The organism is Wolbachia endosymbiont of Protocalliphora sialia, from assembly GCF_053891855.1.
Genome location: NZ_JAIUJX010000001.1, coordinates 1 through 57,671 on the forward strand (window position 1 = coordinate 1; position 57,671 = coordinate 57,671).

Sequence of the window (57,671 nt, forward strand, 5' to 3'; positions counted from 1 at the left end):
TTTTTTTTGGTCTAGTTTATGGGGTGCATTATACTGTCTATCTTATTTTGCCACTTTGCTGAACAGATATTAAAATAGCAAGCCTCAAGGTCAGAAGCCTGCTATTACTTACTGGTTACTTTACATCAATTTTCTTGATGTGTTTCTCTGATTTAGGTATGGTTACATGCAATACCCCATCTAAAAAGTTGGCAGATACCTTATCTTGCTCTACATTTGTTGGAAGTTGAATAGATCTATAGAAAGAACCATAGTACCTTTCTTTGTGGTAAAACTGCTTATCTTTTGATTCATTATCACATGTTTTTTCACCCTTCACTATTAAGTTATCGCCAGATATACTAATGTCTATGCTTTCTTTAGGAATACCTGGTAACTCTAATGATAGGCAATAGCTTTCCTTTGTTTCATAAAGGTCACAAACTGGTAGTAGGCTACTGCCTCTTTTAGAAAGCTCTGGGTTCCATCCTGTAAAGAAGCTATCAAATATGTCATCAACGGCTCTTTGTAACCCTCTTACACTAAAATTATCATGGTTATTGTTTTTATTTAAATGAACTATATTACCCATGTTGTACCTCCTTTTACTAATACATGAACTACATAATCACTCCACTTATTAATTTCAATCCTAAATCTAAAATTTTTTAGATGCGAAAAATTTTCCCCGTTTACTATAACCTGATTATGAGAAAAAATCTTGTTTGGATTACCACGAGTAGTTCTATAAACTAGATTAACTGTAAAAAAGGGCAAGTGTACGCAAATTTATTACTTCTCTTTCCACTTCCACAATCAAACAATTTTGAATGTTTCTTATTTGACTTGCCAACAATGAGAATTGGTATAACTGCTAGCTCCGTCTTTCAGCTATGGCATTAAACAATGACATGCATAAGATCTAATAATATGTATAATTTATAAATAATTTTTGAGGTAAATTGTGAAATTGGGCGTTAATATTGATCACGTTGCAACCCTTCGCAACGCACGTGGAGCTTCTTATCCAGATCTATTAAAAGCAGCAAGAATAGCTATTGATGCTGGAGCAGATTTTATCACTGTACACTTACGAGAAGACAGAAGGCATATCAGAGATGAGGATGTATTCAATCTAAAACAAAACATTAGCACTGAGTTGAACCTTGAAATTGCAGCTACGGAAGAAATGCTCAAAATAGCAAAAGAAGTAAAACCCTACTCGATTTGTATAGTACCAGAAAAAAGAGAAGAATTAACAACCGAAGGTGGCTTGGATATCGTGAATATGCACAGTAAACTTTCTGGTATAATAGAGGAAATGCACAGCTTTGACATAAAAGTCTCACTGTTTATCGATCCAAATATTAATCAACTAAAATATCTTGAGAAGCTAGAAAGAAAGCCTGACATAATAGAAATTCACACGGGGAATTACTGTGATAATCCATCAGAAGAAAAATTAAAACTTATTACTAACTCTGCAGAATACATTAATAAGCTAGGAATAGAGTGCCACGCAGGGCATGGCATAAATTATAAACATGCTAAAAGAATAAAAGAGATACCTCACATCTCAGCTCTTAATATAGGCCATTCTTTAATCAGTGAGGCTATATTTCATGGTTTACACAGTGTAACTAAAAAGATGAAAATGACTATATCTAAATAGCTGATACTTTCTCTTTGTCATTTAAAGTACTTAAAAGAGTTTGACTTGCTTTAAACTTTACCTTTTTCTTTTCAGGAACAGTCATAATCTCACCATTTTGAGGATTACGGCATTGTCTTTCCTTACTTATAGCAGTAGAGAATGTCCCTATTCCATGCAAACGTATTTCACCCTGACAAATTAGATCGTTCTTGATTGTTTCCATAAAAATATCATGAATCTTACCTAAACTAGCTTTTGTTATATCTATACCTTGACTAGAGCACTCTTTACTCAGTTGGTTTACTATATCTTCTTTACTCATAAATTACCTTAATATTGAAAAATTACATAAACAGCATATTATGCTAATGCTAATAGTCAACTAAATTCGTCATAAAAAGAGAAAATGTCATAAACCCTTGTAAGAACTTGTATAACATTTACAAAAAAATACCATTATAAAACAATTATCTCTTAGAAAACTGACATTTTTTTCGAGCTTTATGTTGACCATATTTCTTACGCTCAACAACACGTGAATCTCTAGTTAGGAATCCACCTTTACGTAATATAGAGTGTAGATCTTGACTTATACTACTTAAAGCTCTGCTTATTCCATGAGCTAAGGCACCTGCTTGGCCAGATAGTCCTCCACCTTTTACAGTTGCAAACACATCATACCTATCTAACATAGAAGTTACTATGAATGGCGTTTTAATCATTTGACACACTGATTCTCTTTTAAAATAAGAAATTAAATCGTCTTTTTTATTAACACTAAATTTTCCACTTCCTGGCTTTATCCATACTCTTGCTACAGATTCTTTCCTTCGACCTGTGGCATATGAACGACCAAGTGAGTCAATTATTGCCTTTTTTGGCTGATCATTATTATTTATTTTCACTTTTTGCTCCATTATTTCTTATTTTTACGATTTAAAGAGGCAAAATCTATTTTTTCAGGTTGCTGTCCTTGATGTTTATGTTCTGAACCAGAATAAACATACAAATTTTCAAACCGTCTGCGTGCCATAGGACCATCATCAAGCATTCTTTTTACTGCCATTTTTATCACACGCTCAGGGAATTTGCCATTTAAAATATTATCTGGAGTAGTTTTCTTTAAACCACCAGAATAACCTGTATGCCTATAGTAGATTTTATCTTTAAGTTTCTTTCCGGTAAAATGTACCTTTTTTGCATTAACAATAATTACATTATCTCCACAATCCATATGAGGTGTGTATTCAGGCTTATGCTTTCCACGCAATAGCGCTGCTACAAACGCTGCAAGCCTTCCTACTACTAATCCTTCTGCATCTATAACAAGCCATTTTTTATCGACTTGTTTCTCTTTTAAGAAAAAAGTTTTCATATATCAATACATAACAGTAGATTATGATATACTAAGTTGCTTGATAGTGTCAACAACATTAGTTATTGATTATTAAAGTAATTTATGCTAATAACTTTAATAATATGCTAGAAAGCAAAATGTTTCGATTGATTATTATATTTGTAATCGCTTTTAGTGCTATAGATTGCTATGCAATCGATTTGGAAGAGGCTATAAGCAAAGCTATCAAAAACAGCTCAAAAATAAAGTCTCAATTTTACCAATATAAGAGTGCTGAAAAACAACTAAAATCTTCTGGATTGGCTGGGTTTTTACCTGACATCAATTTACAATATAATTTCGATAGTAATTTTAATATTATTAACGGTCTACAAAACTCTGGAAAACGTTTAACATTAAGTCAAAGAATAATAGATGGTGGTGGCACTTTTGCTACATTCAGTCGATCAAGTAATCTTCTCAAAGCAGCAAAAATGCAATTTCAGCAGTCAAAACAAGAGCTTGCACTTAATGCTGTGAAAGCATATGTTAGTGTTTTACAAAAGACAGAAATATTAAAGCTCAGAGAACATAGAGAACACGTTTCTTTGGAACATTTGTCAGCTATTAAAAAACGCTTTTCCCTTGGAGAAGTTACTAATGCTGAAGTTTTGCTAGCAAAAGCAAAATTTTCGTCTTCTATATCCGAAAGAGTTGATGCTGAAGGTAAATTAAAATTGGCAAATATTGCTTATTATCATTTAATTGGCGAAGATGCTGATAATCTTCACGAGACTAATGGTAAACTACCTTCTATACCAGAATTAAATGAATGTTTACAGTTAGCAAAAACCAACAACTTGTCCCTAAAAGCAGCTATTTATAAAAAAAGAGCTGCTGGAATGGAAGTGATTGCTGAAAGTTCCAAGTGGCTTCCTTCTTTGAATCTAAGCGCAAGTAAAAATTTTGGAAAGGACAATATAAAATTAGACACGTTACTAGAAAATGTGAATGTTGTCTTTACTCTTGATATTCCGATCTTTAAAAGAGGAGTTAATGTTTTTGGTGTTAGTAGAGCTAAAATGGATGCAAAACAATCCACTTACGATTATTACGAAGCAGTAAAAAATATAGAACAAGCAGTTATAAATGCTTGGAATAACGTGCTGACAGCAAAAGCTATTATTAAAGCAAGTCAAGAAGCAGAAAAAGCAGCAGCTTTAGCATTGGAAGGAATTGCGCAAGAAGTAAACTTAAATTTAAAGAGCACAATTGATCTTTTGGATACTGAAGATGAACTATTTAAAGCACGTTCCGATCTAATTCAGGCAAAAAGCAATTATGTAATTAGTGTTTACAACTTGCTTTTTATGATAAATAGTATAAACCTTTAAATTTAATGGTATGAGCGATAATCAATCTGTAAAAGATATACTAGAAGATATAAAAAAAGCTATATCGGGTAAAAATCCAAGTGGCGATAGAGCAGAAATAATAGATGAAGATGATGAAGTATTATGCCTTGAAGAGGAATACCTAGAAGAAATTGAAAAAGATGTTGATGATAAAAAGGAAAATAGTGAAGAAGAGAACGATTGCCAAAGTGAGAAAATGAATAACCAATTTAATAGTTACAACTCAGAAGAGAAAAATTTGTATGATAATATCCAAATGAGTAATAACAAAGTGAGCTATCAAGAACAAAGTAACGAGCATTTAGTTTTAAAAGAAAATATGGAGGAAATTAAAACATTGCTTGAAAAGATGCAAAGCGAACTACGGCATAAACAACAAAAAAGAGCGGATCTTACTGTTGAAGAATTAGTTGTATCTCTTTTAAAACCTCAGCTTTCAGAGTGGCTGAATAAGTATCTACATGCATTGGTAAAAGAAGTAGTTGAAAAAGAGCTCAAAGATATAATCAATAATAAGTAGGTTATTAGTATAAAGATCAGAGTAAAAACAGCTAGAGGTAGAAAGTTATCTTCAACAAGATGGCTACATCGCCATTTGAATGATCAGTATGTGCAAAAAACCAATAAGGACGGTTATAGATCGCGCTCGGCATATAAGTTAATAGAAATAGACGATAAATTTAAACTACTCCAACAAGGGCAAAAAATTATTGATCTTGGCGCTTTTCCTGGTGGGTGGTCACAAGTTGCATCTAAGAAAGGAGCGAGTGTGATTGCTGTTGACATAAAACCAATAAACGCAATTAGTGGAGTAGAGTGTATACAGTGTGATATTATCAGCGAACTTGAAATTTTAAGAGAAAAATTCAAGGATCACAAATTTGATGTAATTTTATCTGATATGGCACCAGAATCTTGCGGTTTAAAATCGTTAGATCATATCAGAATTATGCTTTTATGCGAAGCAGCGCTCAATTTTGCAAAGCATTTTTTGAATCATGATGGCAAGTTCGTAGTAAAAATTTTTCAAGGAGAATCTGATAAAGATTTCTGCAATGAGCTAAAAAAAATGTTCAAAACAGTAAGATACTTCAAACCAAAGTCAAGTAGATCTGAATCTACAGAAATGTATTTGGTCAGCTTAGGCTTTATTGGTGGCAACTATTCTGTATAGCAGGTACTTACAGAAACGTTGACGAATCTTGGTTCCTTATTCCTTATAAAACTGAAGATTAATAACGCTCGTACAAAAGCCTCTTTTTCTTGTTTATGATACCTAGGTATAATTATTAAATTCTTGACTTTATTACTAAAATATATAATAATTAAAGTATATTATTATAGGAAAAGTTAATATGTCAAGGTACGAAGATTTAACAGAAAAGCAAAAGGAATTATATAATACGTTAAAGGATGCGATAGAAAATGAAAAGGATATTACTCATATTCTTAAAGAAATTAAAAAAGAAGGCGCATTAAAAGAAGTTCTTACTACTGCAAATATAACTGAAAAGTTAGAAGGTGGTACAGAGTATAATCTAACACCGCTTGGCTATGCTATGAATTTCAATAATCCGGGAAAAAAAGTTAAAACTATTCTAGATGTAGTTGAAGATAATAATATGTTAGAAGAAGTTTTTGCTGATGTAGAAGGAAATGATCGTAGCAGACTTCAGGAGATTTTAAAAACATTAAAAAGTCAAGAGCAAGATGAAGGGCAAAAAACTAAAATTGATAATTGGCTAGCAATACTTGGAGATAGAATATCTAGTTGTAAAAGTAATGAAAAGCCTTTAGTGCCTGAAAGTAGTGTGCCTAGAACTGAAGAAAATATAGTAAAAACTACTAATAAATCAATAATGATTGGTAGTGTTTGTGGTGTTGTAGCTGCATTAGCAGTTGGTGGTGGATGTTTTGCTGCTGGTGTTGCATTACCAATATTGGCTTTAATTGGTATAGCTGTTGCTGCTTTCGTACTTACAGGACTTGTTACTGGTGGTATTACGTATGAAGTGTGTAAGCCTTGTAATGAGCTAAATGAAGTTGATGTACAATCAGAAGTTTCTTCAGAGTTAGGCGTAACAGCATAGTTAAGTAGAAGGAAGAAGTCTCTTCTTCCTTTTCTCCAAGTTTTCTTATTTAGCGAGGTATCTAGATACTAGGATACCTTGCTTAACACCAAAACAGAATTAAGGTTTAAACATCCTAGGTGTATTAACATTCATTTTGAAGACAGCAAATGGTGTCATCTCAGCGCCCTCTTTCTTGTTATTCCAGTACTGGGATTCAGAAAACTGACCAGGTTGGTCACGCGCTGGCTCTCTAAAATTACTTTAGCTACAAATATTAAGAAATTTACTAAATAAAAAAAGACAAAAGAATCCCCGTATAGCGAGTTTTAATAATGTAAATTGATAATGTGCTAACAAACGCGATTTGGCTGAATGTAGAAAAAATAAAAAAAGCCACTATAATTTTATGTAATTTGCCAATAAATATCTGAGTTTTTTACTGAATTTTGTCGTTGAGCCCAAAAACAAGGATAAATACCTTTATCAGTATAATAAGGAAAGTGGGAAGGTTTGTCAAGTAATAAAACTAGAGGGCTCAAATGGAAGAAGGTAAACTCTAAAGTGTACGTTCAGTAGCACTTTCTATAAGAGAGATTGTATTATCTATCCCATAAAGCTTTATAAAAGATCCCATTCTAGGACCGGTTTTTTGGCCAAGCAGCGTTTCATATAGCAACTGAAACCAATCGCGTAAGTTATTGTAATTATGTTTTTTTCCGATGGAGAAAACCTGAGATTGAATCTCTTCAGCAGTGGCTGTAATAGGCAGGGAATGTAGGTTGCTCTTTAAATCTAGTAACGCTTCTTTCTCTTTTTCGTTTGAAGCTTTATACGCTTTTGTTGGCTTGATAAAGTCGTGATAATACCTAACTGCAAAATCCGAAAGCCTATCTAGCATTTTGTTGCTTTCTGGTGTAACGTTTGGTGCATAAGTTGATATAAAACCCCAAAGAATCTCTTTATTTTCAGCATTACAAGCTGCTGCCAGGTTTAAAAGTAACGAAAAATTTATGCTTGAAGTTTCTACGTTTGGAACTTTACCTTGATGGATGTGCCATACAGGACTGTTTACATCCTTTTCTTTACTTTCATTATAACGCTTAACAAACTCCAAATATTCATCAGTTGATTTTGGTATCACATCAAAATATAAACGTTTAGCTTTTCTAGGGCTCTGAAAGATGTATAACGCTAAACTCTCTGTGGGTGCGTAAGTTAGCCACTCCTCAATTGAAATACCATTTCCTTTTGATTTTGATATCTTCTTTCCTTCTTTATCAAGAAATAACTCATAGCAAAACAAAAGCGGTGGCTTTTCTCCAAGTATTTTACATATTTGACTTGAAAGCACAGCAGATGGAGTCAAATCCTTTCCATGAGCTTCGTAATTAACTCCGAATGCAGCCCATCTCATTCCCCAATCAGGTTTCCATTGCAATTTGCATCTGCCTTTTGTTACTGGAACTTCTATTTCTTCTCCATTTGCTTCTTTATATTTGATTGTTCCTTTATCTGTATTTCTTTCAATTACTGGAACTTGTAGAACTTGAGAAGTTTTTGGGCATAACGGTAAGAATGGACTGTAGGTTTGCTGTCTTTCTTCTCGGAATGATGGAAGCATTACCTCCATTACTCTGTCGTAATTTTTCAGCAAGAGTAAGAGCTTTTCATCGTAAACACCAGATCTATAACACTCTGTAGCGCTTCTAAATTCGTATTCAAACTCAAATAAATCAAGGAATTTGCACAGCAATGAATTCATATGATGGCCATAACTCTCATGAGTGCCAAATGGGTCAGGTATCATGGTTAATGGCTTGTTCAGATTCTCTCTTAGCATTTCCTGATTTGGTACATTATCTGGTATTTTTCGCAAACCATCCATATCGTCGGAAACTGCAATGATTTTGGTTTTTATACTAGGAGCTATTTTTTTTAGAGCGTTTGCAATAACTGTGGTACGAAAAACTTCCCCAAAAGTACCAATATGTGGCAAACCTGATGGCCCATATCCAGTCTCAAATGTTATCTCTTTTTTATTAGGGAATTCTTGTAGTATTTTTTCTGCTTCTTGAAATGGCCAGTTTGTCATCGTTAGAGTTAAATTGGTTATCTTACCTAAAGTGCTATTCATTTCAATAGATTTTTAATTAATGATGTAGTATTAGTGTTAGAGCTATTAATTAGAAGATCAAGGGTATGTCCACAGGTAATATACAAACGGATCAATTATTTAAAGGTCTTACAAGACCTGCGATGCTTTTTGGTGTGAGTTATATGTTTGCAATATTAAACGTTTTAATTTGCATGCTAATTTTCATTAACACAAATGATCTTAGAGTAATTCTCCTGATGTTACCAGGGATACATGGACTTGGCTATATAGCTTCTGCAAAGGAACCGTTGTTTATTGAGTTATTTATGGTAAAATTGGGAAAATGCTCCAAATGTTTAAATCGGTTTTATCATGGAGCCAATTCTTATGACATTACTTGATGTTATGCAATGTTGAGATTTAGAGCTATTCAATCAAAGAATAAATCTATTCTAAGTAGGGAGGTTCACGCTGCTGAATTTATACCTTATTCTTGCTATTGGAATAGTACAACCTTGATAACAAAGCAGAATTGGTTAGTTAAATTTATAAAATTAAATGGCTTTGCGTTTGAAACGGCCGATGATGAAGACTTGGCGATACAAAATAATATCAGAAATCAGATGCTAAGAAGTATTTCATCTCCAGCATTTAGTTTATACTTTCATACCATCAGGCGTAAGAAGAATATCTTTTCTGATGAATTTGCAAGCCAGAGTTTACCAAATTTTTTTGCTAACCATGTAAATCTAAAATGGAGAGAAAAACACGCAACTAGGCAATCTTTTATTAATGATTTATACATTACGATTATTCGTAGGGCAGATACAAAGGGAGTAGAATTTTTATCACATCTACTGAAAAAATTTGGGCATGTAACTTCAAAACATGCTTGGGAAAGTGATATGCGTGATACCTATGAAGATTTAGAGGAAACGACAAATCGTATAGTAACAAGCCTTAGGAATTATTCGCCTAAAGTCCTTGGAGTAAAAGAAACTCCAAACGGACTGTTTTGTGAAATAATGGAGTTTCTGTCTAGAATTGTAAATTGTGGCTTTGTTACAAATACGCTTTTTCCACTAAAAACTGAAATATCAAGATACTTACCAGTTCATAGGTTATTTTTTGGCCATAAGATGATACAGGTTGTGACTCATAATGAAAGTAAATATGCTGGAATAGTTAGTATCAAAGAATATGGAAATAATACTTCCGCAGGAATGCTTGATTCTTTTTTACAACTTCCTTATGAATTTATTATCACGCAGTCTTTTCAATTTACAAATAGGCAAATGGCAATTGCGAAAATGCAGATACAGCAAAATCGTATGATACAATCTGCAGATAAAGCTATTTCTCAAATAGCAGAAATTTCTCATGCGCTTGATGATGCAATGAGTGGTAAAATTGCGTTTGGTGAACACCATTTAACTATCTTATGTATAGAAAAAAGCCCTAAATCATTGGACAATGCTTTATCATTGGTTGAATCGGAGCTTTCTAATTGTGGTGTTTATCCTGTTCGTGAGAGGGTTAATCTAGAACCAGCATTTTGGGCGCAAATTCCTGGTAATTTTGATTATATAGTAAGAAAAGGTACAATAAGTAGTCTTAATTTGGCCGGTTTTGCATCTCAACATAATTATCCTACTGGTAAAAAATTCAATAACCACTGGGGAGATGCTGTTACAGTTTTTGATACAACATCTGGCACTCCATTTTTCTTCAACTTTCATATAAGGGATATTGGACATACTATGATAATTGGGCCAACAGGTGCTGGCAAAACTGTTTTAATGAATTTTTTATGTGCTCAAGCAATGAAATTTTCTCCAAGAATATTCTTTTTTGATAAAGATCGCGGTGCAGAAATTTTTTTAAGAGCACTTGGTGGTATCTATACTATAATAGAACCAAGAACTAAGACAAATTTTAATCCTCTGCAACTTGACGATACTCCTGATAATAAAACATTTTTGATGGAATGGATAAAATCTTTAATTTTAGTGTACAACGATAAATTCACTTCAGAAGATATTGCTAGAATTAATGATGCAATTGAGGGAAATTTTAAATTAAAAAAAGAAGACAGATTTTTGAGAAATCTTGTACCATTTTTAGGACTTGCGGGCCCTGATACTCTAGCTGGAGCAATATCTATGTGGCATAATGATGGCTCTCATGCTGCAATATTTGACAATAAAGAAGATTTGCTAGATTTTTCAAAAGCAAGAGTGTTTGGCTTTGAAATGGCTAGCTTGCTAAAAGATCCTGTTGCTCTTGGGCCGGTCTTGATTTATTTGTTTCATAGGATTAGTATATCGCTTGATGGTACTCCATCTATTATTGTTCTTGATGAAGCATGGGCGTTAATAGATAATTCAGTTTTTGCACCTAAGATAAAAGACTGGTTGAAAGTGCTGAGAAAGTTAAATGCTTTTGTAGTTTTTGCTACTCAGAGTATTGAAGATGCAAGTAAAAGTGCTATTAGTGATACACTTGTACAGCAGACAGCAACACAAATTTTTTTGCCAAATCTGAAAGCTACTAGTGTCTATCGAGATGTTTTTATGTTAACTGAACGTGAGTACATACTGATCAAACACACAGATCCAAGTACTAGATTCTTTTTAGTAAAGCAGGGAGTTAATGCTGTAGTAGCTAGAATAGATCTGAAAGATTTGGATGATGTGGTTAACGTGTTATCTGGACGTGCAGAAAGTGTCCTATTGTTACATGATATACTGAAAGAAGTCGGAGATGATCCAAAGATGTGGTTGCCTGTGTTTTATCAAAAGGTGAAAAATGTTTAAAACTAAACTGTCATTACTGTTAGTTGCGATATTTTTGTTAAATATAGATTTTTTGCTCTCATATCCAGTGTTTGCAGATACAGTAAGTGGTACTGACAAAACGGAATTTGTTAGCAGATTTAATTCTACTGGCAGCTTTAGTCGTGCTTCTAATCCTGACTGTAAGGCGTTTGAAACAGCTGCAGCAGTTGCTGGGATAGCAATTGCTATTGGTGCAATATTTACTGGTATTGTTTTGATTGTCTCTTCTGCTGGTTTATTTACTGCTCTTGTTATCGTTGGAATGATAGCTGCAATTGTTGGAGTCTGGAAGGCAGTGGGGGGACTTATTGTTTGTCAGCATAGTTTTGTTAGGCATCCAGTTGCATACGATAATGATGGGAGATATAAAAATTTTAAACTAAAAGACACAGGTTATAGTGGTGACACAGATAAAAATTATCGAACAGAAGATGAATATTTTTCTGCATTACAGAAAAGATCAGGAAAAGATGGAAAACAAACAGAGAAAGATATTTTAAACTTTACTGATTGGGATGTTGTGAATGTTGATAGGGAACACTACTACTGGCCAAAAAATGGTGTGCAATATAGTGAATACATAGAAGTATGTCATCGCAATCCTTTAACATTTGGCAACCTTTTCAAGACGAATGACTTTAATTTCAGAGGGGAAGATGGATACATAGACTTTGATATCAGAGAGAAAGATACTGGATATGAAAGTGGGTCATGGTCTCCGAAGGTTGATGGCGATCTAGAATGTAAAGTGCTTAAAGCTGGACAGAGCGAAGACATATATGGATCAACGTTCAGGGCACTGAGAAAAATGGGTAGGTTATGTGTGGAATTGGCTGAAGTTAGGGCAGCTGGAACTGCTTGGCCGCAAGGAATTGATATAGGATGCACGGAATTACCACCTGATCCGATTGCTCCTATGTGTGAACAATCTGTGATATTATTCAAAAATAAAGATGGTACAGGTGGTGAAGAAAGGAGTTTTATCAACAGGGATGACGATTATAAAACTCTTATCAGGAAAAAAGCAAAAGAAGGAAAAATTTTTGTAGGTTATGACAATAAAAGCTGTTTTAGCTCGTATGTCTCTGAAGCTTGCTACAATCAAGCGGGAAGTAAGTCATTATCTCCTATTCCCATAACTTCTATGATAGTGCAATGTATTAAGGAGTCGTTAGATAATTTAGTGGCAGGTATTGATTCAAGTGGTAACTTACTTACAGACAAAAATGGACATGCTAAGGGTAGTTTTTTGTCTGTAGCACAAGGAAGGTTGAAAAATACTGTAACTGCTGTTCTAGTTTTAGCTTTAATACTGTTCTCTATAAAAGTTATGTCTGGTGGAGTGCGTAGTCCGCAAGAAATGTACATGTTGATCATTAAATTCGCTTTAGTGATTTACTTTACGACAGGTAGCACTATGTCTCATTATTACGGGGAATTAACAAAGCTTTCAAATGGTTTGTCAGAGATAGTGCTTAAAGCGTCATCTGAAAGTAAAAATATATGTAATTATGAGTCAGGTACAGATTATGAATACGATCGCGCAGGAAAGAGGGTATCCTACAGTTATCTTGCACCTTGGGATAGGCTTGATTGCAGAATTTTATTTTATTTAGGTGCCCCTTTAGATGGAATTGGTGGCAAAATTGGTACTGGAGGTGTTGCAACGTTAGCGGTTTTGCTTGGCGCTGCTCCTGTCTTGTTAGTTGCAGGTTCGGTGATTGGTATTATTTTCGCTGGTGGACAGATCTTAGTAGCTCTTGTCTGTATATTTATGGCCATTTTGATGATGATGGTTATTTTGTGGATGTGCTATGTATTTATCTTATCTTTAGTTGCGCTTAGTGTAATTATCATCTTATCGCCTTTATTCATTCCTATGGTTTTGTTTCAACATACTAAGGGATATTTTGATGGTTGGCTAAAAGAGTTAATTACCTACAGTTTATACCCAGTTATCCTTTTTGCGTTTTTATCCTTTATGTTCATAGCATGTGATAAAATCTATTTTAAAAATTTAAATTTTAAACTGGACGAGTCATATAAAAATGAACAACCAGACAAGTCATATGAAAAGAAACAAGCAGAAATCTCATATAGTAAGAAAAAACAGTGGTTTAAATTGAAAGATGGGGAATGTGATAAAAATGAAACTACTCTCGCATGTATGATGCAAAATTATAGCTTTAAAAAGAGCAGCATACTTGGTCTATTCGACTTTACATACATGGAGTTTGGCAGCTCTCTAATCGGAGAATTATTAAAATTGTGTTTAGTATTATTCCTCTTTTACCACTTTTTAAACGTTCTTCCCGGCATGGCTGCTGAGCTTGCTGGTAATCACAGAGCAGCACTTGGTTCAGGTAGCACTCCTGCACAAATGGTGAATAAAGCTTTATCTGCTGCCAAAGCTGCTGCTGGAGGTGCTGGTCAAGTTGCTGCTACGGCTGTAAATAAGGCAAGAGGGGCTATTGGAGGAGGTGGAGATGATAATAAGGGATCGGGATCTTCCTCTAGTGAATCTATAAAATCAGGTGGAGAGTGAGCGCAGGTGAGTAACAGATGTTTGAACATTTGAGCAACCAAAATTTGGTTAAGCTATGCATAAGTTTTGTGATACTCTTTTTATTATCTGGGTGCGGGTGTATTAAGCCAGAAGATTCATCAGGCTTGCGTGAGAAATTGGATATAGTGTCAACAGAGCAGAAATGGGTTGATTCTGGAGTCTATATTTCGGATAAAATAAAAGTAACAGAGATTAATATAGTACCTAATAAGGTTAATTTTTGTTCGCAATATAAAGATTTTGCAATTGAACCTGGAGTAAGAAACGTTACATTACCGTTTGCGCTTAAAGCTGGCGATGCGATAAGCTTTAGTGTTATTGGAAGTAAAATGTGTAAAAACAATAATGGCATGGTCACCTGCAAAAAAATTGACGAAAATTGCGGTGAAGGGGAAAAGGAGTATTTTTCACATGTTTTAAATCAAGAGAAGTGTCAAGGTGAAATATGTCCTAATAAATATGAAATAGGCAATGCACAATGGTTAAATGGAAAAGAGTACTGGTCTTCAGAATTAGATCAAAGTGAAAGAGAGGAAATTAGAAATGTCATCGACTCTATAAAACAGCAAGGGGAAAATGTAGACTGTAGCAAGCTTTCAGAGAGCAGTGCAAGTAAGATAGATACGCGCATTTTAAATTTACTCTGTGGACGTATATGTAAATTTTCTTTCGGCAGCGGAGAAAAAGGTTGCGTATATATTGAATACAATAGTATAGAAGGTGAGATATTCAATACTTTAAATTCTAGAGGTGAATCTGTTATTGCTGAAATTATTGATAACGTATTAAAGGAAAAACGGGTAAAAACTGACATTACACTATTACGTGTTCACATGGATAATGAGGAATTTGAACACATTCCAGGAGGCGGTATATGTATTAACTGTGATCATAAGATAGATCGTAACCATCCAAAACCAGAGTTAACTTTTAGTTTAGGTGATGGTAAGGGCAAGGGTGGTTTCAACATAAGAGTAACAAGAATCCCTAATTTAGAAAAAAGCTTATATATAAGCGTTTCTGACAAATTTCCTGAGCGTGAGCCCGATGAAACTCAGGGAGATATACCTGTAGACATTAGCAAAGTTTATAATACTCAATATATGGAAGGCTTAAAAGAAAAGCTAAAGGACAAGAGTGGCACTATATATTACGGAATAAGAGATCATGGCTGTGATTATAAGAAAAATGAGGGTCAGTTTAGCATTAACCTTACAACTAAAGAGCCACCTGTAAGAACTTTTAGTGCGATATATAATTTTTTTGATGAAAAAGTAAAAACTGCATTTTTCGGTTCTAGCTACAAAGACACTAACGCGATTCACTCTGATACTAGCCCTGTGAAGTCTCTTTATCAAAGTTTTGTAGCATCAAATAGAACAAATACCATCAGATCTACAATAGTGTCGTTATTAGTATTATATATAGTTTTATACACCCTTTATTACTTTTTTGGATTGTCTCATGCTTCTATATATGAATTTTTAATTATATGTGTAAAGATAGGAGTTATTACCCAATTGCTGAACGATAACAGTTGGAGTTTTTTTTATAACAATGCATTTTCTATTTTTGTTAATGCTCCAAAACAGTTAATAGAAATAGCAAATTTCAGAGGTACAACATCAAATGTTTTTGAATTTCTTGATTTACCGCTCAATAGGTTTTTATCAGCACACTCAGTGTTACTAATAGTATCTCTTATATTCTCCGGTCCTTTGGGTATTGTATCGTTTTGCTTGGTGATTTGGGGTTTGATAACAGTGAGCTTATCGATGTTTAACGCCTTATTTTCTTTTATCACATCTATAGCAATAGTTGCATTATTGCTTTCCTTGGCGCCTCTTTTTATTATTTGCCTTCTATTTGGATATACTAGACAGATGTTTCACAATTGGGTCAAAAATTTAGCAAGATTTGCAATTCATCCGGTAGTGCTTTTAATTTTTATATCATTAATAAGCCAGGTTATGGATTATATTGTGTATTCGGTCTTTAATTTTGAGGTCTGTCCTACATGTATACTTAATCTTAACTTAAAGATTTTTAATCCTTGTATTATTTATGGTTATGCTTCCAAACATGCACCTAACATCACAGCTATGATGGCTTTTGTGATTTTGGGACATGCTATGAAAGCTTTAGTTGAGGCATCTTCAACAATATCTGATTCGTTGTTTGGTGTTTATGTAGCAAGCGAACCAGGAAGGCAATATCAGCAAAGCTTAATGGGAACAGTAGGTTTAGATGAACAAAGTATCCAAAGAAGAGCAGGTCAGCAATCTGGTACACCAAGTCGAAGACCTCAAATACCACAATCAGCTCAAAGATCAGCACCTAAAATACCGACAAACACAGGAAATCAATGATGAGCAGAAAATCATTATTATTGATACTATGTCTTGTAATTACTGGCTGCACAATGGATTGTGTTGAACCTGGGTTGCAGAGCAGAAATACTAGTGTCAGTATAGATGTTCCAGTTCGTGAAGCTGGCGAAGGAGTTAAAATTCATTGGGTTGATTCTGGTCAAGTAATTAGCAAGGATGAGAAAATCAAATTTACTCTTGGTGGGTCAGTAAATCTTTGTCCTCTTAAAGAAGGGAAAAATCCAAAGAGAGTACTTGTGCCCGCTGTATTTTGTGCTAATGATTTAATACCAAATTACAGTAATAAGTTAACTGATAATGCTAGTCTTGATGAACGAGAAATATGTGGGGACATAGGCTTTGGAAATAATGAATTCTATAGCAATAGACGTTATGTAGATACTGGAATTAAAGTAAATCCTGGTGATAAGTTAAGCTTTAGCTTAATTCCCAGAGAGATAACGATTGATTATGACAATCCACAAGGAAGGGGCATCAGTTTTGATGATAATTGCTATAGAGATGAAAAAGGGGATGAAAAAGACAAAGCTACAATAAAAGACATGCTAAGAGGAGGAACGTTCTTTTGTGGAGAAAGTGGTAAAAGAACTGTAGTAGAATTTCCGCCGCTGAATAAAGAAGAAATGAATAAAAGAAGAGTGCTAGTTGGCAATGGCTACACTCCATACGATAATAAAGTACATTTTAATAAGGGTTATATTAAAGATGAAAGTCCATGGATGAATGGTGCATTGTTAGATCTACGACGAACTAAAATAGGACTGAATGAATTATGTAATGGGAAAAGGTGTGATTTTAATGAGCTGAACAAGTACAGTTCTTATGAACTTAATTGTTACTATCAGAACGTATGTTACAATAAAGAGGGTATTGGGATAGGTGCAGAAGGAAAACGAAATTGTGTGTCTTCTGTCAGGTATGATAAGTATGATAAAGGAAATAAATGTGACATGTATTCTCATCTTAAGGGCATTGAGGATGAATTAAAAAAGATTGAAGAAAATAAAGGAGATTCTAAGCAAATTGACATTAATTTAATGTCAAATTCTAAATTAAACTTCAAAGAGGACAGAGAAGATATTTCCTGGGCTGAAGCTCTTGTTGCAAAAATTGGTGATCTTGATGATCAGGATACTGCTAAAGGTATTCAATGTCTTCCAAATGAGAAAGGTGCAGAAGGAGATAATGTGTGTTCGCAAATTGGTGATAATTTTGAACATTTTTCTTTGAAATTAAATCATGATTATAAAATAGATGAAAAAGATATAATACCTGGTAGTAGTGTGATGCTTGCTATAGCAAGCAATGGCAATTACTTTCTTCATAGAGGTGGATATCATGTTGAAGTGACTAGATCGTGCAAATTCACTGACGGCAGAAAGTTGTATGTGTATCTAGGTGATGAGCTGCCTAAAAATAGACCTGCTGACACTAATAATTTTAAAAGAGTAAGAGATTTAATTAAAGTTAAAGAAGATAGCATAAAATATTACATAATAGATGGAAGTCATTTAAAGGATAAAGAGTCTAAAAAGATATACTTTGGTATTAATGTAGAAAACGTAAAGAAAGATGATATTACGGACAAAGAAGGCAAATATTATGAAGATAACAAATACACAGTAAATTTATTTTTAAAAAGAAAAATAAACGATTTTATTTCATCCACTGTAAACAAGATTTTTTATTTCATAACAGACGGGAGTGAAGACGGAATTAAAATTCCATATGAAGGATATAGAAAAGGGCTTCTACAAGGAGTAAGAGCTTTGCTTATTCTATACGTTATATTTACTGTTGTTGGCTATATGCTTGGAACAATACAGCTAAGTAAATTCGATTTTATTATAAGAATGTTCAAAATAGCATTTATAGCTTTTGCTTTTAGTGATAGAAGTTGGGAATTCTTTGGTACAACTTTGTCTGGGCTTTTTGTTGATGGTAGCATTTATTTAGTTGATAGTTTTTCTGGCTATATAGGAGAAGGAGGTAAAAAATTTGCATTCTTAGATTTAACAGCGGGAGTATTATTTACAGGAGAAACATGGCTGAAATTTTTGTCTTTAATGCTATCAGGACCTTTTGGCTTTATTGCATTTTTGGCAATACTTTATGCCACTTTTGTGTTTTTAAGATGCATTATTAGTGCTACGTTTAAGTATGTAATATCTACTGTTTTAGTAGCATTTTTATTGTCGTTGGCACCTTTATTTATCGTATTTATTCTATTTCAACAAACTAAAACATTATTTGATAATTGGATAAAAACGCTGGCTCATGTTTCATTGCAACCAGTCATTTTATTTTCATCCTTGTCTCTTTTAAACCAGTTAATGTATTCAGTTCTATACAACCTCACAAATTTTTCTGCATGCTATCAATGCTTAATTAGTGTAAATTTTTTATCGTATGATCTGTGTCTTATGAAATCAATATTACCTCTTGGGTATAGTCCTGGTACTAGTGTTGATGTTGCGTTCAGTACTGGAGAAAGGGCTGGTGGGCACTTTGCAGCATTACCTATAGATCTAATCCAGGCATTTATATATCTCATCATTGCTAGTGCAATGGAAGCTTTTGTTTCTATATCAGAAACTATGGCGCAGGCGTTGTTCAGCTCTGGTTATGGAGTTGCTCAAAGTGTTAGTCATATTTCTAGGAGCGCATCACAAGCTATGCTGTCAACTGTTGGCCTTGATGATAGAACCCAAAATATGATACATAACATCAAGCAGGGAATGAGTAAAGATCGTAGCAAAATTGAAGCTAAATTGCCTGATACACCAAAGCAAGCAGATGGGAAAGGGAGTGCTGGCAGAGAAATGAGCAAATCTGAAACACTAAGCCAGCCAGATAAGCAAAAGGATTCTGATAAAACAAAAGGACAAGTCAAGGAAGATTGATGAGATATATGGAGTAACTAATTAAAAAGATATTTGAAGTAAGGTTTTAGAAATTTATTCTGTATTGGAAAAAGTTTAGGTATGCAATCACGCTTAGGCAAATGTTGGTTTAGGTTATTAATTTTGGTAATCTGTGTTCTGGTTACAGGTTGTAGTAAGAATGATATGCCTTTTCCAAGATGTATATCTGCTGATTATTTTGGTCCTGAACCCATTGCAATTGGTGCTCATTTTTCAAGAGATCATGATGCTTTTGTTCCAGAAGATAGAGAAATTATTGATCCTAATACTGGAGAAATTAATTATGGTTTTCACTCTAATCAAGTGGTGAAGTGGAAAGATACTGGATTTGAAACCAATGGAGATAGTTTAGTAGTACGAGTAAATGGTGCATGGACATCTTGGAGCAATAGTAATAAGAAGAAATCTCAAAGTAGTTATAGTTTGGAAAGTTTGGAGCAGTTAAAATATGCAACCAAATTTGAAAGAGGGGAAGGTGACAACAGTCTGCCTGACTTTCACTTGGTTTGTAATGATTATAAACCTAGCATACAAAAATTTTCAAGTAAGCCTAATGCAAGTTGCACTGTAAATTGCAAGTGCATTAATGAAGATGATAGCGCAAATACAGTATCACGTGGTGCTCCATGTTGGTTTACCAACGGTCATGGTGCTTATCTTTTGTTTAAAACGGGGAAAGGTGATCCTAACGAAAATCTAAAGTTAATGCGCGATCCTCAATATCCTACTGTACATCTAGGTTACAATTCCGTAGCGGAAGATGGAAGTGGGCTTTTTACTTTAGACAGAAATAACACCATATTACAGGACAGAAATTGTAATAAGGTGAGGTTAGAAAAAGGATGGAAAATATATGTAAAGATATTAGATAGATATTATCTAGATAATGCAGGTGGCTACTCTTTTGAATTTTTGAGCGGAGTGCAGAAACCAAGTAACTTTGGATTTTTTGATTACGTTTATAACTATCTAAAATGTGTATTATTGATTAACGAAAATTGTAAAAAGCATTTTGATAGCAATGATCCTGCAGCTGCACAGGCGATGTTCGAAAATATAGCTGAAAAAAGTACGAGCTTTCACAATTTTGTTCTTTCCTTGCTTGTTCTATTTATAGTGATTTCATCGCTTCTTTATCTTTTTGGCATGATACGAGAAACTAAGCATGATATGCTCATCAGAATGATGAAAATCACTCTAGTAATAGTGCTTATATCTCCTGGAAGTTTTAGATTTTTCTATGATCATTTTCTTGTTTTATTTGTTAAAGGTCTTGAACAATTGATAAGCATAATTACTAATTTTGCTCCCAACATGAACACCGGAGGTAATTCAAACGTTGCTCAAGGAAATGAAGCTAAATTGTTTAGCTTCATGGAGGATATGTTTAATAAGTTTTTTGCTTACTCTGTTTGGAGAAAGTTTGCAGCATTTTTACATTATCAAATGTGGGCAAGTCTCCTTATGATACCGGCAATTTTTATAGGGATTGTCTTATATTTCCTGCTGTGTATGTATGCTTACATAATATTCCTTTCTGGTTTTATGGGTATAGCTTTTCTTGTAGCTATAATGCCGCTATTCCTAATCTCTATTTTATTTTCACCACTGAAAAGTCTATTTGAGGGTTGGATAAAATTCTGTATTAGTTTCTGTTTGCAATCAATTATGATATTTACCCTGCTGTCATTACTTGCTGCGATGATAATGAATACCTTTTATAAACAGTTAGGCTTTACTGTGTGCTATAATAAATGGCTTGAAATAAAGTTATGTGCTCCAAAATGGGTATTTGGTGGTTTTTGTATAATTGATAAAGAATACTTTAGCTGGACTCCAGGGCAAATTTTTGTACCTTATGCTATTGGAGAGGCTTCTCCATTGAACGTAGATAAGAATATAGAAGGTATAGAAAAACTAAGCAGAATAGGTGGTACAGTAAAGTTTACTGGTGGCGCTGGATATATCCCTCTTCCACCAGATTACATTAATAAAGGTTTTCGTTATATAGATTATCCTTTCTTTAATCCAATTCCTGGAACTAAAGATAATCCAGCAGACCACTATATTGCGGAAAGTGATATGATAGTTAGTAATGGCTGTAGTGCAAAAGATCTAGTACGCTTAACAAATAGTTTATCTCATGCATCAGAGAGGGCTGACATTATATTACTGATCAACAATATAGAGAAAAGGATAGGTGATGTTAGTGAAATAATAAAACGCTACTGTCAAGATATAAATAAATGCAATAGTTATAGGGAAATAATTAATGAAATAAGATCTTTAGTGCGGAGTGCGGTAGAAAAACAAGGTTGTAGAATACTGAAACTTCATGATTTATATAAGGATCCCAACAGTGAATACTGTCAGAAATGTAAAGATTGTAAAGATTGTAAAGATTGTGAGGATTGTGAGGATTGTGAGGATTGCAAAAATTATCAAGAAAATAGTGATTACCAAAGGGTGCAAGACATACAGAGAGGTTATTTAATCAACGCAGGAGAGATCTTTGTATTGTTCTTGCTTTCGTTTTTGATGTTTTCTTTGAAGGAGTTTGTACAACAGATGGGCTCAAGCATTGCCGGTGGTGGGTTTGGTGTTTACAATATATCTAGTATGTATCAAGCATCACCTCTAACTGGTGTCACAGAGGGATTAAAGCAGCAGTGGCAGAACTTTGCTGGCGGAAAGTTAGAGTCTTTAGGTGATTGGGCTACTCATGTACCGGACAGATTAGCCGGAGGTGTAGCTCATGTACTTGGAAGAACTGGTGAATTTCTTGGTAAAGCAGCTCATTCATGTGGAAAAGGCAGTGAAATTTTAAAGGAAAAGGAATGGAGAATAGCCAGAGGTATAGGAGCAGTTCTTGGTGCAGCTGGAAAGGCATTAGATGTATCTAGCAAACCTATAGGAATAATTTCTAGTGCGGCTGGAAAGACATTAGACATGTCTCGCAAACTTGTTCATTCAGGAATTGAAGCAACAAAATTTGCAACATCGCCTGAAAATGACGTCGATAAGCTTGAGGAAAAAATCTACAGGGCGTTTGGAATTGATAAAGAAGATATTGCACATAGAAGAATTGATAAATATTTAGAATATTATAAAGGATATGTAGGATCACATTTGGGCTATACAATAGAAGATGCTATGAAGTTTACTTGGGAACATGGTCTCGACTCTATAGGAATTAACCCTGCTACAGGAGAAAAGGATGGTTACCAGCATAATCTACTCTATAGAGCAAAAACATATAGACGGGAATTTCTTGAGAAGCTTCATGATTACACTATCGGCCGTAAGAGAGAACCAGAAAAAGACAATCCTGATCAATCAAATAAGGTAGAACGAGAGTTAGGCACGGAACTAGTAAGAGATAACCATGATCAGCCACTAGAAGAAGGCGACCCTCTTCGACTACGAGGGGGAGGTCAGCCAGATAAGGTAGTACGAGAACTAAGCACAGAACAAGAAGACAAGCCTAATCAACTACAGCATGATCAGCCAACAGAAGAAGATAAGCCTGATCAATCAAATGAAGTGACACGAAATTTAGGCACGGAACCAGAAAATTTAAAAAACACTACAGAAGCTATAGAAAGACGTGCCGAAAGAGCTAGAAAAAAAGAAGAAAGAGATCAGAATGATGTTGATGATTTTGGGTCTGTTTTTGAAGGTATGGAAAAGCGTACTGAAAGAGAAGGAAGAAGAAAGCAAAATGAGGTTTACAGTCCTTTATCACTTTTTGAGATGAATACTCCAGAATCGATAGAAAAACGTGCTGAGAGAGCTAGAAAAAAAGAAGAAAGAGATCAGGAAGACAAAAGTTATGATACCTCATCACTTTTTGGAGAAGACAGAGAACGTGAGGGTAGTGAAAGAGCTGATAGCAGAGGTGATAATGACGAGGAATCTTAATTTTAAAGGACTAGGTTATTATGGTCTTCAGCAAGACGAAGATGGTAATATCAAGTTAAACGATTACAATGATGTTTTAAATGCGCGCAGAGCGAGGGTAGATTTGTTACTAGATAGCACTAAGCAAGGTGATGTTAGTCTTTCAAAGCTAAATAAAGCTTTGAGTGAGAAATTTGTAGATAATCATGGTTTATTGTCTGAATTTGATAAGGAAGACAAAGAGATTGCACAAGAAAGACTTAAGATGTTCTCTATTTTAGACGATCTTGATAATCTTGCAAACATTGAAAGTGAAGATCTATTAGAGGTTAGTTTGTTACTATCAGATCTTAGTTTTATAGAGAGAAATATTGTGTTGAATGCCGATCAGAGTTCTGATTTAGTAGGATTTAAAAGTCTATTTATAGAAAAAAAAGCATCTGGTGAGGAATATAGTGATGAAGAGTGTCACAATTTCCTTGATAGTATAGAGAAAATCAATACTTTAATTAAGTTAGAGTTAGAAAGTAGAATTGAAGGGATGGGTCATGATGAAAAAAACAACCATGATGATTTACAAGACGAGATTGGTCGTGCAATCAGTATAGAAAATAAATCAAAGAAAAGCGATTGATCTTGCGTTTCTCCACAAGCAACCTTCTTTCTATTAGACTGCTGAAGCTATGTTGACATTAAATGTGTATTATAAATAATTAGTTAACTTCAAACTTGTTTTATATGTTACGTGTTATTGCGGGTAAATATCGTGGAAGAAAAATAACTACAGGCAAGAATTTATCTGCACGGCCAACTATGAGTATCGTCCGAGAAGCAATATTTAGTATACTTTCTTCAAGAAAACCTATTTATAACCTAAATGTACTTGATTTATTCTGTGGAAGTGGCTCTTTTTCATTTGAAGCACTTTCTCGAGGTGCTAAACATGCATTCATGGTAGATTCAGATTATTACAATTTGCAACTGCCTAAAAAAACAGCAGAAGATTTTGGAATTACGAGCGATATCACGTTAATTTGTTGCAATGCTAACGGATTACCAAGACCTATTTCAAAGTGCGATATAGTTTTTATGGACCCACCTTATAATAGTAATCTAGTTAACTCAACTTTAGACAGGCTAGCTCACTCAGGCTGGTTAAATGATGATGCATTAATAATTCTAGAGATTAGGAAGAACGAAAATTTTGAGTGCAATAAAAACTTCAGTGTAATTTTGGAGCGTACCTACGGTATTGCAAAAATAATTTTTCTTTCTCTATCAACTTAAACTTGTATAGGCTTTTCATTGACGAGTTTCAGTTCTATTTTCATCAAATTTCTGGAGATACTACTTTTACGGTAGTCTCCTAGGTTAAAATTTTTATTAAATTCACCTTTCAACAAATATTCATGTGCTTCTTCAATAAACTGCTCCTCCTCTTCTTCATGTCTTGTTGCATTATCGTTATCTTTACGGCAAACTAAATGTTCTTTGTGATCAGTATGAATATTCTTATTCTCGCAAGGCATTGCAGGATCATGTTCAAACACTATATTTCTTATTAGCCTTTTTTTGGTGGATTGATCTTCAAGTTTACCAACAAGCTGTATTTCCTGTGGAATCACCGTATCGCCTTTTCTGCCAGCAATTAAGACAGGGCATTTTGTATTCTCTACAACTTTTTGTGGATTAAAATCTAATCCACAGCGCCCGAACCAACGATTCAAGAGCATTAATGGAAGCCATTTAACTAAACTATGAGGAGAATCTCTGACTGCATCCTTAAGTGAACTATAAGAATTGCTGTGAATTAGTGTTAAATGAATACCCTGATCTTCAAATCTTTTTAAAACTTCTGCTGCAACTCCTTCTCCAAGAGAATTAGTATCCAAAATTATATCGTTTGGATGCACACCTTTTACAAGTAACATGTTTACCATTGCCATTCCAGCTTGAACCAACTTTTCACCGTTTGTTAGAAAATTATATAGTGCTATAATCTTCTTTTTCTCAAAAAGAAACTCTATAATATCCTCCATATCTTTTTCCAACTTTTGATCACAAGCTTCTACATCTATTTCCTGATCTTCACCTATAAGTTCTTTTTTATAACACTTGATCCACTCAGGACTGACTTCATTTTCCAAAAAGCTTTTAATTCTATGTATAACAAACCTTTTCTTAACAAAATCAAAAAATACCGATAAGCAAAGTATAATAACACATATGGTAGCCAAAATTGGTAGCACTACTGATGCAAAAGCTAACTCTATAAGCACCTTTTTTGATTTTTGATTCTGGTATGCCAAGTATAACGATATAATAGAAGCAGTGGATAATATAGCAGAACATAACCATAATGATAATATTATCCTATTGAATTTTCTTTCTTCATCATTCAATTCTTTTTGAAAGAATTCTGGATTAATAATTCTAGAAAAATAAGGATAGTCAAAATAATGCTTAACTAACTTACTTTCTTGCTCCTTAGGTGCATCTTTACCAAGAGCATTAACCTTGATACACTGAAGTACTCCAAAAAAGTTTATCACGTGTTTTGCAGTTTCTTCTGGCTTGATATTACCAATGGTATGATAAATAACTTTCATTTTTTTGTTAATAAATATTAACTTATTTTAACATAAAGATCAAAAAAACAAGAGAATGTAAATATGAATAACCAGTATGATGGAAAGCTTATAAGAAGTTTCTTATGATTCCTTTTAAGCGAGTTTTGAATTTTTGAAACGTCATGACGTTGTTGATACGCCTGTCAAGAAATGAGAGAGTATCCACAAAATCTTCTGAGTAATCATTGATAAAAAAAAGTATCGTACTTAAGTACACTCCAGCTAATATTGCCCTTTTTGTATAATAATTAAAATCTGTTGATTGATCGTAAATACCGTACCAAATTGTGCTCACAGTTTTGTACAAGAGTTTACTAGAAAAGTATGTATTTTGGGGTAATATGGAGAATGATAAAACATTTTTTAAACACTCTCTGTAATTTGGTAACTTAGCGTAGTTTGAAAGGCGTATTTGAATAGCTAACTTTACCCGCTCTCGCACTTTCATATCTTCTAAATTGGAATTTCTTAGTTCAGCTTCCATTGAGCTATTTAAGTTTTCTGCTATGTACTCCAAAGCACTATATATTCCATTTTGAAATTTACAAAAACTATTGGCTAAGTTAAGGTTCGTGCATACTTTTAATAAGGTTGCATCACTTATTCCTTCAAATGGGATAACCTTAATCAGTTCATCTACTATTAACTTTTGCTCCATACAACATTATACTAAACACTACATGTAATTGTACCTGAGATTTTCAAACATTCTGCAAAATGCTTCACCGCGTTCTTCAAAATTTTTCCACTGATCAAAAGAAGAACATGCAGGAGAAAGTAATATCGCTACTTCTTCTTTGCTATTTATGGCCTCTTCAAAAGCCAGTTTAAATGCGTTTTCTAGATTATAGCACTTCATATAATCTATTTTGTTCTCCATAATGTTTGCAAAAACTTCAGTTGATTCTCCAATAAGAAAAGCTTTTCTAATCTTGGTGAAATGCTTGCTTAATGATTCTATTCCGCCTTTTTTGCTTTTTCCGCCAACAATCCAATATATGTTTTTATAAGATAAAATTGCCTTTTCGGTCGATTCTGCATTGGTTGCTTTGCTATCGTTGATAAAAAGTACATTATGTATTTTGCCAAGGAATTCATTTCTGTGTCTTAGCCCTGGAAAGGATTTGATTTCATTGACAATAGTGTTGCTATCTACTCCAAGTAACTTACACACGGTGTGCGCAGCTACTATATTTTCTACATTGGATACTAGGTTTACTTTCATATCACTCATTGATAAGTTGTGATTCTCTAGTTTTAGCGAGATCTCCTGAATCTCAGCACTCCTTTTGTCATCCAAGTAGCTGACACTGGGATCCAGATAATTTCGATCTATACCAGTAATCTGTTCACTATAATCAAGCAAATTGTTATCTGCCAATGATATTAGATCTCTTGCACTACCCTCTATCATCTGAGTAGTTGGCAATGGTTTTTCTTTTCTGGTCATGCGCTGAAATGACACCAGGGAATATGTTACTGAAATTGGAATTTTGTTCCCAGTGAATTTATTGAATACATCAGCGGTAATTTTGTTATCACATCCTATCACGGCAATCTTGCTACCATTTATCAATTTTAATTTAGTTGCTATGTAGTTATTCATACTTCTATGTCTATCTATGTGGTCTGGTGTGATGTTGAGCAATACAGAAATGTCTACATTAATTTTATTTATTAGCTCCAATTGAAAAGAGGAGAATTCAATTACATAAATTTCTGCGTCTCTTTCTAGATCCAAAATAGGCACACCTAAATTCCCGCCAATAGCTACTTTTTTGCCTGTGGATTTTAATATGTGCCCTATTAATGACGTGGTGGTTGATTTGCCATTTGTTCCAGTGATGCCTACAACCTTCTGGCTTGTAGTTTTAGTTTCAAGAAATAGCTCAATGTCTGATTTTATTTTGCAGTTAAAGTTTCTTGCAAGTTTTACTATCCAATGTGGCTCTGTTGGCACTCCAGGGCTCAAAATTAGTGTGCTTATCTCATGCCAATTATACTCATTGGGATGAGTAAAGTTACACTCTTTATATATCTTTTTTGCATTTGCTATTTGCTCTTTATTATCATCCCATGCATATATTTTTGCACTGCTTTTTGTTAGGGCATTAATGACAGACAAACCAGTTTTACCAAGGCCGAAAACCGCAACACTTTGATTTTTGTATTTGTTTAGTTGCACTTCTAGATAACTTATGCGAACCATTTTATAAAGATATAATACAAATTATAATGACTTCTTCCATAGTTTTTGGCAGCGTTTAACTTTATTGTCACAACCTTAGCCAACAGAAAATTCCTTGACAGATTTTGCCAACTCCCTTACTCTTACAATAAGAGTATTTATTCTTGTTTTTGATCTGCGCAGATTCAATGACAAAATTCAGTAAAAAACTCAGATATTTATTGGCAAATTACATAAAATTATAGCGGCTGCATGTCTTTTTATTTTTTCTACATTCAGCCAAATCGCGCTTGTTAGCACATTATCAATTTACATTATTAAAACTCGCTATACGGGGATTCTTTTGTCTTTTTTAAATTAGTTAATGTCTTAATATTTGTAACTAAAAGAGCAGCGCGTGGCTCACAGCTGTACGAACATTGTGATTTGGGCTAAAAAGAGGGTGTCATGCGAGTAGCCCCTTAGGCGTCATCCCAATGTGTGACACTGGAATTCAGAAATTTTTGAGCACAAAAGAGGCCATCTTATGGTAAGTTTTTGTTGGTAAGAAAGGCTGGATCCCAGTGTCAAGCACTGGGATGACAAGAAGGAGAGTACCCTGATGATATTCCATCATGTCACTCAAGTAGCTGACACTGGAATCTAGAAAAAAAAGAACCAATATCTGGGAACTGTCATCATAAAGGAACCAACTTGAATGATAAAAGGAAGGAATATCGGAGTAGTGTGCTAGACTTTATACCTCTTGCATTCAAACTCACATAAATCATGAATTGTGCACGCTTCACACAAAGGTTTTTGTGCCTTGCAAATGTATCTACCGTGTAAAACTAGCCAATGATGAGCATAAAGTAGGTATTTTTTTGGCACTACATTTAAAAGAGACTGCTCTGTTTTAAGTACATCTTTTTCTTTCACAAGCCCAACTCTATTGCTCATTCTAAAAACGTGAGTATCAACTGCCAATGTTGGAATACCAAGCCCTGAATTTAAGAATACATTAGCGCTCTTTCTCCCAACCCCTGGTAAAGATACCAAATCATCGAAATTAGTAGGCACTTTGCTATTGTACCTCTCAATCAATATTTTACTGAGCCCGATTATATTTTTTGCTTTAGAATTATATAAACCAATACTGCTTATGCATTTTCTCAGCTCACTTTGCCCAAGATTCAACATTTTTTCTGGCGTATCAGCGATACTAAATAGCTCCTTTGTAATTTTATTAACACTTATATCGGTCGTCCGCGCTGACAGAACTATTGCAACTAATAACGTAAAATGATTGGTATAATTTAGCTCTATTTTTGGCGTAGGATTTGATTGCTTGAATTTTTCAAATATCAGTTCTACTTTTTTTGAGTCCATGCATAGAGCTAAAAGCTTATACTATACTGTTTGCTGTGCAAATTCAATTGCTCGAGGATGAGGTAGTCCTTCAGTATTAACATCAGACATATCAGTTTTTACCTCATCAAAATTCCTTTCAGCAAACTCGCTTGCCACTTCTGCAAAACATTTTCTAACAAGAGGCATGATAATTGGCATTAACAGTTTTTGTGGATCATACCGTCCTAACAGATCAGTCTCCTTTTACACTCTATCTCTTGGATCCTCTTCTAGTAAATCTTTTGTGTGCTTGTCAGCATATATTTCACAGCCTTTTGAGAAAATAGGAGCTAATGCTTCAATTAATACTGCCAATAACAATAGTGAACCAAGTACAGCTCCACCAACAGTTAATCCATTAGCAATGAAATTTATTGTAACTAAATAAACAGAAAAAGCAGCTAAAGGATAGTTGATAAGAAGTTTACTGCTTAGCTCGATATAGCTCATCTTACTTATGAATTCATCAGTAGAAATTTCTGAATTGGCATACTTTTTCATATAATGACCTACTAATAAACGAGAGGCGTTATTAATAATGATATTAAGTGCTATGATCCACCATGAAAAATAGCAACCTATAGTAATTGTAGTTAATATAGCTAAAGGCAGAAAACTTATTTTTGGTACTAACATTAGAGCATTTTTGCGCTCTATAAATTTCAATGCTAATGTCTTTTTATCTTCTTCAATTAGGCTTCTCTTTTCTTTTAGAGGAGTAATATAATTGTATGCTTGGCTTTGCTATATATTGATATAACTCTTGCATTAACTTTGCACTTTGTACACTCTTCTGAAAATTATCTAAATTTGGATTTAGCAAAATCCTCTCTATTTGAGCCTGAAATTCATTATAGCTTTTTAGGTCTTTTCCAAACGAACAATCATTTCTTTTTAGTATAGCAATCAACCCATCAAAATCTTTACCTACAGCTTCTTCCTCACTGATTTTTAGCTCGTTAAACAACTTTCTCCTATAGTGAAACTCTCTTGCCGTTAAACGTCCATTACTTTCAGCACCAACACTGACTTTAACACAAGGATTTCCTGACTCCAAAGGTTCAATGTACTTTTTTAGCTCTTGATAAGCTTTATAAATCTGATCAAATCTATTTTTGTCTCCACCTTTGTCAGGATGGTTTACAAGAATTAACTTCTTATGCTGCTTCTTCAAAATTGCGCTAAGCTCTTCATAATTCTTGTCTACAACTTGCTTAGCTTCTATTTCTAATATGTCGAACAGATTAGCATTATCACGAAACTCCTGATTAGTTAACTTAAAATGTTGACTCATTACTATTCCTCACATAAATATATCATATTTAGTGTTTTACGCAAACACAAAAACATTAAACAATAATCAGGAGAAAAAACCCTCTTTTCCATCATATAAATACAATTTATCCATTCTCACCACGTCAAAGCTATTTTCTTCAAGTTTGATTAGCAAGTTATTCACATCAATATTTGTAATAGCTTGCTTTTCATTATTTGCGATAAACCTGCAGGTTATTTGGTCACTTGAAGATTTTGAGCCTCCTGGCCAAATTGCAAGTCCTTTTGAGTATATTGCTATCATTTTCAGATTACTCGATTCAAATAATCTTACTATTTGATCAAAATTGTTGGATTTGTCCCAAGCAAGCGCTATATCACTACCCACTAGCTTTTTAACTTTGTAATCTTGTTCGTAATGGTCTTGTACTTTATTTATTTTACTATCCAAATCACTGCTAATTATAAGCTCAGTTAATGTTGCAGGTTTCTTTCCTAGATTATCTATAACAGCTTGTGCAAATTCTTTTGTCCCAACTTTCTGCTTGCTCTTTTTCTCCTTATATAAATCAGCAGTGTGTATTCCATCTTCTAAGGTTTTTAACCATGCATTGTAAATTAGCTTTGCAGTACTCACTTGACCGATATAGACCAACATATGCACTGCAGCATTTAAAAGACCAGAAGGATTAGCTATGTTTTTTCCTGCAATATCAGGAGCAGAGCCGTGAACCGCTTCAAACATTGCATATTCATTACCTATATTGCTACTTCCTGCAAGCCCTACAGAACCTGAGGTTTGTGCCACTATATCTGATAATATGTCGCCATATAGATTTTCAGTTACTATAACATCGAAATTCTCGGGCTCTGTAGCAACTTTTGCCATTCCAATATCAACTATATAATGTTCTATCTTTATATTTGGGTATTCTTTTGCAATACGATCAAACGCTGCATGAAAAGCGCCGTCAGTCATTTTCATTATGTTGTCTTTAGTCAGGCAAGTTACTTTTTTTCTGTTGTGTTTTTTCGCGTATTCAAAAGCATACCTGCATATCTTCTCTGAGCCAGATCTAGTAATAATTTTAGTGCATTGGTAAGAATCACCAGTGAGCCTATGCTCTATTCCCGTATAAACGTCTTCTTCATTTTCACGTATTACAACAACATCAAATTTATCGAATTTATTTTCTATAACAGGGTGATACGAAATGCATGGTCTAATATTTGCATACAGCCCTAAGTTCTTTCTGAGCGCAACGTTTAAGCTTTTGTGCCCTTTACCTTGAGGGGTTGTTGTTGGAGATTTGAGTAATATCTTTGTCCTTTCGATAGATTCCCAACCACTCGGAGAAATTCCATGAGACCATTCCTTACTATAAACACGCTCTCCTATTTCAATAATATCTATTGAGATCTCTGCTTTCGCTTCACGCAATATCGACAGCACCGCTTCCATAATTTCTGGTCCGATACCGTCACCATACGCAACTGTGATTGGTGTTGACATAACTTTCCTAATTACACATGACTTAATGTTAATTCAAATGATAGAGTGACACAAGTAGCTAATATTACCCAAATTAGTATAGTTACGGTTATTTAATAACGCATCTTTATATTAGATAGTGATACTAGAAATATAAATTAGGCTATGAATATTGAAATAAATCATGTGGGCTTCATGAAGCGTACTGTAGCATCCGTCCTTGATGCGGTCATATATTCACTCGCTTCTTTTTTATTTAAAGAATCAATATATGAGATCTTTATACTTATACTATATATAGTAGTAAAAATACTAATGATAACAAGATTTGGTGGTACTCCAGGAAAATTATTGCTAAAAATATATATAAAAGGTGCAAATACATTTACAAATGTTACTCTAAAACAGGTAATAATAAGAGGCTTTTTTAGAAACTATTCTTGGATTATTTTTCTTCCATTTTGGCTGCTGTCTTATTATTACCTTGAACATTCTCAATTTGACTATATTGCCTTATGTTGTCTCTTGTGTCCTGTTGTAATATTAATTTTACTTTTTGTATTAGCAATATTTGATAAACGCAAACAAACGTTTTATGATAAGATTGCAAAAACAGTAGTAATAGAATATAAACCTAGTTGATGTTTTTCTTTATAGGTAGTACATAGATAAAAAAGTAAACTACTCAACGATGACAAGACGTACTCTAGCATTTATAGTTGATTGTATTTTATTTATCGCAATACCATTTGGTTTAATGGCGGTGGGTTTCTCACTTACACACGCAATACAAGGGATCATGGGTGCAATAATTGTAATCACCACGATTGTATTTTCTTTATTTTTAATGATACCATGTATATTTCATATATTCATGCTAGTAAAATTTGGCGGCACTCCAAGACACTTGTTATTTAGCATGCGTGTAAAAGACAAAGATACATTTGAGTCAATCACTACAATGCAAGCAATGAAAAAGACTATAGCTCTTTTTATAATTTATTGCATATCACTTTGTAATCCCATTTTATTCTTAGCTATACTAATCTTAGTTTTAGTATGTGTAGTAGGTGATGAACATAAACAAGCTTTTCACGACAAAATTGCAAACATGGTAGTGATAGATTATAAACCTAGTTGATGTTTTTCTTTAGTTTACTGCTTGCAAAGTGACTTTTTTCGTTTCTGCATGAGCTAAATTAACTACCAATATCATACCTGAAGAACCCACCTAACCATTCTAGAAAATTTAATGCTGAGTACACTTTACTTTTAGCTTCTTCCACAGTGTTTCCTTCTCCTACTATATTTAGTACCCTTCCGCCATCGGAAATCCAATTACCATTTTCATCTAGCTTAGTACCAGCATGAAATACTAGCACTTCAGGAATGTTTTCAATTTTATCCAATCCTTTAATTACCTCTCCTTTTTGATAATCACCAGGATAGCCTTTACTTGCAACGACTACACAAACTGTAGTTTTGTGATTAAACTCCACCATTTTTGTATTTAACTTGCCTTCTGCAACTGACAACATCAACTTTAGCAAATCACAATTTGGATCAAGTCTAGGTAACATAGATTGTATTTCCGGATCCCCAAACCTAACATTATACTCAAGAAGCTTTGGACTATCTTTGCAAATCATTAAACCAGCAAAGAGTACTCCTTTATAGGATGTTCCCATGTTAGTCAGTGCTTGAATTGTAGGATATATTATTTTTTGGATAATTTTTTGCTCCATCTCCTTACTTATAATCGAAGGTGATGAGTATGACCCCATGCCTCCAGTATTTTGTCCCTCATTATTTTCACCAACTCTCTTGTAATCTTTTGCACACCCAAGGGTTACTACCTTCAACCCATCAATAAGAGCAAAAAAACTTACTTCCTCTCCAATTAAAAACTCTTCTATGATTATTTCTTCACCTGACTCACCAAGATTTTTCTCCACTAGCATTGAATCTATTGCTGAAAAAGCCTCATTTTCTGTGTGGCATATTATGACACCTTTCCCTGCTGCAATTCCATTTGCTTTAATTACAAGCGGCAATTTTATTTTATTACTACGGACAAAATTTTTAGCTAACCTTTCATCAATAAAACGTTCATACTTGGCGGTCGGTATACCATATTGTTTACATAGTTCCTTCGTAAAAGACTTTGATGCCTCAAGTTTTGCAGCTGCTTGACTTGGAGCAAAAACGTTTATCCCCTCCGCAGTTAAATCATCAGCAAGTCCATTAATTATCGGTTGCTCTGGACCAATAATTACTAGCTCTATATTTTCTTTCTTGCAAAATTGTGTAACATCCACTGAATCTTGAATATTTATATTCACAAGAACTCCAAAATTCTCCATGGCCGGGCGACCAGGAGTAACATATAACTTAGTCAAGATAGGAGACTTCTTTAGAGCCCAAAGTAAAGCATGCTCACGCCCACCAGAACCTATAACCAAAACCTTCATCTTTATTTCCTCGCTTTTCTATATATGTCAAAATTATTGTTTGCTTATAACAGTATCATTACTCATGTATCTTTGCAACACGTTTGGTATTGTAACTGACCCATCGGAATTTTGATAATTCTCCATTATGGCAACAATTGTTCTTCCTATGGCTAAAGCTGAGCCGTTTAAAGTGTGAACGTATTTTTTTGTTTTTCTGTCATTTTCTAAGAAGTATTTAGTGTTCATTCTTCTTGCCTGGAACGTACCACAATTTGAGCAGCTTGATATTTCTCTATATTTATTTTGCTCAGGTAACCATACCTCTATGTCATAAGTCTTTTGTGCAGCAAAACCCATATCGCCACTGCAAAGTAGCATTACTCTGTACGGTAATTCTAGTTTTTTTAATATCTCTTCGGCAACACTAGTCATACGTTCAAGCTCGTCTTTTGACTGGTCTTCAGTTGTGATGCTTACCAACTCCACTTTACCAAATTGGTGTTGCCTTATCATACCTCTTGTATCTCGTCCTGCACTGCCAGCTTCTTTACGAAAACATTCTGAATATGCAGTAAAACGAATAGGCAGTTCTTTTTCTTCTATTATTTTGTCAGCAACTAAATTTGTTAAAACTACTTCACTTGTGGGAATTAATCTTAATTTATCGGTAGTTAAATATGAGTCATCAGAAAATTTTGGTAGCTGACCAACGTTATACATCGCCTCGTTTTTCACCAGGGCTGGGTGATACACCTCAGTATAGGCAAATTCATTAACATGTGTTTCCAGCATAAAATTTATTAATGCTCGTCCAAGCTTAGCTAACTGTCCTTTTAATATTGTAAACCTTGATCCAGAAATTTTTGCTGCTTGTTCAAAATCCATCAAGCCTAACCTTTCTCCGAGTTCATAATGAAATTTTGGTGTAAAATCAAATTTTCTTCTCTCTCCATATTTTCTGATTTCTACGTTAGAGCTCTCATCTTCACCTATTGGCACGTTTTGTGCAGAGATATTTGGTAAGTTAGATAAGATATTCATTAAGTTATCTTTCTCCGTTTGCTCTTTTAAGCTGATTGCTTCTATCTCATTTGTTATGTTTCTTGACACTTCTACCTCATTTTCACAGGAGCTTTTGTTCATTTTAAGCCTCTTTATTTCTTCCGTGATCTCATTGCGTTGCTTATTTAAAGCTTGCAATTTAGTAGTCAGTGATCTTTTTTTATGGTCAATCTCTAATATTTCTTCTGTAGTAAATTCTTTCACCCCTCTGCTTTTTATTGCTTTTTCAAATCCTTCAGGGTTTTTGCGTATATGTTCTATATCATGCATATGTTGTGCTATTACTAACATCATTACTGTACTTCAAAAGCTTTTAATGCTCAATATTTTTACATATAAATGCTAATATTGATTTTACCTTCATAATTTGCTAGAATTAGTTAACGTAGTATTCATAAAATATAACATGTTGGGCATCCGAGAAAAGTACAATACATTTAAAGAGAGTACTCACTTCACTAAACTTAAGGCTAGTGGAAGATTTGCTGTCTACGCTTTTTGTATATATTTGGCGACTACATTTACCATTGGCTGTTTGGGATTGATAATGGGATCTTTCCTCTTAACCTTACCACTTGCTATGCTCATCTCCAACCCTATAGTTTGGATTTTAATGGGAATAGTGCTTACAGCAACATACAAGATGGTTATTGAACCTTTATTTTACTTGGTAAAAGATTATGTTGATGAAAAAGGAACTGTAAAGGAAGAAAAGAGTCCAAAAGAGCAAAAATTCACAAGAAGTAAATCACTGGATAGTGGACTAGATACTATATCAAGACAAACAAATGATTCGGATAAGAGGGTACGTAGAAATTCCTATTCTCCATCTACAGATAGTGGTATTGTACCAGGAAGTGAACCTGCCTCAAGTAAAAATAGTCGTAGAAATTCTAATGCTTCAGGAGATAGTGGTTTGGGTGGCAAGGAGTTTCATGAAGATTTACAAACTCTTATGCATCAGACAAATAGAGAAAATTACTATTACTGGCTACAAGAACATGATATTTCTCATATTGCAAGAGCTGTATATAACTATTCAGAAAATTCAAGTGGCAATGTACTTTTTTGTATTCCTGGTGATGTGAGTACTTTAAACTCAAAACTGAAAGAGTATAAAATAGAACAAGGGAACACAAAAAAAATCTTTGCCTCGATTATTAATTTAGGAGGAAATCATTGGGTAACACTGATAGTCACATGTAATGGTAACAGACAATTTAGAGCTTATTATTGTGACTCATTTGGTAATAAATTACCAAATGAGGTTGAAGGAAAGGTAAAAGACGATATAAGTCTTGCTAATGAGATTGCTGAGAAGTGTCTAGTACCCTTAAGTAATGAGGTGGGAAGTTTAATACGGGAAAGAGAAAATAATCCAGATAATGCTAGCCTTAAAGAGAAAAAAGATGATGTTGAAAAAACATTAGGTCATGCAAGAGAAGATAGAAATAAGTTAGTTAGTAAGCCAATTGATACTAGTTATATAGTGGGCATATTGCAGGAAACCTTAGAGATAGGAAATGATAGCATAAAGAGTTCTGCGGTTGATCAGCAAAAAGATGGCTGTAATTGTGGAGTATTTGCTTTAGAAAATGCTCATAGGATTACGGAAATGCTCAACGAGGATAAATCATTTGATGAAATTGACAGAGAGTTATCAAAGTACAAGCCTAAGCCAGAAGAATTGCAAGAAAAAAGAAGAGAGTTCGCAAAAGCACTTATGGAGGATGAAGAGTGGAAAGAATCCATTGCTGAAGGTGGAATTTTACATGATGCTCTACAGCAGCTTAGTCTTGAAGATAGTAAGAAAGAGGAAACACAACCTGCCACAAGTTCATCTCTGCAAGATGCTATAATAATGCCTTATAACAGTGTCAAAAATACATTTTTTAGCAACTAGAAAGCCTGTGTCTCTCCAAGTAGGAAATCTAACTATTGATTCTCCAGTTATTTTAGCGCCAATGTCTGGAGTGACTGACTATCCATTTAGGAGTATTGTAAAGAAACTTGGTGCAAGTTTGCTAGTCTCAGAAATGATTGCAAGCAGAGCTATGATCATGCAAACTCGCCAGAGCATGCAAAAAGCAAAAGTCGATGAACTAACCGCTGTACAACTTGCTGGTTGTGAGCCTGATGTTATGGCGGAAGCTGCAAAGTTAAATGAGGGCATGGGTGCAAAAATCATAGATATAAATTTTGGTTGTCCAGTTAAAAAAGTTGTAAACGGTTACGCAGGGTCAGCACTTATGCGTGATGAAAAAAAGGCTGCTGAGATAATAGAAGCTGTAGTCAAGGCAGTGAGTGTGCCAGTTACAGTAAAAATGCGTACTGGATGGAATGACGAAAATCGTAATGCTCCGCGCTTGGCAAAAATTGCAGAAGATTTGGGAGCAAAGATGATTACTGTACATGGAAGGACAAGGGCACAGCTTTATAATGGTCAAGCAGATTGGAAATTCGTTAGAAATGTTAAAGAGCAGGTAAAAATTCCAGTTATAGTAAATGGAGATATTAAGAGTTTGAATGATGTTCAAAGTGCACTTAAAGAATCTGGGGCAGATGGAGTAATGATAGGTCGTGGTGCTTACGGCAAACCTTGGCTGATTAATCAAGCAATAAACTTTTTGAGTGGAAATAAAGTTTCTGAGCCAACAGCCTCAGAGAGATTAAGCATAATACTCAAGCATTATGACAGTATTCTTGAGTACTATGGAAGCGACATAGGAATAAAGATGGCCCGCAAACACATAGGTTGGTACAGTAGCGGGCTTCAAAACTCATCTGAATTTCGTGTAAGAGTAAATAACATAATAGACAGCACAGAGGTGAAAGAAAATATAGTTGATTTTTTTAGTTAAAAACAGATTAAACATACTACCTCATTAGCTATATTCAACTTGACTGATCATAGTGCGATGCCACCACACTCTCTTCTTCATCAGAATGTAATTGATAACTATTATCACTCAGCAATTTTTCGTCATAAGTCTCAATATCAAAATATTTTTCATATTTATCTATATTTTCACAAAGCGAAAGTGCTTTCACCTTATTCATAATCAGACCCGTACCAGCAGGAATTAACCTTCCTACTATAACATTTTCTTTTAACCCACTCAAAGGATCACTCTTTCCGCAAAATGCTGCTTCCGTAAGTACTTTTGTTGTTTCTTGGAAAGAGGCAGCAGAAATAAAGGAATTAGTTTCAAGGCTTGCTCTAGTAATTCCCTGCAGAATAGGAAGATAATGAGCAGGTCGTTTTCCAGAGTTATTCATAGCATCATTTTCTCTATCAATTTCCAGCCTGTCGATATTTTCTCCAATTAAGTACATAGTATCACCAGGATCGGTAATTTCTACTTTTTGTAGCATTTGCTTTAAGATCACTTCTAAATGCTTGTTATCTATGCGCACACCTTGCAATCTATAAACTTGCTGTATTTCAGAAATCACATAGTGTGCTAACGCTTCTAACCCAAGCACACGTAAAATATCATGAAGATCAGGATCGCCATCCATCAATAAACCACCTTTACGCACAAAATCACCTTCATTGACTATTACATGCTTACTTCTTGATACTAAATACTCAACTGGAGAAGCTTGCTCATCTATAGGTTTAATTACTATACTACGTTTTCCTCTACGATCTTTTTCAGAGAACGTTACATAACCGTCTATTTCACTAACGATAGCATGCTCTTTAGGACGACGTGCTTCAAATAACTCTATCACCCTTGGTAAACCACCAGTAATATCACGAGTTTTAACTGACTCTCTTGGCGTTCTTGTGATAACATCACCTGCATGAACTTTTTGGCCATCCTGTACATTAAGCACTGCACCAACTGGTATAAAGTAACATGCTTCCACACCACTTGCAAGTGTTATTACTTTTTCATTATCATCAAGCAGTACAATACGAGGACGTAAATTAGCTACACCAGAGTGCAATTTCCAATCTTTTACTACTCTATTTGATATTCCTGTAGATTCATCCATCACTTCAGTGATCGAAATTCCATCTTTTAAATCCTGGTAAGATATTGTACCACTCTTTTCCGTAATAATAGGTAGTGTATACGGATCCCATTCCGCAACTTTATCACCAATTTTTACTAACTCACCTTCATTTACATAAAGTTTAGCACCATAAGGCACACTGTGCTTCAATTTTTCACTACCAAGGCTATCAATTAAGATGACTTCACAGGAACGGCTTATAACAACTTTATTTCCGTTTTTATCTATAATTATATTACTGTTGTTTAATTTTATTCTAGCGTTAATAGAAGCTATAATATTTGAGGATTCAATACCTCTAGTCATTACTCCACCTATATGGAAAGTACGCATCGTTAACTGAGTACCTGGCTCTCCAACAGATTGAGCAGCGATAACACCAATTGCTTCACCTATTGAAACAATTTTACCAGTTGCAAGGTCTCTTCCATAACACAAAGAACACACACCAGGACTTATTTCACAAGTTAAAGGCGATCTAATTTTTATAGCATCAAGACCTGCAATGTTGATTTGCTTTACTTTATCTTCATCAATTAATTCCCCTGCTTTTAATAATAACTCTTTGGTTACTGGGTTATATATATCATTTGCAGCTGTTCTACCCAGTACAACACTCTCTAGAGATGCAACTATAGTACTCCCTTCAACTATAGCTCTTACAATAAGGCCATTTTTCGTTTTACAGTCATGTTTTATAACTATGCAATTTTGAGATACATCAACTAAGCGACGAGTTAAGTATCCAGAGTTTGCAGTTTTAAGTGCAGTATCAGCTAAACCTTTACGCGCTCCGTGAGTAGAATTAAAGTATTCAAATACATTCAATCCTTCGCGAAAATTAGAAATTATAGGTGTTTCTATAATTTCACCAGAAGGTTTGGTCATTAACCCTCGCATTCCTGCTAACTGCTTCATCTGGGAAGTAGAACCTCTTGCACCGGAGCTAACCATCATATATATTGAATTGTACTTACTATTTTCATCATACACAGATATCGCTTTTAACATATCATTCGCTATTATATCTGTGCACTTAGACCACTCATCTATAACTTTATTATACCTTTCACTTTTAGTGATTAGCCCGTCTTGATACTGTGCAGAGAATTTCTTAATTTCACCCCTTGTATAGTTAACGTGTGTAGCTTTAGTTTCAGGTATGACCATATCGCAACGACTAAAAGAAGTACCAGAAAATGTAGCATACTCAAAGCCAAGTGTCATCAATTTATCAGAAAATATCACTGTAGCACTTTGACCGCAGCTACGATATACTAAATCAACTATACTAGTTATTTCCTTAACTGTTAATACCTGATTTATTAAATCGAAGCTTAGATTTTCATGTTTAGGAAAAATCTGCCATAATATTAAACGTCCAGGAGTTGTACAAATAGTTTTATACTGAATGTTTCCATCGCTATTGATGTATTCCATTTTGTACTTTATACGAGAATGAATATGTAGAGTACCGTTGTTTAAGGAATGCTCAACTTCACAAAAAGCACAAAAAAGTAGTAAATCATCCTCCTTAAGTTGCTGTAAAGTTAGGTAGTATATACCAAGCACTATATCTTTACTAGGAACTATAATCGGTCTTCCATTAGAAGGACTTAAAACGTTATTAATTGACATCATCAACACTCTAGCTTCAAGTTGAGCTTCCAATGAAATTGGCACATGTACTGCCATTTGATCACCATCAAAGTCAGCGTTAAATGCTGTACAAACAAGTGGGTGAAGCTGTATTGCTTTACCTTCAATAAGGACTGGCTCAAAAGCCTGAATACCAAGCCTGTGTAGCGTAGGCGCTCTATTTAGCAAAACAGGATGCTCTTTTATTACTGCTTCAAGCATATCCCAGACTTCTGGCTTTTCTGCTCTTATTAACTTGCTAGCATATTTTATAGTTGGAGCCATTCCATACATTTTAAGTCTTGAGTAAACAAAAGGTTTGAATAACTCAAGAGCCATTCTTTTCGGTAATCCACACTGATTTAGTTTCAAAGTTGGACCAACAACTATTACAGAACGTCCAGAGTAGTCTACCCTTTTTCCTAAAAGATTCTGACGGAAACGACCTTGCTTTCCTTTCAGCATATCGCTAATAGATTTTTTATATCCAGTAGCGCCAGCTTTATTTACCAGAGCATTACGACGACTATTATCAAAAAGAGAATCAACTGCCTCTTGTAACATTCTTTTCTCATTACGAATCATAATCTCAGGAGGATTTAAACTTAATAATTTTCTCAATCTATTATTCCTATTAATAATAGTTCTATAATGATGATTTAAATCAGAAACTGCAGGTCGACCACTTTCAAGCGATACCAAGGGACGCAAATCAGGTGGTAAAATAGGTATAGCTGTAAGTATCATCCACTCAGGTCTGTTTCCAGACTTGATAAAATTTTCAACAATACGTAATCTCTTTATAATTTTCTTTCTTCTTATTTCAGAAGCAACAGATTCTAACTCCTGTCTTAAATTCTTCCTAATTTCATGTAAATCAAGGCGTGTTAGCAATTCTCTTATAGCTTCAACACCTTGCATAGCTATAAAGCTATCGACCCCATAGCTATCTTTAGCTTCATTATAAGCTTTCTCACTAATAATTTCACCTTTTTCAAAAGAGGAAACAAGAGGATCTATTACAACATAATTATCACTATATAAAATACTTTCGATATCTCTAAGAGACATATCTAATAATGCTCCAATTCTTGAAGGAAGTGACTTCAAAAACCATATATGAGCAACAGGAGATGCAAGCTCTATATGACCCATTCTTTCTCTTCTTACTTTAGAAGATGTAACTTCTACTCCACATTTTTCGCATATACGGCCCCTATGTCTTCTTTTTTTGTACTTTCCACATAAACATTCATCATCATTGACAGGACCAAAAATTTTAGGACAAAATAATCCACCTTTCTCAACTTTGAATGTACGGTAGTTTGCAGTTGAAACATCTGTTATCTCTCCATAAGACATACGTTTAATACTTTCAGGGCTAGCAATGGAAATGCTAACCTCATTAAAAGATTGTGCGATATTAGTGTGAGATATATCTTCAATTACTATGTCATTTTGCTTCAAATCCACATTAAAACACAAGGAACGCAACTCTTTTATCATGACATTAAAGGATTCAGGAATTCCACATTCAAAGTTACTGTCACCTTTTATTACCGATTCATAAATCTTAACCCTGCCATTAATGTCATCAGACTTCACAGTTAACATTTCCTGCAAAGTGTAAGCAGCACCGTAGGCTTGCAATGCCCAACATTCCATTTCACCAAAACGCTGACCACCAAAATGAGACTTTCCTCCAAGAGGTTGTTGAGTAACCAAACTATAAGGTCCTACTGAACGCGCATGAATTTTACCATCTACTAAGTGATGCAACTTAAGCATGTACATGTAACCAACTGTAACTTTGCGATCAAACTTCTCACCCGAACAACCATCATATAATACAACTTGCCCAGAGTTATCCAATCCAGCAAGTTCAAATAGCTTTACTATTTGTTCATCTTTTGGACCTTCAAATACAGGTGCAGTAATAGGAATGCCATCACGCAACTTACACGCAAATTCAATGAGGTGATTATCATTAATATCGCGAATGTTATTACAAATAGATAAATTACTGCCACAACTATAAACCTCAATCAGGAAGTGACGTAAACTACTGTGTGCATCTTTATAAGAGTTGAAATAATTCTCTACTAATGTAGTCAATTCATTATTTAATTCATCCTTATTAGGCGTATCTAAAATAGAAGCCGTTATTTCATCATCATTAATATCCTCAAATTTTTTATTATCAAGATATAATGCTGCAAATTTTTCAAAATCATCATCACTGAGAGATCTAATTGCCTCACAAAAAGCACGTTTGATTTTATTGATCTCATCAAGAATATTGCCTACTTTTTCTCCTAATTTTTTACAAGCCCAACCTACATGCGTTTCCAATATTTGACCTACATTCATTCGCGAAGGAACGCCAAGAGGGTTAAGAATAATATCAATAGGAGTACCATCTTCTAAATAAGGCATATCTTCTACTGGAACAACTCGAGAAATCACACCTTTATTTCCATGTCTACCAGCCATTTTATCCCCTGGCTGCAAACTATGTTTTACAGCAATAAAAACTTTTACTGACATCGACACACCTTGAGGCAGATCATAGCCTTCATGCAATTTTTCTACTTTTCGCTTAAAGTTTGCTATCGCATGTGATACTTTTTCATCAAAACCTTTTTTTAAGCTCTCAACTTGCTTAGAAATAGATTGGTTTTTCAATCCTATATCCCACCATCCCTCACGTTCAATAAAATTAATACTTTCTCGATCTTGCGAGCCAGAATTAATAAGAATTTTTCTTAATTCATCATAGAAATATTGATTAATAACATTGATTATATGGTCCCGCTCTTTCTCAAAATCATTTACCTCTTTTTGCTTAATAAGAAACGCCCTTTCGTTTTCTTCTTCCCCTCTGCGTGTAAAGACCTGCACATCAATCACTATCCCTTCAATATCTGGAGATGTATATAAAGAGGAATCCACACAATCAAATGACTTTTCACCAAAAATTGTCATTAACAATTTTGTCTCAGGAGGCAATGAAAGAGAATGCTTAGGTGTAACTTTCCCCACCAAAATATAACCTGGACCAACTCTTGTACCAACCTTTACTATACCACTATCATCCAAGTGATAAAGATTTTCTTCATTAACACCGGGTATGGCACGAGTTATTTTTTCCGACCCTAAAGGAGTGTCATGTACAACACATTCAAATTCTTCTATATGAATAGAAGTAAATAGATCTTTTTTAACAACTTCACTAGAAATAATGATTGAGTCTTCAAAATTATAACCTTGCCAAGACATAAAAGCGACTAGCAAGTTTTGGCCAAGTGCCAATTCACCGTTATTAATAGCAGGACCATCAGCTATCACATCACCTTCCTTAACACAATCACCTACATGCACCAGTGGTTTCTGGTTAATACAAGTATTATGGTTAGAACGCTGAAATTTTCTTAGATGATAAATATCTACATCCAAGTAGTTAATTCCTGCTTTGTCAAAAGCACGTATAACTATAGAGTTACTATCTGAGCTGTCAACTATGCCACCACGTTTTGCTAAAACTACAGCACCAGAGCCAGAAGCTACGAAAGACTCCATGCCAGTAGCAACCAAAGGAGCAGTAGGCTTCAATAAAGGTACAGCTTGACGCTGCATATTTGAACCCATTAACGCTCTATTAGCATCATCATTTTCTAAAAATGGAATTAAAGAAGCAGCAACCGATATTACCTGCTTAGGAGATAAATCAATGTAACTTACTTGATTACTATTTACCATTACAAAGGTACCAGCATACCTACAGTATAACATATCATCAACAAAGCAGTTGTTCTCATCAAGCTTTGCGCTGGTATCGGCTATATAATATAAACCTTCATCTATAGCAGACAGATACTCAATTTGATCAGTAACAACCTTATTAACTACTTTCCTATAAGGACTTTCAATGAACCCATATTTATTAATACGAGCGTATATAGCTAAGCTGTTAATTAAGCCTATATTCTGCCCCTCAGGAGTTTCAATAGGGCAAATTCTTCCGTAATGAGTTGGATGAACATCACGCACTTCAAATCCCGCCCTCTCTCTTGTTAAACCACCAGGACCTAACGCTGACAACCTTCTTTTATGTGTTATTTCAGATAATGGATTAGTCTGATCCATAAATTGAGATAATTGGGAAGAGTTGAAAAAATCTCTTAAGACATTGGTTAACACTTTTGGATTTATAAAATCAGATGGAGAGACTTTATCTAAACTAGAAGTAGACATAGAATCAACTACTGCCCGTCCCAATTTTAATAATCCAGTTCTAAATTGATTTTCTATAAACTCTCCAACTGAACGGACTCTTCTATTTGCTAAATGATCAATATCATCTACAGATCCTTGACCATCACGTAACAATACTATTTTTCTTATAATTTCAATAATGTCTTCATGTGTTAAAGTAGTTAAATTTTCCTCATAATTTAACCCAAGGCAAGAGTTAAGTTTCAATCTACCAATGTTAGACAAATCATAATATTCCGGACTGAAGAAAAGATTACGAAAAAACTCCTCTACTATCTTTAAAACAGGAACTTCACCTGGACGCAAAACCTTATATATTTCATATAGAGCGTTCTCATAAGACATGTTTTCATCTAAGAAAAGTGTGTTTAATATGTAAGGTCCAACAGAAACATTATCTATGTTCAACACTGATATTTTATCTATAGATAATAATTCAAGCTTTTTTATATCCTCTAATTTTATAGATTCACCAGCAGATAAGATTTTTGTAGAACTAGCACTATCTATTAAATCTTCTGCAAGAAATAAACCACATATAGAATCATAAGGAATTAGATACTCTTTCAACCCGTTATCATATAGATTTTTAGCTAATTTTGAAGTAATACGAACATTAGCTTTAAGTAGCACATTACCTTCAACATTCTTTAAATCAAAAGGAAGCCTCACTCCCTTGAATTTATCAGGGAAAAAAGGTACTTTCCAGCCACTTTTATGTTTTATATACTCTATTTTTTCATAAAATTTATTAAGTATGTCATTATTTGATAAGCCTAAAGCCTTTAATAAAACTGATATTGGCAACTTTCTCTTTCTATCAATACGAAAATACAAATGATCTTTAACATCAAACTCAATATCAAGCCAAGAACCTCTATAAGGAATAACTCTAGCAGAATAGATCAATTTGCCAGAATTGTAAGTTTTTCCCTTATCACTATCAAAAAACACTCCAGGAGATCTATGCATTTGTGAAACGATAACTTTCTCTACGCCATTGATGATGAAAGTACCTTTATCAGTCATCATAGGCAGTTCACAAAAGCGAACCTCCTGCTCTTCAGCAGATTTTATAACAGTTGCAAGCTTAGAATGATCATCATATTCTTTAATCTCTTGATATTTTTCAAGAGAAACACCATCCTGCATAATAACAAGACGTATAGAAGCAATAACCTGAGCAGAAAAAGTTATACCACGTTTTATACATTCAGATTCACTATACTTAAGATCATCTACCCTACAATTCAAAAATTCGATAGTAGCCCTATGCAAAGGATCAGATATTGGAAAAATTGTATGAAAGATAGCTTCAAGTCTTTCATTACTCTCATTATTAGGAGTAAAGGAATTATATGACCCCTTTTGGACTTTAACCAAATCCAACAAAGAATCTTTTAAATCAATCGACCTGGAATAAGAAACTCTAGGAACAAAAGAACTAGAAGCACACATATAAGAAGAATCAACCATTAAAATACCTTCACTAATTAAAAGAGCTATATCAACATAAAATTAATATACTAACATTTTATTCAAGCTCAACTTTAGTTGCTCCTGCTTCAATAAGTTTTTGCTTTATTTTTTCTGCTTCGTCTTTAGAAACATTAGCAGTCAAATCTTTGGGTAAAGACTCAACTAATTCTTTCGCTTCTTTTAAATTCAATGTAGAATTAACTTCTCTAATAGCTTTAATCACTCCTATTTTTTTGCTTGCATCAATCTCTTTGATTACAACTTTATATTCAGCTTTTTCTTGAGCAACAGGAGCAGTAGCATTATCACTAATAGGCACCCCAGCACCAACAGCTCCACCAAGAAAAGAACCACTAGGCAACCCTATTTTTTCTTCTAGAACCTTTACAAGTTCAGAAGCCTCTAATAGATTTAAAGATAATATTTTATCAACCAAATCACTTGTTACATTATTCATACTTACCACCTTATTTAACAACAAATTTATTTTTTAGAACTACAGCAATCCAAAACTCTCATAAGCCTCATAGAAGATGAATTAATAGACAATGCTAACCTAGCAGGAATATCATAAGATATTAAACGCATAATTTTAACACGCAATTCATCCAAAGAGGGAAGCTTAGCCAATTTGTTAACATCTTCCACTGTTAACAATTCATTTATATGAGCCGCACAAATCACAGACATTTTTTCTTTGTTAGCATTAATAAAATCAACTATTAACTTTGCAGCTTCTACTATAGCGCTAGAGTATATAATAGCAACAGAACCAGAAAATTTATCTGATAAATAAGAAAATTTACCAGTCCTTTCCAAAGCCAAGCAAGCTAGAGTATTTTTAACTACTAACATCCCACCCATTACAGATTTTAGACTATTCCTAAGAATTAATGAATTGCTAACATTCATAGACTTGAAATTTACCAATATTAAGAAATCATTATTTACAAACACATTCATTATGTTTTGTATAAATTCATCCTTATCTTTACGCTTCACAACTTCGCTCCCTTAAATTATATCTTCTACTTTGTTTATTTTATGAGCTTTACCCATAGTTGAATTTAAAAAAACGCTTTTAAAGTAAACTCCTCTCACAGAAGCAGGTTTATTGTCTCTAATTACTTTAAGAAAGGCTTTTAAATTTTCCAGCAAATCATCAATATCAAATTTAATACTTCCTAATTTACCATGAATAACCCCATTTTTATCCGTCCTGAATTTTATTTGACCAGACTTAATGGTTTTAGTAGCTTCCGCAATGTTAGAAGTCACAGTACCAAATTTAGGGTTAGGCATCAGCCCTTTAGCACCCAATACTTTTGCAATAGGAGTGATTTTTGCCATGAAATCAGGAGTAGTGATGCACCAATCAACATTCAACTTTCTACCTTTTTTCATCTCTTCAACTAAATCTTCTCCTCCTGTAATATCAGCACCAGCTTTTTCAGCTTCTAATAAATGTTTATCTTGAGCAAAAACAGCTACTTTAATATTCTTCCCGATACCTTTAGGCAAAACTACTGTACCACGCACCTGCTCTTCAGATTTACGTGAATCTACACCTAAATTGACTGCGATATCAACTGATTCATTAAATTTTGCTGAAGCAGACTCAACAATCTTCTCCAAACACTGCTTAGAATTATCATTATATGTACTCATTTACCTAACCTTCCACAACTTCTATACCCATAGATTTTGCAGTGCCTATAACCATCTTCACTGCTGAATCTTCATTATCCACTTTCATATCAACCATCTTACACTTTGCCACTTTAATGATAGCAGACATAGATAATTTAGCCACTAATTCTTTACCAGAATTACCAGAACCTTTACTTAATTTAGCTTCCTGCTTAAGCAAATAAGCCACAGGCGGACCGCTGACAGTAAAATCATGAGAGCGATCATCCTTTATGGAAATTCTCACTGTTACTAAATCACCTACTTTATAACTAGCGTTAGCAGCGCTAGTAGCTTTATTAAAAGCTTCACAAAATTTAGGAATAGGTATACCACGCGGGCCAAGTACTGAAGCAATTTTCGGTCCTGGAACTGCTTTCCCAGCTTCCATAAGTAAGTTAATCTTAGCAACTATATTACTCATAATTAATCCTCTATTTTCTCTACTTGAGCCAAATCAAGCTCTATTATTGTTGGCTTACCTAAGATTGATACTTCAACATTAATAATTTTTTTCTCGTCATTTACCATATCTACCCTACCAGTAAAATTTTGAAAAAGACCATCATTAATTTTTACTTTTTCACCTTTCTCATAACCATAACTCAACTTTTTCGTTTCTTGAGCATTGTAAAGCGCACTACACATTGAGCGAATCTCATTATCCTCAATCACCTTTGGAACATTACCATTTTTCAAAAATCCATAAACCTTAAGAGATTTTGGTATATTATTAATAAAATTTAATACCTCATCGCATAAATTCATGTATAAAAAGACATAACCAGGAAAGGACTTCCTTCGTTTAGCATTTTTTTTAGATTTTAAATCCATCTCACTTAATTCTTCACAAGGAATAAAAACCCTATTAAAATAATTATTAATATTCAATCTCATAGAATTTTCTAATATATATTGGCGCACTTTCTCTTCATAATTAGAGGCAACTCTTAAAATGTACCACTTATATCTATTAAATTCCTTACGTTTTAAAATTACCTCATCATCTGAAATCATCTCAAAATTACCAGACTCATCACCACAAAACCCAGTCATTTGATTCAAAATATTTTTGCTTTCATCACACAGATGCATACATATATATACTTCACATAACTCTTTTATATCAGATTTTACATCACATACTGTCTGATAAGGAACAAACACCTCCTTAAAGTAAACAGTATTGGTTGCCAACTCGCATATATCCTTCTCATACCCGTAATCGACTTTAATGATATACCATTTATACTTATATTCCATAAATAATTCCAAATAAAGTCTTAATTACGTAAAGAGACATAAAATCTACGAAGCAAAAGAAAATCGAAAAGCATAATATAACAATTATTACAGTAAACAAAGATGACAATACCTGCTGTTTCTTTATCCAAGCAATTCTCCTTATTTCTTGCTTTATATCGCAAAAAAAAACATACAGGTTTTTTAACATTTCTACCATAACATTAATGCAGGAGCGATAGGAATTGAACCTACAACCTCTGGTTTTGGAGACCAGCGCTCTACCAATTGAGCTACACTCCTATAATTCAAATTTACTCTAAAATTTCCGAAACAACACCAGAACCAACAGTTCTACCACCTTCTCTTATCGCAAAACGCAATCCTTTATCCATTGCTATTGGTACTTGCAATTCCACTTCTATACTTACATTATCCCCTGGCATTACCATCTCCTTTCCATCTAGCAATTTTATGCTCCCAGTTACATCCGTTGTCCTTAAATAAAACTGTGGCTGATAATTTCCAAAAAATGGTGTATGCCTTCCTCCTTCTTCTTTCTTCAATATATACACCTCCGCATTAAATTTCTTATGCGGAGTTATTGTCCCTGGTTTTGCCAATACTTGCCCTCTCTCCACTTCTTCTCTCTTTGTTCCTCTTAGTAGTATTCCTACATTGAGTCCTGCACTTCCCTTATCTAGCAACTTCTTAAACATCTCAACACCAGTACATATCGTCTTTTGCGTCGCTTTCAGACCTATTATCTCTATCTCATCCCCTGTCTTTATCTCCCCCTTCTCTATTCTTCCTGTTACTACCGTTCCTCGGCCCGATATTGAAAATACATCTTCTATTGGCAATAAAAACGGCAAATCTATAGGCCTTGGAGGTACTGCCACATACTCATCTAACTTCTCCATCAATTTATCTATTGATTTCTTTCCATACTCACTACCATCATCCTCTAATGCTTTTAACGCAGACCCAACTATCACAGGCACTTCATCACCTGGAAATCCATACTTACTCAGCAACTCTCTCACTTCCATTTCCACCAAATCTATCATATCAGCATCAGCAACATCAGCTTTGTTTATATATACCACGATATATCCAACACCCACTTGTTTTGCCAGCAATATATGCTCTCTCGTTTGTGGCATCGGCCCATCAACCCCTGACACTACCAATATTGCTGCATCCATCTGTGCTGCACCTACTATCATATTCTTTACATAATCAGCATGTCCAGGGCAATCAACGTGTGCATAGTGTCTCTTTTCTGTTTGATATTCAACATGCGCTGTTGCTATTGTTATCCCTCTCTTTCTTTCTTCTGGCGCTTTATCTATCTGATCATATGCTACAAAATTACCATAATGCTTTGTTATCGCCGCTGTTAACGTTGTCTTCCCATGATCCACATGTCCTATCGTTCCCACGTTTACATGCGGCTTTCCAAATGCTTCTACTATCGCTGTCATAATTACTAACCTTTAATTATACTTTAACTTTAACTCATCAACCACATATTGTGGCACTTGTTCATAACAAGAAAAATGCATACTATACTGAGCTCTTCCCTGAGATATAGAACGCAAAACATTTATATAACCAAACATATTTGCAAGAGGAACCGAAGCAGTAATTATTTTGCTATTATTACCTAAATCCAGCATATCAATAACACTGCCTCTTCTACTATTTATATCACCCATAACATCACCCATATATTCTTCAGGAGTAATGATTTCCACTTTCATTATAGGTTCTAGCATTTTTGGACCAGCTTTATTTGCCATTTCCTTAAAAGCACCTTTAGCAGCAAGTTCAAAAGCCAAAGGACTAGAATCAACATCATGAAAAGCACCATCAAGAAGAGTAGCCTTAAAATCAATCAATGGAAAGCCAGAAATTATACCACCTTCTTTTATCAACTCTAAGCCATTTTGCACTCCAGGTATATACTCTTTTGGAATAGCACCGCCTACAATTTTACTTTCAAACTGAAAGCCAGAACCAGGCTCAAGAGGTTCGAATTTTATTTTAACTTTAGCAAACTGACCAGCACCACCTGATTGTTTTTTATGAGTGTAATCAATTTCAACAGATTTAGTGATAGTTTCACGATATGCAACTTGAGGCGCACCAACGTTAGCTTCAACATTAAACTCGCGCTTCATTCTATCAATAATAATCTCAAGATGCAGCTCACCCATACCTTTCAATATAGTCTGCCCACTCTCCGCATTTACTGACATCCTCAAAGAAGGATCTTCTGCAACTAATCTATTCAAAGCAACACCTAATTTTTCCTGATCTGAGGTAGTTTTCGGTTCTATAGCAGTTTCAATAACAGGATCAGGAAATTCCATACGCTCTAATAGTATAGGAAAATCAGATGAACATAAAGTATCACCAGTAATTGTTTTCTTTAATCCAACTAAGGCAACTATATCACCAACTTTAGCTTCGTTTATATCTTCTCTGTTATTTGCATGCATAAGTAACATTCTACCAATTCCTTCAGTCTCATTCTTTCCAGCATTTAACACAGCAGATTTAGATTTTAACTTACCGGAATAAATACGAATAAACGTCAAGCTACCTACAAATTTATCCGTCATCACTTTAAACGCAAGAGCAACGAATTTCTCTTTTTCTGAAGGTTTGATCTCAATTTTCTTTTCTGAATCTTTAGGATCAGTTCCAATAATTACATCAACATCAATAGGAGAGGGTAAAAAATCAACCACACCATCTAAAAGTGATTGCACGCCTTTGTTTTTAAAAGCTGACCCACATAATACAGGGACAAATTTTCCTTTAATGGTCCCTCTTCTCACACACTTTTTCAATAAATCAGTTGGCAGATCGTTAGATTCAAAGTAAATATTTATCGCCTCATCATCCATTTCAGCTGCAGCATCTAATAAAAGATTTCGATACTCTTGAGCCTTATCAAGCAAATCAGAAGGAATATCTTCATAAGAAAATTTAGCGCCTAATGTTTCTTCTTGCCATATAATAGCTTTCATAGAAATAAGATCGATTATGCCTTTAAAATCTTTCTCACTTCCTATTGGCAACTGAATAACTAAAGGTGATGCGCCAAGCTTCGTTTTTATCATATCGACACATCGATAAAAATTTGCCCCTATTCTATCCATTTTATTAACAAAGCAGATACGAGGAACGGTATATTTATCAGCTTGACGCCAAACCGTCTCAGACTGAGGCTCAACTCCAGCAACTCCATCAAATACAGCAACTGCACCATCCAAAACCCTCAAAGATCTCTCAACCTCAATAGTGAAATCAACATGACCAGGAGTATCTATTATATTAATCCTATGATCATTCCAAAAACATGTTGTTGCAGCAGAGGTGATTGTAATGCCACGCTCCTTCTCTTGCTCCATCCAATCCATAGAAGCCGCACCATCGTGCACTTCACCAATCCTATTTTGTTTACCAGTATAAAATAAAATACGCTCTGTTGTGGTGGTCTTGCCAGCATCTATATGAGCCATTATTCCTATATTTCTATACCTAGATATTAAAACTTCCATACCACAATCAATCAGCTAATATTAAAAACGAAGATGAGAAAATGCCTTATTAGCTTCAGCCATTTTATACTTTTCTTCACACACCTTAAATGCACCACCACATTTATTATAAGCATCTAATATTTCAGACTGCAAACAATAAACAGTAGTTCTACCACTCTTTTTTCGAGCAGCAGAAGTTGCTCTAGCAATCCACCTTAATGCCAAAGAAATTGCTCTATCTTGACGAATTTCAACAGGTACTTGATAAGTTGTACCACCAATACGTCGAGAACGCACTTCTATAGAAGGAGTAACATTTTCTACTGCTGTTTCAAAAATTGATAAGGCATCTTTGCCTATTTTCTTTTCAGCTAAGGACAAAGCACTATAAGCAATCTTTTCTGCAATAGATTTTTTACCACATTTCATAATTATATTAATAAAACGCATAACCAAGACACTACCATAACGAGAGTCAGGGCTTGTTCTTTTTTTTGCTTTATTACGACGTGCCATAAATTTTAACCAGATTTCTTTACACCATATTTTGAACGAGCTTTCTTTCGATTTTGCACACCACGTAGATCAAGAGCACCTCTTATTATGTGATAACGTACACCCGGCAAATCCTTAACTCGCCCGCCACGTATTAAAACAACGGAATGCTCTTGTAAATTATGACCTTCGCCAGGTATATAAGCCGTCACTTCACCGTATCCACTAATCTTTACTCTAGCTACCTTACGTAGTGCTGAATTAGGCTTTCTAGGAGTTGTAGTATATACCTTAGTGCAAACACCCCTTCTTTGAGGATTGCATTTTCCCAAAGCTGGCACCTTCTTCTTGCGAATTAACCCTGATCTACCCTTACATATTAATTGACTTATCGTAGGCATATACTGTAAATTTAAAACTCTGAAAATAACTAAGTCTTAGTTATAAAATAATAAACCTCAATAGTCAATATAAAAATAAACATTACTACTCTAAATAATCTCAGCCTAATTGCTTTGAAAGCTACTGATAATTATATGCTAAAGCGCATATTGGTTTTAATATTAAGAAATTATCACTTGCTGTAGTCGAATTAATATAGATATGGAACAAGTAATATACTGTGATGGCTATCAAAGAATATGCAGAAAATAATCCTTATAATAGAGCCAAGAGTTTCTAACATTAATGCAAAAATACTAACCGAATTACCAGTAAAGCCAGATGATTTTTACAATCCTACTCTTGACACTTAGATTTAATGCAGCTACCCTAAGTTCAAAATTCTATACTCAATTTTGCTGTTCTTGCATACAAGGAACACGTTTTTAGAATAATGAAAACAATCAGCGCTTTAATTAAAGAAGGGTCAAAGCTACTATCATCACATAGAATTGAATCACCACATTTGGATTGTGAAATCATCATGCAATACGTACTTGGAGTAGAAAGATCATTCACAATCATGAATCACACCAATCAGGTACCAAGAAACAAAGAGCTTCTATTCTGGAAATTAACAAAAAAAAGAGCAGAAAGATATCCAATATCGCAAATAATAGGTAATCGTGAATTCTGGAGTAAAAATTTTATAGTTAACCAACATGTTCTAGATCCAAGACCAGATAGTGAGACAGTAATTTCAACAGTGTTAAAATATTACCAAAATAAGAAGCAAAAAATAAAAATTGCAGATTTTGGCACAGGCACAGGCTGTTTGTTGATCTCCATACTTAGTGAGTATGAATATGCTATTGGAGTTGGTTTTGAAAAAAGTCTGGAAGCATACAAAATTACCTGCCAGAACACAAAGAAACATAATCTTCTCAACAGAGCTAAAATATTTCCAAATTCGTGGACAGAATGTAGAGATTTATTTGATCTCATAATAAGCAATCCTCCATATATTAAAAGAAGTAAGTTAAAAAATCTGCAAGCTGAAGTGCAAAAAGAGCCAAGAATTGCTCTTGATGGTGGTATCGATGGATTGAGCTGTTACCTGAGTATTTTTCCAATATTGAAAAAGTGCCTTAAAAAAGATGGGTTTGCGATACTGGAAATAGGCGAAGATCAAAGCAATATTGACAAAATAATACCCTTATATGGACTGGCTTTTCAGGAATACGTATACGACTTGGCTGGAATGAAAAGATGCATTGTTGTAAAGCAAGATAAAGAACATGACTAGTAGAACGCTAGCTTTCTAAGAACCTGTTCATAATCTCAAGAAAGGCATAAAGTAAGAAATAGAGTGTATAAATTAGGATATATGAGGAGTGTATACCCAAGTGACATAAGTCGAGAGAAGTTTGAGATTATTTCACCAGATCTGGAGTCTTGTGGAAAAAACAAAACCAAAAAAACTTGATTTGTATGATATATTTTGCGGAGTGTTGTACGTCCTAAAAAGTGTTTATCAGTGGAGGATGCTACCAAAAGAGTTTCCCAAAACGGCGCAATTGTTATGATTATTTCAAAAATGGAGTGAAAAAGTAAAAGGAAATAAAAAAAAGTATTTTGGAGTGCATGTTAAAAAAAATAGTTAGTGTGGTCCGACAAAACAATGTTTGGAAAGAAAAAACCAGCTTTTGCATAATTGACGCTCAGAGTGTAAAGAACGCAGACACTGATGAAGAAAAAGGCTATGACGCTGGTAAAAAAATCTCAGGAATAAAACGCCATGTCGCACAAGATATAGATGTTTGCTATTTATTCTTAAGCTTATTTAAATAGCATTTTACTTTTTTAGTATGTAGAGATTTTCTAGAAATTATTCTATTGAATTCTATGATATTATTTTTTGTAGCATTGTTATACATACCATAAGAGTGAACTGACGAAATTTGTAAAGTAGCTTTATGGCTTAGCTACATGATACTAACACTCAAGTAAATTTTCATCAATGGCGCAATTTGCTATGTCTATATCTCACATAACTTACAACTTGCTTTACTCCTTTTACTTTTCTTGCAATTGCTATTACAGCTTTTAATTCTGCCTTATTTTGAGCTATGCCCATCAAATAAACGACTCTATCAACTGTATTAACACTATAATTAATTGATTTAATATTTCTTTTTCCCAAAAGCCTTGTGCTTATCTCTGCTGTTATCATACCATCTACAGTAACATCTAGCATAGAAGCCATTTTAATTGGTGTGACTCTTATTTCATTTATCACTTCTTTAATCTCTTTTTGCTGCCAAGCTATTTTCTCTGCTGTGAGTTGCTTTTCATGATTATCAACATTTCCAATGAGTAATACTCTTCCTTCACTCACTTTAACTTTTATAGATGAGAACAGTCCGTGCTTTAAGAGTCCCTTATTGATTCTTATTACTATAGTTGTATCATCAATAATGTTTCCCAAGGATTTATCTTGCATTGTTATTGATGTAGCCGCTGCAGTTGCTGTTACCACTATACCACTTACAAGAGCCGTACAGCCACTCTGTGTAATCAGAAAAATTGCGAGTAAGAAGCTTGCTATTAATCTCATTATTAATTTCCAGAGTTTAGAGCCTTAATTAAAGAATATTAATAAGCTTTTTTTATTGTGTAAATACTATAAATTGAATAAGCCTTGAATATTTCTAAGACAGTACTTATCTTAATAGTGTTAGTTAAAGTAATTCAGGCTTAGATTCATAGTGGAGTTAACCAGTATTATAAGTTCAGTCTGTGGTACTAAGATCTAATCTTTAAATTGTATAAGATGACAGAAGTGGTTATCTATAAGTTAATGAAGGGCTCTTGCGGATATGGCGAAATTGGTAGACGTGCCAGGTTTAGGTCCTGGTGAGCTTGCTCGTGGGGGTTCAAGTCCCTCTATCCGCACTTAAAGTCATGTAACTCAGGTTTTAAGAGAAAATTTATAATCACTAAGTACACTTTTGTTTGTATAAGAACCTGTTCTTAAGGATTGTATTTAACTTAAATTCTGGTAAAGTGGCTTTATTAAAACATAAATAAAATATTGATAACAGGTTGTAATGTCTAGTAATATACCTCAAAATGCAGTCGAAGCAGATACATTAAGTAATATATATACCTATAAGGAACTTAGTGTAGATAAACTAAAGTATGAGTATGAAATCACAGTTAGTAGTGATTA

General features: G+C 34.2%; 43 protein-coding genes, 2 tRNA genes and 2 pseudogenes (1 of these 47 running past the window's edge). 21 read left to right on the forward strand and 26 right to left on the reverse strand.

Annotated elements, in window-relative coordinates; all coding sequences use genetic code 11:
• Positions 1-115 precede the first annotated feature (115 nt).
• Entirely contained in the window at positions 116-571 is a 456-nt protein-coding gene (locus LB100_RS00005; RefSeq protein WP_456200878.1) for an Hsp20/alpha crystallin family protein, read from the reverse strand.
• A gap of 372 nt (positions 572-943) precedes the next feature.
• On the opposite strand from LB100_RS00005, the gene LB100_RS00010 reads away from it, so the two are divergent.
• Complete coding sequence (locus LB100_RS00010) at positions 944-1,651, forward strand: pyridoxine 5'-phosphate synthase (protein WP_456200880.1); 708 nt, start codon at positions 944-946, stop codon at positions 1,649-1,651.
• Here the strand turns inward: LB100_RS00010 and LB100_RS00015 are convergent.
• From LB100_RS00015 to rplM, 3 genes are all read right to left on the reverse strand, one after another.
• Entirely contained in the window at positions 1,644-1,955 is a 312-nt protein-coding gene (locus LB100_RS00015) for an HU family DNA-binding protein (RefSeq protein WP_264336228.1), read from the reverse strand. The genes LB100_RS00010 and LB100_RS00015 overlap by 8 nt on opposite strands.
• Positions 1,956-2,100: 145 nt before the next feature.
• Positions 2,101-2,550, reverse strand: a complete 450-nt coding sequence (rpsI, locus tag LB100_RS00020) for a 30S ribosomal protein S9 (protein ID WP_456200881.1) — start codon at positions 2,548-2,550, stop codon at positions 2,101-2,103.
• Entirely contained in the window at positions 2,550-3,008 is a 459-nt protein-coding gene (gene rplM, locus LB100_RS00025; RefSeq protein WP_456200882.1) for a 50S ribosomal protein L13, read from the reverse strand. Before rplM ends, rpsI begins: the two co-directional genes overlap by 1 nt.
• A gap of 104 nt (positions 3,009-3,112) precedes the next feature.
• Here rplM and LB100_RS00030 point away from each other — a divergent pair, with 104 nt between their 5' ends.
• The 4 genes from LB100_RS00030 (at position 3,113) to LB100_RS00045 (ending at position 6,474) form a co-directional block, all read left to right on the forward strand.
• Positions 3,113-4,363: a TolC family protein gene (locus LB100_RS00030; protein ID WP_456200884.1), complete on the forward strand. Its 1,251-nt coding sequence runs from the start codon at positions 3,113-3,115 to the stop codon at positions 4,361-4,363.
• A gap of 10 nt (positions 4,364-4,373) precedes the next feature.
• Positions 4,374-4,904: a PopZ family protein gene (locus tag LB100_RS00035; RefSeq protein ID WP_264719896.1), complete on the forward strand. Its 531-nt coding sequence runs from the start codon at positions 4,374-4,376 to the stop codon at positions 4,902-4,904.
• A gap of 75 nt (positions 4,905-4,979) precedes the next feature.
• A complete protein-coding gene (locus tag LB100_RS00040; protein WP_007302033.1) occupies positions 4,980-5,558 on the forward strand; it encodes an RlmE family RNA methyltransferase in 579 nt (192 codons plus the stop codon).
• 181 nt (positions 5,559-5,739) lie between these two features.
• Positions 5,740-6,474 (forward strand): hypothetical protein, encoded by a 735-nt coding sequence (locus tag LB100_RS00045; RefSeq protein WP_456200887.1) that lies wholly within the window; start codon positions 5,740-5,742, stop codon positions 6,472-6,474.
• 538 nt (positions 6,475-7,012) lie between these two features.
• On the opposite strand, the gene LB100_RS00050 is transcribed toward LB100_RS00045, so the two are convergent.
• Positions 7,013-8,590 carry a lysine--tRNA ligase gene (locus LB100_RS00050; protein ID WP_456200888.1) on the reverse strand — a complete coding sequence of 526 codons (1,578 nt, stop codon included), beginning with the start codon at positions 8,588-8,590 and terminating at the stop codon, positions 7,013-7,015.
• A 65-nt stretch (positions 8,591-8,655) separates the two neighbouring features.
• On the opposite strand from LB100_RS00050, the gene LB100_RS00055 reads away from it, so the two are divergent.
• The 8 genes from LB100_RS00055 (at position 8,656) to rsmD (ending at position 24,455) form a co-directional block, all read left to right on the forward strand.
• Positions 8,656-8,952: a type IV secretion system protein VirB3 gene (locus LB100_RS00055; RefSeq protein WP_108784517.1), complete on the forward strand. Its 297-nt coding sequence runs from the start codon at positions 8,656-8,658 to the stop codon at positions 8,950-8,952.
• A gap of 9 nt (positions 8,953-8,961) precedes the next feature.
• The gene (locus LB100_RS00060; protein ID WP_456200889.1) at positions 8,962-11,367 is read left to right on the forward strand and encodes a VirB4 family type IV secretion/conjugal transfer ATPase; all 2,406 of its coding nucleotides are present in this window, start codon (positions 8,962-8,964) and stop codon (positions 11,365-11,367) included.
• Positions 11,360-13,933, forward strand: a complete 2,574-nt coding sequence (locus tag LB100_RS00065; RefSeq protein WP_456200891.1) for a type IV secretion system protein — start codon at positions 11,360-11,362, stop codon at positions 13,931-13,933. Before LB100_RS00060 ends, LB100_RS00065 begins: the two co-directional genes overlap by 8 nt.
• A gap of 17 nt (positions 13,934-13,950) precedes the next feature.
• Positions 13,951-16,323 carry a type IV secretion system protein gene (locus tag LB100_RS00070; RefSeq protein WP_456200892.1) on the forward strand — a complete coding sequence of 791 codons (2,373 nt, stop codon included), beginning with the start codon at positions 13,951-13,953 and terminating at the stop codon, positions 16,321-16,323.
• Complete coding sequence (locus tag LB100_RS00075) at positions 16,320-19,247, forward strand: type IV secretion system protein (protein WP_456200893.1); 2,928 nt, start codon at positions 16,320-16,322, stop codon at positions 19,245-19,247. Before LB100_RS00070 ends, LB100_RS00075 begins: the two co-directional genes overlap by 4 nt.
• 81 nt (positions 19,248-19,328) lie before the next feature.
• The gene (locus LB100_RS00080; protein ID WP_456200894.1) at positions 19,329-23,189 is read left to right on the forward strand and encodes a type IV secretion system protein; all 3,861 of its coding nucleotides are present in this window, start codon (positions 19,329-19,331) and stop codon (positions 23,187-23,189) included.
• On the forward strand, positions 23,173-23,802 hold the full coding sequence (locus LB100_RS00085; RefSeq protein WP_456201039.1) for a WD_0853 family protein: 630 nt from the start codon (positions 23,173-23,175) through the stop codon (positions 23,800-23,802). The genes LB100_RS00080 and LB100_RS00085 overlap by 17 nt, the downstream gene beginning before the upstream one ends.
• Positions 23,803-23,906: 104 nt before the next feature.
• Positions 23,907-24,455, forward strand: coding sequence for a 16S rRNA (guanine(966)-N(2))-methyltransferase RsmD (gene rsmD / locus LB100_RS00090; protein WP_456200895.1), 549 nt, complete (start codon positions 23,907-23,909; stop codon positions 24,453-24,455).
• On the opposite strand, the gene LB100_RS00095 is transcribed toward rsmD, so the two are convergent.
• The 6 genes and pseudogenes from LB100_RS00095 to icd all read right to left on the reverse strand — a co-directional run bounded on the left by LB100_RS00095 (position 24,452) and on the right by icd (position 32,163).
• The gene (locus LB100_RS00095; protein ID WP_456200897.1) at positions 24,452-25,777 is read right to left on the reverse strand and encodes an alpha/beta hydrolase family protein; all 1,326 of its coding nucleotides are present in this window, start codon (positions 25,775-25,777) and stop codon (positions 24,452-24,454) included. The two genes, rsmD and LB100_RS00095, sit on opposite strands and share 4 nt — an antisense overlap.
• A gap of 88 nt (positions 25,778-25,865) precedes the next feature.
• On the reverse strand, positions 25,866-26,456 hold the full coding sequence (locus LB100_RS00100; RefSeq protein WP_264719595.1) for a COQ9 family protein: 591 nt from the start codon (positions 26,454-26,456) through the stop codon (positions 25,866-25,868).
• Between the two features lie 18 nt (positions 26,457-26,474).
• The gene (locus LB100_RS00105) at positions 26,475-28,007 is read right to left on the reverse strand and encodes a Mur ligase family protein (protein WP_264719593.1); all 1,533 of its coding nucleotides are present in this window, start codon (positions 28,005-28,007) and stop codon (positions 26,475-26,477) included.
• A 708-nt stretch (positions 28,008-28,715) separates the two neighbouring features.
• The gene (gene nth, locus LB100_RS00110) at positions 28,716-29,354 is read right to left on the reverse strand and encodes an endonuclease III (RefSeq protein ID WP_456200900.1); all 639 of its coding nucleotides are present in this window, start codon (positions 29,352-29,354) and stop codon (positions 28,716-28,718) included.
• 21 nt (positions 29,355-29,375) lie between these two features.
• A pseudogene (locus LB100_RS00115) lies at positions 29,376-30,669 on the reverse strand (molecular chaperone DnaJ).
• Between the two features lie 66 nt (positions 30,670-30,735).
• Positions 30,736-32,163, reverse strand: a complete 1,428-nt coding sequence (gene icd / locus LB100_RS00120) for an isocitrate dehydrogenase (protein ID WP_456200901.1) — start codon at positions 32,161-32,163, stop codon at positions 30,736-30,738.
• A 144-nt stretch (positions 32,164-32,307) separates the two neighbouring features.
• Between icd and LB100_RS00125 the strand changes: the two genes are divergently transcribed.
• Positions 32,308-32,784: an RDD family protein gene (locus LB100_RS00125; RefSeq protein WP_456200903.1), complete on the forward strand. Its 477-nt coding sequence runs from the start codon at positions 32,308-32,310 to the stop codon at positions 32,782-32,784.
• A 49-nt stretch (positions 32,785-32,833) separates the two neighbouring features.
• Positions 32,834-33,283: an RDD family protein gene (locus LB100_RS00130; RefSeq protein WP_456200905.1), complete on the forward strand. Its 450-nt coding sequence runs from the start codon at positions 32,834-32,836 to the stop codon at positions 33,281-33,283.
• A 58-nt stretch (positions 33,284-33,341) separates the two neighbouring features.
• On the opposite strand, the gene purD is transcribed toward LB100_RS00130, so the two are convergent.
• On the reverse strand, positions 33,342-34,613 hold the full coding sequence (gene purD, locus LB100_RS00135) for a phosphoribosylamine--glycine ligase (protein WP_456200906.1): 1,272 nt from the start codon (positions 34,611-34,613) through the stop codon (positions 33,342-33,344).
• A 33-nt stretch (positions 34,614-34,646) separates the two neighbouring features.
• Entirely contained in the window at positions 34,647-35,927 is a 1,281-nt protein-coding gene (gene serS / locus LB100_RS00140) for a serine--tRNA ligase (RefSeq protein WP_264336778.1), read from the reverse strand.
• Between the two features lie 136 nt (positions 35,928-36,063).
• Here serS and LB100_RS00145 point away from each other — a divergent pair, with 136 nt between their 5' ends.
• Complete coding sequence (locus LB100_RS00145; RefSeq protein WP_406719371.1) at positions 36,064-37,560, forward strand: hypothetical protein; 1,497 nt, start codon at positions 36,064-36,066, stop codon at positions 37,558-37,560.
• Between the two features lie 7 nt (positions 37,561-37,567).
• Positions 37,568-38,518 (forward strand): tRNA dihydrouridine synthase DusB, encoded by a 951-nt coding sequence (gene dusB, locus LB100_RS00150; protein ID WP_264719583.1) that lies wholly within the window; start codon positions 37,568-37,570, stop codon positions 38,516-38,518.
• 34 nt (positions 38,519-38,552) lie between these two features.
• On the opposite strand, the gene LB100_RS00155 is transcribed toward dusB, so the two are convergent.
• The 12 genes from LB100_RS00155 to rpsL form a co-directional block, all read right to left on the reverse strand.
• Positions 38,553-47,072 (reverse strand): DNA-directed RNA polymerase subunit beta/beta', encoded by an 8,520-nt coding sequence (locus LB100_RS00155; RefSeq protein WP_456200907.1) that lies wholly within the window; start codon positions 47,070-47,072, stop codon positions 38,553-38,555.
• Between the two features lie 58 nt (positions 47,073-47,130).
• Positions 47,131-47,532: a 50S ribosomal protein L7/L12 gene (gene rplL / locus LB100_RS00160; RefSeq protein ID WP_264719581.1), complete on the reverse strand. Its 402-nt coding sequence runs from the start codon at positions 47,530-47,532 to the stop codon at positions 47,131-47,133.
• Between the two features lie 26 nt (positions 47,533-47,558).
• Complete coding sequence (gene rplJ, locus LB100_RS00165) at positions 47,559-48,077, reverse strand: 50S ribosomal protein L10 (RefSeq protein WP_456200908.1); 519 nt, start codon at positions 48,075-48,077, stop codon at positions 47,559-47,561.
• A 12-nt stretch (positions 48,078-48,089) separates the two neighbouring features.
• A complete protein-coding gene (gene rplA, locus LB100_RS00170; RefSeq protein ID WP_456200910.1) occupies positions 48,090-48,743 on the reverse strand; it encodes a 50S ribosomal protein L1 in 654 nt (217 codons plus the stop codon).
• A 4-nt stretch (positions 48,744-48,747) separates the two neighbouring features.
• A complete protein-coding gene (locus LB100_RS00175; protein WP_456200911.1) occupies positions 48,748-49,188 on the reverse strand; it encodes a 50S ribosomal protein L11 in 441 nt (146 codons plus the stop codon).
• Between the two features lie 2 nt (positions 49,189-49,190).
• The gene (gene nusG, locus LB100_RS00180) at positions 49,191-50,027 is read right to left on the reverse strand and encodes a transcription termination/antitermination protein NusG (protein ID WP_456200913.1); all 837 of its coding nucleotides are present in this window, start codon (positions 50,025-50,027) and stop codon (positions 49,191-49,193) included.
• Entirely contained in the window at positions 50,017-50,226 is a 210-nt protein-coding gene (gene secE / locus LB100_RS00185) for a preprotein translocase subunit SecE (protein WP_127463720.1), read from the reverse strand. The genes nusG and secE overlap by 11 nt, the downstream gene beginning before the upstream one ends.
• Before the next feature lie 10 nt (positions 50,227-50,236).
• Positions 50,237-50,309, reverse strand: a tRNA-Trp gene (locus LB100_RS00190).
• 11 nt (positions 50,310-50,320) lie between these two features.
• Positions 50,321-51,493 carry an elongation factor Tu gene (tuf, locus tag LB100_RS00195; RefSeq protein WP_264336932.1) on the reverse strand — a complete coding sequence of 391 codons (1,173 nt, stop codon included), beginning with the start codon at positions 51,491-51,493 and terminating at the stop codon, positions 50,321-50,323.
• A 12-nt stretch (positions 51,494-51,505) separates the two neighbouring features.
• Positions 51,506-53,581, reverse strand: a complete 2,076-nt coding sequence (gene fusA / locus LB100_RS00200; RefSeq protein WP_456200915.1) for an elongation factor G — start codon at positions 53,579-53,581, stop codon at positions 51,506-51,508.
• A 21-nt stretch (positions 53,582-53,602) separates the two neighbouring features.
• On the reverse strand, positions 53,603-54,079 hold the full coding sequence (gene rpsG, locus LB100_RS00205) for a 30S ribosomal protein S7 (protein ID WP_456200916.1): 477 nt from the start codon (positions 54,077-54,079) through the stop codon (positions 53,603-53,605).
• 5 nt (positions 54,080-54,084) lie between these two features.
• The gene (gene rpsL / locus LB100_RS00210; protein ID WP_456200917.1) at positions 54,085-54,459 is read right to left on the reverse strand and encodes a 30S ribosomal protein S12; all 375 of its coding nucleotides are present in this window, start codon (positions 54,457-54,459) and stop codon (positions 54,085-54,087) included.
• A gap of 434 nt (positions 54,460-54,893) precedes the next feature.
• Between rpsL and prmC the strand changes: the two genes are divergently transcribed.
• Together prmC and LB100_RS00220 are read left to right on the forward strand one after the other, a co-directional pair.
• Complete coding sequence (prmC, locus tag LB100_RS00215) at positions 54,894-55,745, forward strand: peptide chain release factor N(5)-glutamine methyltransferase (protein WP_019236648.1); 852 nt, start codon at positions 54,894-54,896, stop codon at positions 55,743-55,745.
• 81 nt (positions 55,746-55,826) lie between these two features.
• Positions 55,827-56,251: pseudogene (locus tag LB100_RS00220) on the forward strand (transposase); the annotation flags it as partial.
• 205 nt (positions 56,252-56,456) lie between these two features.
• On the opposite strand, the gene LB100_RS00225 reads toward LB100_RS00220, so the two are convergent.
• Positions 56,457-57,056, reverse strand: coding sequence for a BON domain-containing protein (locus tag LB100_RS00225; protein ID WP_108784706.1), 600 nt, complete (start codon positions 57,054-57,056; stop codon positions 56,457-56,459).
• Between the two features lie 256 nt (positions 57,057-57,312).
• On the opposite strand from LB100_RS00225, the gene LB100_RS00230 reads away from it, so the two are divergent.
• Together LB100_RS00230 and tig are read left to right on the forward strand one after the other, a co-directional pair.
• A tRNA-Leu gene (locus LB100_RS00230) sits at positions 57,313-57,394 on the forward strand.
• A gap of 155 nt (positions 57,395-57,549) precedes the next feature.
• Positions 57,550-57,671: the beginning of a trigger factor gene (gene tig, locus LB100_RS00235; RefSeq protein ID WP_264719574.1), read on the forward strand. Its footprint extends 1,222 nt past the window's final position; the window shows 122 of its 1,344 coding nt (coding positions 1-122); it begins with the start codon at positions 57,550-57,552; its stop codon lies off the right edge, out of view.

What these genes read in the sequence shown, in the direction of transcription:
- LB100_RS00065 (WP_456200891.1), top strand. Translation starts at nt 11,360, where the DNA reads ATGTTTAAAACTAAACTGTCATTACTGTTAGTTGCGATATTTTTGTTA.
- rpsI (WP_456200881.1), bottom strand. Translation starts at nt 2,550, where the DNA reads ATGGAGCAAAAAGTGAAAATAAATAATAATGATCAGCCAAAAAAGGCA.
- LB100_RS00100 (WP_264719595.1), bottom strand. Translation starts at nt 26,456, where the DNA reads ATGGAGCAAAAGTTAATAGTAGATGAACTGATTAAGGTTATCCCATTT.
- serS (WP_264336778.1), bottom strand. Translation starts at nt 35,927, where the DNA reads ATGCATGATATAGAACATATACGCAAAAACCCTGAAGGATTTGAAAAA.
- rplM (WP_456200882.1), bottom strand. Translation starts at nt 3,008, where the DNA reads ATGAAAACTTTTTTCTTAAAAGAGAAACAAGTCGATAAAAAATGGCTT.
- LB100_RS00175 (WP_456200911.1), bottom strand. Translation starts at nt 49,188, where the DNA reads ATGAGTAATATAGTTGCTAAGATTAACTTACTTATGGAAGCTGGGAAA.
- rsmD (WP_456200895.1), top strand. Translation starts at nt 23,907, where the DNA reads ATGTTACGTGTTATTGCGGGTAAATATCGTGGAAGAAAAATAACTACA.
- LB100_RS00145 (WP_406719371.1), top strand. Translation starts at nt 36,064, where the DNA reads ATGTTGGGCATCCGAGAAAAGTACAATACATTTAAAGAGAGTACTCAC.
- LB100_RS00030 (WP_456200884.1), top strand. Translation starts at nt 3,113, where the DNA reads ATGCTAGAAAGCAAAATGTTTCGATTGATTATTATATTTGTAATCGCT.
- LB100_RS00005 (WP_456200878.1), bottom strand. Translation starts at nt 571, where the DNA reads ATGGGTAATATAGTTCATTTAAATAAAAACAATAACCATGATAATTTT.
- rplL (WP_264719581.1), bottom strand. Translation starts at nt 47,532, where the DNA reads ATGAATAATGTAACAAGTGATTTGGTTGATAAAATATTATCTTTAAAT.
- LB100_RS00085 (WP_456201039.1), top strand. Translation starts at nt 23,173, where the DNA reads ATGACGAGGAATCTTAATTTTAAAGGACTAGGTTATTATGGTCTTCAG.
- tuf (WP_264336932.1), bottom strand. Translation starts at nt 51,493, where the DNA reads ATGACAGCGATAGTAGAAGCATTTGGAAAGCCGCATGTAAACGTGGGA.
- LB100_RS00095 (WP_456200897.1), bottom strand. Translation starts at nt 25,777, where the DNA reads ATGAAAGTTATTTATCATACCATTGGTAATATCAAGCCAGAAGAAACT.
- LB100_RS00105 (WP_264719593.1), bottom strand. Translation starts at nt 28,007, where the DNA reads ATGGTTCGCATAAGTTATCTAGAAGTGCAACTAAACAAATACAAAAAT.
- LB100_RS00125 (WP_456200903.1), top strand. Translation starts at nt 32,308, where the DNA reads ATGAATATTGAAATAAATCATGTGGGCTTCATGAAGCGTACTGTAGCA.
- prmC (WP_019236648.1), top strand. Translation starts at nt 54,894, where the DNA reads ATGAAAACAATCAGCGCTTTAATTAAAGAAGGGTCAAAGCTACTATCA.
- LB100_RS00070 (WP_456200892.1), top strand. Translation starts at nt 13,951, where the DNA reads ATGTTTGAACATTTGAGCAACCAAAATTTGGTTAAGCTATGCATAAGT.
- rpsG (WP_456200916.1), bottom strand. Translation starts at nt 54,079, where the DNA reads ATGGCACGTCGTAATAAAGCAAAAAAAAGAACAAGCCCTGACTCTCGT.
- LB100_RS00050 (WP_456200888.1), bottom strand. Translation starts at nt 8,590, where the DNA reads ATGAATAGCACTTTAGGTAAGATAACCAATTTAACTCTAACGATGACA.
- LB100_RS00225 (WP_108784706.1), bottom strand. Translation starts at nt 57,056, where the DNA reads ATGAGATTAATAGCAAGCTTCTTACTCGCAATTTTTCTGATTACACAG.
- LB100_RS00075 (WP_456200893.1), top strand. Translation starts at nt 16,320, where the DNA reads ATGATGAGCAGAAAATCATTATTATTGATACTATGTCTTGTAATTACT.
- secE (WP_127463720.1), bottom strand. Translation starts at nt 50,226, where the DNA reads ATGGTAGAAATGTTAAAAAACCTGTATGTTTTTTTTTGCGATATAAAG.
- LB100_RS00045 (WP_456200887.1), top strand. Translation starts at nt 5,740, where the DNA reads ATGTCAAGGTACGAAGATTTAACAGAAAAGCAAAAGGAATTATATAAT.
- LB100_RS00035 (WP_264719896.1), top strand. Translation starts at nt 4,374, where the DNA reads ATGAGCGATAATCAATCTGTAAAAGATATACTAGAAGATATAAAAAAA.
- LB100_RS00130 (WP_456200905.1), top strand. Translation starts at nt 32,834, where the DNA reads ATGACAAGACGTACTCTAGCATTTATAGTTGATTGTATTTTATTTATC.
- LB100_RS00055 (WP_108784517.1), top strand. Translation starts at nt 8,656, where the DNA reads ATGTCCACAGGTAATATACAAACGGATCAATTATTTAAAGGTCTTACA.
- LB100_RS00080 (WP_456200894.1), top strand. Translation starts at nt 19,329, where the DNA reads ATGCAATCACGCTTAGGCAAATGTTGGTTTAGGTTATTAATTTTGGTA.
- nusG (WP_456200913.1), bottom strand. Translation starts at nt 50,027, where the DNA reads ATGGAATATAAGTATAAATGGTATATCATTAAAGTCGATTACGGGTAT.
- LB100_RS00155 (WP_456200907.1), bottom strand. Translation starts at nt 47,072, where the DNA reads ATGGTTGATTCTTCTTATATGTGTGCTTCTAGTTCTTTTGTTCCTAGA.
- nth (WP_456200900.1), bottom strand. Translation starts at nt 29,354, where the DNA reads ATGGACTCAAAAAAAGTAGAACTGATATTTGAAAAATTCAAGCAATCA.
- purD (WP_456200906.1), bottom strand. Translation starts at nt 34,613, where the DNA reads ATGAAGGTTTTGGTTATAGGTTCTGGTGGGCGTGAGCATGCTTTACTT.
- icd (WP_456200901.1), bottom strand. Translation starts at nt 32,163, where the DNA reads ATGTCAACACCAATCACAGTTGCGTATGGTGACGGTATCGGACCAGAA.
- LB100_RS00015 (WP_264336228.1), bottom strand. Translation starts at nt 1,955, where the DNA reads ATGAGTAAAGAAGATATAGTAAACCAACTGAGTAAAGAGTGCTCTAGT.
- rplA (WP_456200910.1), bottom strand. Translation starts at nt 48,743, where the DNA reads ATGAGTACATATAATGATAATTCTAAGCAGTGTTTGGAGAAGATTGTT.
- LB100_RS00060 (WP_456200889.1), top strand. Translation starts at nt 8,962, where the DNA reads ATGTTGAGATTTAGAGCTATTCAATCAAAGAATAAATCTATTCTAAGT.
- fusA (WP_456200915.1), bottom strand. Translation starts at nt 53,581, where the DNA reads ATGGAAGTTTTAATATCTAGGTATAGAAATATAGGAATAATGGCTCAT.
- rpsL (WP_456200917.1), bottom strand. Translation starts at nt 54,459, where the DNA reads ATGCCTACGATAAGTCAATTAATATGTAAGGGTAGATCAGGGTTAATT.